Below are 56,653 nucleotides of genomic sequence, written 5' to 3' on the forward strand. Positions count from 1 at the left end.
ACGGCGAAGACGAAGACATTCTCGATCGGCAACACGATCAGACCGATGAGGAACGGGGCGGCCAGACGGCTGCTCGCGCCCCACAGGATGGCTGCGAGCGCGATCACCATGACCAGAATCGCCCGCCACGTGAGCGGATCGGTGAAGGTGGCCACGACCGAGGCAGACACCATCACGGTCAGGCCGGGAGCCAGCAATGCCCACGATCCGGTGTGACGCGCGGGCCAGGCATCCCACCGGCCGCGGCGCGACCCGGCATCCCCCAGCCCGAGCGCGTGCGCTCCGGCCAGCAACAGTGCCGCACCCAGCGGCAGCGAGAACCACTCGACTCGCAGGTCACGAGGGCTCCACGCCACCACCGCGGTGATGAAGGCGAGGGCGAACAGCACCCACACCGGGGGCGCGACCGCCCCGCGCACCGCCCGCCGGGCTGCGATCACCATGCCGGCCAGCACGACCAGCATGAGCGACCACATCGCCCAGATCACGAACCAGTCCCGCTCGATGGCGGGCCATACGGCTGCCAGGAGGGCGAGCACCGCGGGCACCCCGAGCCAGCGCGAGTCCCGCAGCGCCGGCATCCCTTCGGACTGACGGCGGATCATCCGGGCGGCGAGCGCGATCACCACCATCGCGCTCGCACCGGCGACGAGCGCGGCGAGGAACACGGATGCCGCCGACCATCCGCCCACCACATCGACGCCCACGCCCCATCGCACCGCCTGCACGGTGGCCGCGGATGCGGCGACACCGGACGCCACGGTCAGGGGCAGCCCGAGAGGGCGCAGCCGCCCGGCAACGCGCAGTTTCGAGCCGTGCATCATCGTCGCGGCCAGCAGCAGCGCGACCGACGCGGCGAACAACGCGATGATGCGGGGGGACGGCGCTCCCCCGGTGGGTGACGCCACAGCGGAGAGCACCACGAGAGGCACGAGCGCGCCGCCGAGCCCGGCCGAGAACAGCCCGGTCGCTGCGACGCCGCGCAGGGTGAGCAGGGCGGCCAGCGCAGCGGCGCCCAGCGAGGGTGGCAGCAGGTAGGCCTCCGGCAGGGTGACCCCGGCGAGCGCCCACGCCGTCCACAGTGCGGCGGTGAAGGCGGCACCCGCCATCCACCAGCCGTACCGGCGTCGGGCGACCGCGCCAGTGAGCGCCGCACCGACACCAAGGATGAGCAGCACCAGGCACGCGGTGCCGAGACCCGCCGCTTCGCGGGCGAAGCTGAGCAGCACCGTGATGGCCGCGGTGAGCAGCGTGGATGTCTCGACGGCGATCCGCGCGGCTAGGGCCGCACGGCGACCGCGCCCCCTCCGCTGCAGCACGGCCTCGACCACAGCGGTGCTCGGCAAGACGACGGCGACCACCACCGCGATCACGGGGAGCACGATCGGCGAACCACTCTGCTCCAGCAGTTCGGCACCCAGACACACGATGACCACGGCCGCGGTCGGCACCAGCAGCGCGGCAGCCCCTGTGCGCACGAGCACCGTGAGACCGGGACGCCGGGTGAGCGTGAGTGTGAGCGCGAGGGCGAACATGACCGCGGTCGAGACGGCGGTCCATCCGCTGCGCAGCACCATGACCTGCGCGACGGCGATGCCGAACGGCACGCTGGCCACCAGCAGCACCGCCTGCCAGGTGCGCGCGCCGGTCCAGGGCAGGAAGGTCGCGACGATCGCGCCGAGCAGGCCGACGGATGCCGTCAGGCACAGCTGCGCCACACCGGTGACTCCGATCAGACCGAGCGTGCCGGCGAGCACGATCAGCGCATAGGCGTAGGCGGCGCCGACGAAGACGGGCCGCGCGATCCGTGGCCCCCAGGCCGCGTAGAGCGCCAACGCAACGACCGTCGCCGGCCCGGCGAACGGCACCGATTGCGGGGTGATCCAGGTGAGCATGACGCCGAGCACCGCGGCCACCAGGCCGCCGGCGAGCAGCAGCCCGCGCAGCACCCCGGCCGTGGCGCGCGCGCACAGGATGCCGGCGACCGCCGCGAGCAACGCGATGGTCACCCCTGCCCCCGGTGTGAGTCCCGGCAGCGCCGCGGTCGCGCAGACGGCGAGCGCGGCGAGCGAGATCGCGACACCACGCAGCGCCGTGCGGGCCGCAGCGCCCGCCCTGCGCCGCGCCGCCATCAGACCGAAGGCCGCCACCGCGGCGGCGCCGATCGCGACGCTCGCCACCACCCCGACCAGATAGCCGTCGGCGACCGGCTCGCTGCCGAGCACGCTCTGGTTCTCGCGCAGGATCGTCTCGACGAAGAGCAGCGCCGTGCGTCCCCCCATGAGCAGCGCGGTGGCTACCGCGGGCATCAGCACGGCGGCGAGCACGGCACCAGCACCGGCGCAGAGGGCCGGGCGGCTGACCCCGCGGCTCAGTGGCACCGCGGCCGTGGCGAGCAGCGGCAGGGAGGCGGCGACGACGAGTACCACCATCCAGGCGTCATCCGGGATCCGGATGCCGGGGAGCACCCCGACCATCAGCGCGATCGCGGCCGCGCCAGCGAACAGTCCGGCCAGTGCGCTCCACAGCACCGGCAGCGCGCCGCGGGCGGCGAACAGGGCCTGCCCAGCGGCGAGAGCGAGCACCAGCGCGACGGGGAGCGGCTCCGCGCGCAGCACGATCGTCGCCGTTGCTGTCACGGTGAGCAGGAACTGCGCGACGGTGAGGGTGACCGCTTCGGCACCGAGCGCGGGCGAGTCGACCCCGGCGCGCGCCGCAAGTCGCGGGAGCCCCGCGACGAGGAGGACGGCGAGCGCCGCCGCGGCCAGCTGACCGAGTGCGGCCGGCAACGCCGTACCGCCTGCCGCGCCGAGCATGGCCGGTGTCGCGACGAGGGCCACCACGGATGCCCACAGCCAGACGCGGATGACCGTTCGGAGCGCCGCAGCGAGCACCATCCCGGCAGCGATGGCCGTCACGGGGGCGGCAAGCAGCAGAGCGCCCTCGCTGGTGGGAGCGGTCGCCGCCACTGCGTGCACATCGAGCACGACGAAGATGAGGCCGAGCGCCCCGACCGCCTCGGCCGAGAAGCGCAGCCCCCGGCGGGCGAGCAGCCACGCGGCCGCGAGGAAGAGCGTGGTCACCGCCGCGACAATCCATCCGCGCACCGCACGGTCGGCGAGGTCGGGGTTGAGGAAGGTGAAGATGATCGCCGCGATGGCGAACAGCGACGCTCCGGCGGCAGCCAGCACAGACTGCAGCGTCGCGCTGCGCGCCGCGCCCGCGGCAGGTTTCTCGCTGCCGGAGGGTGGTGGCGCCGTCACGCCCGGCGCGGTGGCAGGCGGCGATGCGACGGGCGCGTGGGATGCGACGGGCACCGTCATCGCGACGCGCGGCACCCGCTGTCGGATGGCCTCGCGGGCACGCAGCGCGGCGGCGGCCTGCTGTGAGGCATCCCAGAGCTCGACGCCCGATGGGCCGCTGAGATCGGCGGCGCACGCGGGACAGCGCCCGAGCACGAGCCGGGCCGATGCACAGACGGGGCACAGTGCGCGGTCGAGCAGGCGATCGACCGCCTGCGTGTTCCAGTCGGTGACGGCGCTCATGCGTCCTCCTCAGGAATCCAGCGGAGGATGTCGCCGGGCTGGCACTCGAGCACCCGGCAGATCGCGTCGAGAGTGGTGAATCGCACCGCTTTGGCGCGGCCGTTTTTGAGCACTGCGACGTTCGCCGGTGTGATGCCGATGGCATCCGCAAACTCCTGGACGCTCATCTTGCGCTGTGCGAGTAGCACGTCGATGTCGATGAGGATCGGCATCAGACGACCTCGGAGAGATCCTGCTCGAGCTGCAGCGCCGTGGTGAGCAGACCCCGCATCACCACGACCAGCAGCGCCAGGGCGCCACCGACGACCACACCGAGCACCCCGAGGAGGGTGATCGACGGGTTGACCGCCCGCCCCAGCGCGAGCACGACGAGCGAAGCGCCGATGAGGAGCCCCGCGAAGACGAACGTGCCGATGATGACGTCGATCCAGAGGAACGCCTTCTCGCTGAAGATCTGCTCCATACGCACGAGCGACAGGAGCCGCCAGATGCAGATGAGCACGAGTTCGACCGCGGCAAGGAAGAGTGTCGCCCCGATGATGCCCGGCACCTCGAGATACGCCAGGTCAGGATTGTGCTCGGCCGTGCCGCGCGCGACCGCCGGGATCACGACGATCTGACTGAACACGAGGATGACGAGCATCGCGGCGATGAGCGTCTTGAGGGCGAGGGTGACACGCGGTTGCATGAATCGTCCTATCGATAAACAAGAGATACCTATCGAAAAACGATAGCCAGCGTGACACGCTTCCGCGAGCGGCATCCGCGATTCTCAGCGGATGCTCGGAGAAGGGCGCCGCCCCGATCAGGGCCCGTCGGGGTCGAACGGTGAGTCGAGAGCCTCGCTGAGTTCGGCGAGCATCGCCTCGATCTGCGGCTCGACATACTGTGAGATCGCCGCCTGCACCTGCAGACGATGCCGCAGCAGCAGCCCGCAGATCTCACGGCCCACCATGTTCGCGTAGTCGTCGGCCAGGCCGACCTCCTGCCGCAGGGCGGCCTTGGCCTCATCGCTCAACGGCGGCAGCGGCGGCAGCTCGCCGGCGGCCTCGTCGGCCATGCCGGCCACCGTGAACAGGAACGGAGCGCCGGGCACCGGGTCGGGGTCGAGCGGCATGCCCTCGAACTCGGGCTCGAGGCCCTCGGCCGGGCGATAACTGCGCGCGCGGTTGCGGTCGGCCTGATGGTCAAGCTCGGCCTGCAGCATGGGCAGGTTCTGTGCGGTGTACTCGGCGACGGCCTGGTCGACGATCGCCTTGATGCGCGTGGAGAGTCCGTGCTGCACCCCATGTGGCACGTTGGCACCGATTCCGGCGGCCGAGAGGATGGGGGATCCGAGGCAGCGGCGGCACGGAGCGACCCGTCCACGGTGCGTGGCAGGCGCCCACCGGGGCACCCATCGCAGCCAGGCCTCGACGGCCTGGCTGACCTGCGTCTCCAACGAGCGCTCCACGAGTACAGAGTACGTCGGCACCGGCGGCGCGGCGCGGAATGACGCCGATGGCGCGCCTGCCTCACTCGGGGTCTGCGCCGTCCTCCCATGGCCAGCGCGGCGCACCCGCGCGCGTACGCCGCAGGGCGATCGCGATCCAGGCAGCGACGACGCCCGCGAGCAGAATCACCAGGCTCGCGCCCTGCGTGACGAGCATCGAGACAGCCACCATCGCACCGACCACCTGCTCGCCCCCGAGCAGCGCGCCCAGTGCCACCACGATCAGGTGCAACAGCGCCGCGACCAGGCCGACCACGACAGCCGAAGCATAGGACGGCCGCGGCGGGCGCAGCATCCAGCTCAGCGTCGCCGCGAAGCCGCCGATCGCGACGATCATCGCGGCGATCCCCGCCCAGCGGTACGCGCCCTCGGCGGGGATGACATCCAGTTCGGCGAAGTAGCTGAGCATGCCCAGACCGAGCAGGGCGACGGCCGCGAACGACACCCAGCCCACCGTCAGCGCCGTCAACGCAGAGACCCCCGCCGGCTGTGCACCGCGGGGGTCTCTGTCATGCGTCATGTCTTCAGCGTGCCAGGCTGGGGCCCGCCCTCGAGGGTGCGCTCGTACTCGGCCTGCGCCTCGGCGTTGAGCACCGTCTTGCGTGCACCGCTGCGGGCGACCCACGCGCCGAACCACACGGTCAGCTCGCGGGCGATCACGAACGTGGCGATGGCGAGCGGGGCGAACAGCTGCTCGGTGATCAGCTCCACGCCCTGTGTGGCGGTGAGCTGCCAGAACGGCGCCTGGAACAGCTGGCCGAGCAGGTACCCGCCATAGGTCGCTGCGGCGACGAAGATGCCGAAGATGACCCACTTGCCCCAGCGTCCGCGGTTGATGATCGCGCCCAGCAGCCAGAACGAGAGGAAGAACACCACGACCGGCACCCAGAACGCCCAGGTGCTCAGCGGAGCGAGCGCGGCGGTCGCGATGTTCTCGCCCGTCACCTCACCGCGGATGGCGCCGAGACCCAGGATCACGCCCAGGTAGAGCACCGCGAAGGACAGCGTCGCGAGCAGTCCGATGGCGCCGGCGGTGCCGCGGTTGCCCAGCGGGCGCGGCGCCTCGGGGGCCTGCACGAAGATCGGCTGCGGAGCGGGGGCCGGCGCCGGGGCGACGACAGGCTCGGCGGGGACCACCTGGGTGTCAGCGGTCGCGACGTCGGCGGCCGGGGCGGCATACGCCGTGTCGGCGACGGTGGGCGTGTGCGGCGCCTCGGCCGGCTCACGCGTGACGGCCTCTTCGGTCGCGGCGGTGGCGGCTGCCGGCTCGGTGGCGGCGCTGAACGTGCCGGGGTGATCGCGCTCGGCAGCCTCGAAGGCGGCAAGATCGGGGTCGACGGCGGGCTCGGTGGCGGCGGTGTCCGCCGTCTCGGCGTCGGCGGCGGGCGCGGCGTCAGCCGCATCGTGCTGCCCGTCGGCCTCTGACGCGTCGCGGCCGGCGACGTCGGCGCGCGCGGCGTCGGCCTCGGCGAGCCCTTCGTTGGCGCTGTTGACGACGTCGTCGTCTGTGCGCTTCTCGTTCTCAGGAACCGCGGGGTCGCTCATGGGGATCGCCTCTCATCAGGGTCGTGCCCTGAGAGAATATCGCCGGGTTCCGCGGGCATCGGGGAGGCGTGCCGATGTGTCGACACATGGCTGCACCCGCCGGTCAGCGCACGATCGTCGCGTCGAGCAGCGAGAAAAGCCCGTCCAGGAACATCGGCGCGGCAGGCACCGCGATCCAGATGAGCGTGGCGATCACGGCAGCACACAGGATGCCCACCGCCCAGCTCATCACCAGGCTGCGTCCCCCGACACGAGCGGTCATGGGCTGAGAGTACGCCCGCCGCGCACGGACGTGGGGCCAGACACGCTCAGGATGCCGCGCGCCCGCGCATCCGCCACAGCAGCCAGAGTCCGGATGCCGGGATGAGCAGGAGCCCACCGACCACGACGGTCAGCCAGATCACCTCGTACCAGCCGGGCACCAACGGATTGTTGAGCGGGTCAGGGGCGGCGGAGGTGCCCGAGGCGCTTCCGCTCTGGACCTCCCCGGTGGTCATCCACATGGCGGATCCGACGATGACGACGAGGAGGAGCGCGGCGAGCGGCACAAGGATCGCGACAGCTTTCTCCCACAGGCGCCACATGCTGCTGAGCAGCACGAGCACGGCGCCGACGACCCAGCCGACGCCCGGAACGACGAACCCTCCGAAGCTCAGAGCGAGGGCAGCGACGATCGCGAAACCGCGCGTCTGGGTCACCGGCGGCTTGGGCGCGGGCAGCGGCGCAACGATCACCGGCGCGCCCGGCAGCTCATCCCGCGCCCCGCGGGCGATGTCGGCCGGGTCGCCGAGGTCGGCGATGCGCTGGGCGGCCTGGGTGGCATCCAGCCCCGCGAGCTCCTCGGTCACGCCCGCCCTGATCTCGGCGGCGACACCGTGCGGCAGATCGCGCATCGCATCATCGAGCCGGCGCAGATAGTCGTCGCGTGTTGGGTTGTCATTCGTGTCGTTCATGCTCTTGCCTCTCCCACCATCTCCGAGACCACCCGCGTGAACGGGATCCATTGGGCACGGAACTGCGCGAGGCGGGCCGCCCCTGCATCCGTCAGTTCGTAGTACTTGCGCACGGGGCCGCTGTCGCTGGGGCGATCGAAGGTCGACACCCAGCCGTTGTCGCGCAGCCTTCCCAGCAGCGGATATAGCGTGCCGATGCTGGCGATCAGCCCCGCCTGCGTCAGCGCGTCGGCGAGCTGCCAGCCGTACATCGGCTCGCGGCCGAGCAGGCCCAGGACGCAGTACTCCACCACGCCCTTGCGCATCTGCGAGCCGACATCCACTGTCATGCGAGACAAGCTACCATGTCACGCAAGACACCGGCAAGGGTGCGCACCGCGTCAGGGCGTGCGCACCCCCGGCAACTGCCAGGCAGCGAAGGCGGGCCCGTCAGGAGTGAGCAGCACGGCACCATCCGTGGCCGCGGCGAGCGTCGCATCACCCACGAGATCGGTCGCGGCATCCCCGCCGGCCAGCAGCCCGGGAGCCAGTTCGACGTCGACATCACCCCTGGTCGCGAGCACGAGCACCGATTCCTCGGCCGACTCTCGCACGAACACGACGGTGTCGTCATCGATGTGCAGCCAGCGCAGACCGCCCGTCGCGAGCACCGGATGCTCTCGCCGCAGCCCGATCAGGTCGCGGTACAGATCCAGGCGCTCAGCCACCTCGGGCTCTGCCACGCTCCCCCACGGGATCGGCGTGCGGCTTGACTCACCATCGGCACCGGTGAGGCCGAACTCATCCCCCGCGAACACGACAGGGACGCCGGGCAGGGTCATCGACAGCCCCACCGCCACCGGAATCGTGCCGGGCGCCGCGTTGGTCGCGAAGCGACCCGTGTCATGGGTGTCGAGCGGCTGCATGTTGCCCAGGCGCACGCGCCACGGGATGCCGGCCGTGAAGCGGGTCACGGCCTCGGCGAACTCCCGCGCCGTGTACCGCGGGATGCCGCCGATCGGCTGCGTGAAGAACCACGGCTCGGTCTCGGTCTTTCCGTCGTAGGTGAGATACGGCTCACCGGTGGGTTCGCTCAGCCACCCCCAGACGGGACGGGTGAACGACGGATAGGTCATGGCTCCGTGCCAGCCGTCACCCTGCAGATCGGTCGCCGCGTCATTGGTCGACTCGCCGAGCAGGATCGCGTCCGGGTTGATGCTCTCGACGGTCTCGCGCAGCAGCTGACGCACCTCGGCGTTCAGGTCGACGGCGCCGAGGCGTCCGGTCATGTTCGCCACGTCGATCCGCCAGCCGTCGATGCTGTACGGCGGCTTCAGCCAGCGCGCGACGATCGAGTCCTCCCCGGTGATGAACCGCTCGCGCAGCTCGTCCGACGACCAGTCGAACTTCGGCAGCGATGACACCCCCAGCCACGACTCGTAGGTCGTGTTCTCGGCATCCGTGAAGTAGTAGAACGACTCTGTCGCGGCCCCCGGATGGCGGTACGCGGCCTGGAACCACTCGTGCCGGTCGCCGGAGTGGTTGCTGGTGAGGTCGCCGATCACGCGGATGCCCCGCTCATGCGCGGCCTCGATCAGTCGCAGGTACGCCTCATCGCCGCCGAGCAGAGGGTCGATGACGTCGAACCGCGAGGCGTCGTAGCGGTGGTTGGAGGCCGCGGGGAACACCGGGGTCAGGTACAGCAGGTTGACGCCGAGTTCGACGAGGTGGTCGAGATGTTCGATGACGCCGGGCAGGTCACCGCCGTAGAACTGCTGCGAACGACCCGGGTTCACAGGGTCGACGGGATCATCCCAGGCCGCGGGAATCGCCCAGTCCGGCGTCTCATGGGTGTCGGCCTCTGCAGAGCGCGCGAAACGGTCGGGGAACACCTGGTACATGACCGCCTCATGCAACCACGCGGGAGGCGCGGGATAGCTCACGAGCGCGAAATCATCGGCATCCAGCGTCTCGATGGTGTGGATGCCGGTCTGGTTCAGCCATTCCACGCGGCCGTCCTCGTGCACGAGCGCGAACCGGTAGCCGTGCCGGGGATTGCGCACGGTGAGCGGCGCCTCCCACCATTCCCAGCCGTCCGCGACGCCCAGGCGCACGGCATCCGTCCACTCGGGTTCGTGATCGGGGTTCGAGCGCGTGCGCACCGCGCGCAGAGGGCCGTAGCCCTCCGGCACGCGCAGGCGCACTGTCACCTGCTCACCGAGCGTGGGTGCGTCGTTCGAGACGTACAGCGGAGAACCGTCGTGGTGCGGAAACGCAGTCATGCACCGAGATTGGCACATCGGGCCGCCGGATGCCGTCGCTACACTGAAACACATGGCTGACAGCTCTTTTGACATCGTCTCGAAAGTCGACCACCAGGAGGCGGACAACGCCCTCAACCAGGCCCGCAAGGAGGTCGAGCAGCGCTACGACTTCAAGGGCACGGGCGCCTCGATCTCGTGGAGTGGCGAACAGATCGTCATCGTCGCGAACTCCGAGGAGCGCGCGAAGGCGGTGCTCGACGTGTTCCAGACCAAGCTCATCAAGCGCGGCATCTCGCTGAAGAGCCTCGAGTCGGGCGAGCCGGTCGCCAGCGGCAAGGAGTACCGCATCGTCTCGACGATGAAGGACGGCATCTCCAGCGAGAACGCGAAGAAGATCGGCAAGATCATCCGCGACGAGGGCCCCAAGGGCGTGAAGAGCCAGATCCAGGGCGACGAACTGCGCGTGCAGTCCAAGAGCCGTGACGACCTGCAGGCAGTGATCGCGCTGCTTAAGGGCTCCGACCTCGACATCGACCTGCAGTTCATCAATTACCGCTGAGATCGGCGCCACGCGCCACACGACGGACACCGAAGGATGCCGAGCGACCGCGCTCCGGCATCCTTCTCCGTTGGTCGACGCGGTACAAGTTTTTGCGAGCACGCCTCCTGAGGGCTAGTGTGCGCATACGGGAGTTTCTACTGCCGTAGACGCACTGGGGAGCGTGTCACATGGAAGAAACGTATGCGGCGACGCCGTACGTGGGGAAACAGTTACTTGCTGAAGACGTCTTTCAGCACTTGGGGAATGCGATCGCGGACGGCACTTTTGCGCCGGGCGAGCGCCTGCGTGATGCCGATCTGGCAGCGCAGTACAACGTGTCGCGCACACCGGTGCGCGAGGCGCTCCAGCGACTGGAGCGGATCGGGCTGGTCGAGATGGCGCCCAGCCGTTTCACGCGCGTAACCGAGCCGACGGAGCAGGAGATCGAGGACGCACGGGAGTACGCCGGCTACCAGGCTGGCATCCTGTGCGCGATGGCGGTGCCGCGGTTGTCGGACGAGGAACGCGAGGTGGCCAAGGAATTGGTCGAGGCCGCGCGCGATGCGCCCGAGGTCGCCGTCCACCGATCCCGGGCGAACTGGGCGCTGTTCGACCACCTGGCCGAGAGCTCGGGCAACAGCGTGCACCGCACGCTGACGGCCGAGCCGCGGATGGCACTGTTGCGCCTGCTGCGCATGTGGCATCCGACGCATCGGCAGCTGGTCGTCGCCCGGGAGGCGCGCGACGAGCTCACGCGTGCGATCGACACCTCCGACGGCCCGCGCGCAGAGCGCGCAGCACGCGCGCTGTTCGCGATCGACTGATCACCGACAGGCCGCGTTCCACCCGGTGACCCAGCGGTCCAGGGTGGCGTAGGCGTCCTCTCGCGCATCATGTGCCGAGAGGAAGACGTCGTGCAGTGCGCCGTCGATGCGCTCGACGGTGACCGTGCGGCCGAGCTTGAGCGCCGCCTTGGCGATGTCGTCGACGACGAGCACGCTGTCGGCACGGGTGAGCTCTGACGACCACCGCGCGGGGATCGCCGTGCGTGTGGACAGCAGCACGCAGACCGGCGCGGGGATGCCGAGACCCTGCGAGACGGTGCGTTGGCCGGTGAGGACGGCGTTGAGCCATCCGCTGTGCACGGGCATCGTCTGCTCCGGGCGCCAGTCGAGGTTCACCTCCACCGGATCCGCCGGGTCGGCGACCTCGCGCTGCGCGCGCGTGTAGAACCCCAAGTCGACCTGGGGCGCGGTGTCCTTCGGCCAGTACCGTGCCCCGAATTCGACCACGGGAGCCACGGCCGAGCGGGCGACCTGAAACTCCAGCCAGGGCGCGTTGAGGATCACTGCCGCCGGGAGGCCCGGATGCCGCGCCGCCCACAGACTGAGGGTCAGGCCGCCCGTGGAGTGCCCGAGCAGTACCAGGCGGCGTCCGTCGGCATCCCCTCTGGCTTCGAGGGCCGCAGCGATGTCCTCGTCATAAACGGCGAGGTCGGTGGTGAATCCCGGTGTCTGCCCCTCACGCAGGCTGCGACCGTACTTGCGCAGGTCGAGGGCGTAGAAGCGCGCACCCTTCGCCGTCCAGAACCTGGCCAGCCGCTTCTGGAAGAAGTAGTCAGACCAGCCGTGCACGTACAGCACGTCGACGTCGTGGAGAGGGCGCTGATCATGCGCGAAGCGCCACCACGGCAGCTCCTCGGGGAGGGCGCGCACGAGGGTCGCGACAACCGGACCCTCGGGGTCCTCCCCCAGCTCGAGCGTCAGCTGCTCGAACTCATCGCCGAGCACATCCGCACGCCACCGCTCCATGCGGCCACCCTAGCGCGGCGACTCTGCGCTCACTCCGCGCGCGAGACGCGCACCATCTCTTCGCGGGGCACGACCTTCACGCGCGCGCGATCCTGCGCGGCGCCGAGGGCGATCTCGTGCGCGTCCAGGCGATGCCAGCCCTCGAGGTCGGTCCAGGCGACACCGCGCTCGGCGAGCAGGGCGGGAATGGCCTCGTCGGACGGGTCCTCTGGCTGCCACCACGACCCCTGGTCGTTGATGAGGTGGCGCACGGTCTCCATGGCATCCGACTTGGTGTGGCCGATGAGCCCCACAGGCCCCCGCTTGATCCAGCCCGTGGCGTAGATGCCGGGCACGCGCTGGTTGGAGTTCTTCTCCAGCACCTGACCCTCACGGTTGGGGATCACGCCGTGCTTCTTGTCGAACGGCACGTCCTTCAGCGGCGAGCCGAAGTAGCCGATGGCGCGGTACAGCGCCTGCATCGGCACCTCGCGCATCTCGCCGGTGCCGACCGCGCCTCCTTGCCCGTCGGGGCGGGTGCGTTCGTACACGAGGGCAGCGACGCGACCGTTCTCGTCGGTGCGCACCTTGACCGGGCGTGCCCAGAAGTGCAGGTGCAGCCGACGCGACGCGGTGCCGCCGGCGTTGTTGACCGAGTCGAGCTTGCGCCATGACTGCAGGATGCGGTCCATGACCATGACCTGCTTGTTGCTGGCGACGGCGTCGCGCGAGGCGTCGTCGTAGTCGAAGTCCTCGTCGTAGACGACCATGTCGACGTCGCGCAGCTCACCGAGTTCGCGCAGCTCGAGCGGCGTGAACTTCACCTGGGCGGGCCCTCGGCGTCCGAACACGTGCACGTCGGTGACGGCGCTGGCCTTGAGCCCCTGGTAGACGTTGTCGGGCACCTCGGTCACCAGCAGGTCCTCGGCATGCTTGGCCAGCATGCGCGAGACGTCGAGGGCGACGTTGCCGTTGCCGATCACACCGACGGATGCCGCATCCAGCGGCCACTCGCGCGGCACGTCCGGATGGCCGTCGAACCAGCTGACGTAGTCGGCAGCACCGTAGGAGCCTTCGGCGTCGATGCCCTCGATCTCGAGGCCCGCGTCGCGCACCGCACCGGTGGCGAAGATCACGGCGTTGTAGTGACGCTTCAGGTCATCGAGGGTGATGTCCTCACCGAAGCGCACGTTGCCGAAGATGCGAATGTCGCCGCGGTCGAGCACATCGCGCAGGGCGTTGATGATGCCCTTGATGCGGGGGTGGTCAGGGGCGACGCCGTAGCGGACGAGTCCGTACGGTGCCGGCAGCTGCTCGAAGAGGTCGATCGCGACGTCGAACTTGCGCTCCGCCTTGAGCAGGATGTCGGCGGCGTAGATGCCTGCCGGTCCCGCCCCGACGATGGCCAGCCTGAGCTTGGTCATAGGGGTTTCCTTCCGTCAGCTGCTGCGATCAGCGAGATTCTCTGCGAAGCGGGTGAGCGCTTCGCGCACCGTGCCCTTGGGCAAGGGTGCGAGGGCCGCGATCGCGTCAGCGGTCCAGGTGCGTGCGAGTTCGAGGGTCGCCTGCGTGGCGCGATGATCGCGCAGCTCGGCGAGGGCACCGTCGAGGACGGCGGGGTCGGCCCCGTCAGCGATGCGGGCGACGCCGTCGTCGATGCGCGCGGCGAGCGCGGCATCCGCCGTCTCTCCCTGCGTGAGCAGTAGCGAGGGCATCGTCGGCACGCCCGCGCGCAAGTCGGTGCCTGGCACCTTGCCGGTGCGGTCGGGGTCGGACGAGAGGTCGATGACGTCGTCGAGCAGCTGGAACGCGACGCCGACCTTCTCGCCGTACACGCGCAGCGGCTCTTCGTACTCGCTCGGCGCCTTCGAGAAGATGACGCCGCCCTGGGTGGCTGCGGCGATCAGCGAACCGGTCTTGTCGGCGAGCACCTGCAGGTAGAACTCGATGGGGTCATCGCCCGGCTGGGCGCCGATGGTCTCGTGCAGCTGACCCATCACAAGCCGCTCGAACGTGTCGGCCTGCAGACGCATGGCACGGTCGCCGTAGCGCGACATCAGCTGGCTGGCGCGGGAGAAGAGGATGTCGCCGGTGAGGATGGCGACGTTGTTGCCCCACACCTCGTGCGCGGCAGGCACACCGCGACGCTTGTCGGCGCCGTCCATGACGTCGTCGTGATAGAGCGAGCCCAGATGGGTCAGCTCGAGCGCCTTGGCGATGTCGATCACGGCGGGGGTCGTGCCTTCGCCGAGCTGCGCGGTGAGCACCGTGAGCACGGGACGGATGCGCTTGCCACCGGCCTCGTACAGGTAGCGCGCGGCGGCGTCGACGACCGGATCGGCGAACTTCAGTTCGTCGGCGAGGCCGGCCTCGACAAGGTCGAGCCCTTCTTCGATGGCACGGGCGACTCGGCGCCCGGCCGTGCCGAGGAACACACGGTCACTGAAACCGAGTCGGCTCGCCAGTCGCGTGCCCGGGGCTGCGGGGCTCGAAGTCACGGGATCAAGCCTACCGCCGCGCTCACTCGGGCTTGCGCGCGCGGTGCAGCGCGACGATGCCGAAGGACAGATTGCGGTACGCGACGTCGATCCATCCGGCCTCGCGGATCCATGCGGCGAGCGTGCGCTGGTCGGGCCAGTCGCGGATCGACTCGTTCAGGTAGTCGTACGCCTCGGCGTTGGTGCCGGCCACCCGCGCCACCCGCGGCAACACCTGGGCGTTGTAGAAGCGGTAGGCGGCGCGGAACAGGGCACCGGGCGGCGTCGAGAACTCGTTGATGACGAGGCGTCCGCCGGGCTTGGTGACCCGGTACAGCTCGGCCAGCGCCTTCTTGGGCTGCTGCACGTTGCGCAGACCGTACGACATGGTGACCGCGTCGAACTCGTCGTCGGCGAACGGCAGGTCGGTGGCATCGGCCTCGACGAAGGTGAGGTTCTGCAGGTGGCCGTGGCGGCGGCGGCCCTCCGCCAGCATCCCTGGCGAGAAGTCGGCGGCGACGACGTCGGCTCCGCTTGCGGCGAAGGATGCCGATGACGAGGCCGTGCCGGCAGCGAGGTCGAGGATGCGCTCCCCGCGCCGCGGTGCGACGGCGCGGGTGGTCGCGGCACGCCACAGCGCGTCATTGCCGAAGGTCATCACCGTGTTGGTGCGGTCATAGCCGGCCGCGACCTGGTCGAACATGCCGCTGACGCGGTCGGGGTCGCGGCCGAGGTCGGCGCGGTTGGGCTCGTCCGTGGTCATCCTTCGAGTCTATTCCGCCGTGCCTGTGGGCTCAGCGCTCGCGACCGAGCACGGCGAGGCGGTCGAGCCAGACGTCGGCCGTGGCATCGTCGAACGGGGCCTGACCCGCACCGACCTGCTGCTCGAGCTCGAGGGCGCGCCCTTCGAGGTGGGCGACGACCTCGGGCGGGTAGCCGTAGCGGCTGCGGTGTTCCTCCCACTCATCGCGGTCGTCGATGTACAGGCCGCGCTCGTCGGTACGGCGCACGACATCAAGGTCCATGTCGATGCCGGTGACCAACAGCGGGTCATCTGTCCAGCGCACATCCCAGCCGAGGTCGATGTAGATGCGCAGTCCGCGGGGGTGGTCACGGTTGACGGTGAGGGCGTAGTCGCTCGCCGCCCGCGGCACGAGCGTGACGTTCGGCGACTCGGCCACCATCGATGCACCGGGTCGCGCACTCGGCCAGCCGACGGGCTGGCCGACCCAATCGCCCCAGGCATCCGCTCCGAGGTACAGGCATTCGTGGCGCCAGTGCGGCGCACCGTCCCACTTGCGCCACTGCATGATCATCTCGCTGCCGGGCCGCGGTCGTGCGTCGCTCATCGGTACACCCTACGTCGCGCGCAATAGGCTGGAGACGTGCACGAGACCCACCTGGTCGCGCAGACCCGTCAGATCGACCCGGTCGAGGATCTGCTGGCCTACGCCGACCCCGCCCGCCCCCTCGCCTGGCTGCGCCGCGGCGACGGAATCGTCGCGGTCGGCGGCGAGACGGTCGCGGAGATCCGCCTTCCCCGCGGAGCCGAGGGGTCGCGCACCACGGCGATCTCCACGGTGTGGCGCGGGCTCTCCGCCGCGGCAGAGGTCGATGACCCGCTGCACCTGCCCGGCACGGGGCTTGTCGCGTTCGGCGCCTTCGTCTTCGACGAGGAGTCAGCATCTGACAGCGTGCTGGTGGTCCCTCGCGAGGTGATCGGCCGGCATGGCGACCGATTCTGGCGCACGACGATCGGGACCGCGGGGTCCGCCACCCCTCCCGCACCGGTGGTGCGCGACTACGGCCCGCACTGGGCGGGAACGCTGGGACCGGGTGCGCAGTCCCCCCAGGGTTATCAGGACGCGGTGCGCGGTGGCCTCTCCCGCATCGCGGACGGCGAGGTGAGCAAGGTGGTGCTCGCGCGCGACCTGACCGGCAGCATCCCTGGCGGCTCCGATCTGCGCCGGCTGGTGCGGGCCCTCTCGACGGGCTACCCCGACACGTGGACGTTCGCGGTCGACGGGCTGATCGGTGCGAGCCCGGAGACCCTGGTGACGGTCGATGACGGCACGGTGACCGCGCGCGTGCTGGCCGGCACCATCGGCCGGGGCGCCGACCCCGATGCCGACACGTTGGCCTCGTCGGCGCTGGCATCGAGCACGAAGGATCTCGATGAGCATCAGTACGCCGTGCAGAGCGTGCTCACGGTGCTGCGCCCGCACACCAGGGCCTTGGCCGCGAGTGAGCAGCCGTTCCTTTTGAAGCTGCCGAACCTGTTCCACCTGGCCACGGATGTCGAGGCCGAGCTCTCCGATGGCGAGAGCGCCCTCGATCTCGTCGATGTGCTGCATCCGACGGCTGCGGTGGCGGGCACGCCGACGGCGGCCGCGATCCGCGCGATCCGGGACCTCGAGCCTTTCGATCGTGGCCGCTACGCGGGCCCCGTCGGGTGGGTCGACGGCGAGGGCAACGGCGAGTGGGCGATCGCGCTGCGGTGCGCGCAGTTCACCAGCGCGGGCGATGCGGTGGGCGTCACCGCCTATGCCGGCGCGGGGATCGTCGCCGGCTCCGACCCCGAGACCGAACTCCTCGAGACCCGGGTGAAGTTCCGCCCCCTGGTCGACGCCCTGGCCTGAGCATCCATCTGGCGCGCGTTCAGCTCGCCGCGAGCCGCTTCTTCTCGGTCTCGATGTTGAAGTCTGCCCGCGGCCAGCGAGGATCGATGTCTTCGAGGGCGGCGATCAGCAGTTCCTGCACGGCGAGGCGGGCGTACCACTTGCTGTTCGCGGGTACGACGTACCAGGGCGCCTCATGAGTGTGGGTGCGCTCGAATGCGGCCTGATAGGCGGCCATGTAGTCATCCCACAGGGCGCGCTCGTCGACGTCGCCGGGGTTGTACTTCCAGTGCTTGTCTGGCCGCTCGAGCCGCTCCATCAGGCGCGCCTTTTGCTCGTCGGGCGAGATGTGCAGCATCACCTTGACGATGCGGGTGCCGGACTGGGCGACGCGTCGTTCGAAATCGACGATCGCGCCGTAGCGACGTTCGATCTCCTCGGGTGGGGCGAGCCCCCGCACCCGCGCGATCAGCACGTCCTCGTAGTGCGAGCGGTCGAAGACGCCGATCATCCCCGGCGCGGGCAGGCGTTTCTCGACCCGCCAGAGAAAGTCGTGGGCCCGCTCTTCATCGGTCGGGGCCTTGAATGCGGCAAGCTCCACGCCCTGCGGATCGACGCCGCCGACCACGTGCCGCACGATCCCGCCCTTGCCGGCTGTGTCCATCGCCTGCAGCACGAGCAGCACCGCGTCCGGGGCTTCTCTGCGACGGCTCTCGGCGTACAGACGCTCCTGCAGGTCGCTGAGGTGGTCGCGGCGTGCCTCCAACTGGTGCTCGCCGGTGCGACGTGCGTGCTCGAACCCCGGGGTCGAATCGGGGTCGACATCACCCAGGTGGAAGTTCCCTCCCACGGTGAGCATGACAGTCGGTGGCGCGGTCCATGCGTGCGAATTCATGACGCAATGATCCACCCGCGGGCGTCACCGTTCCAGTGGTACTTCAATCAGCTGCGGACCGGTCACCGGAGCAGTCAGCGCCTGGTCAAGAGCGGAGCGCGTCGTCACCTTCGAATACGCCCAGCCGTAGGCGGCGGCGAGCTGTTCGAGCCCCACGTTCTGCGGCGTGTAGAAGGCGCGATCGAGGTCGCCTGCGGGGGCGGATGCGGCCACTTCGAGACCGTCGAAGATCGTCCCGCCGCCGTCGTTGCCGACGATGACCTGCAGGCGCGGCGCAGGCTCGTCGGCAGGCAGCAACATCGCCCCGACGTCGTGCAGGAAGGCGAGATCGCCGAGCAGCACGCGTGTGACGCCGGGGGCGCCGTCCGCCTGGCTGGCCACGGCGATGCCCGTGGCCGTCGCGATCGTGCCGTCGATGCCGGCGAGGCCCCGGTTGGCGTGCACGGGCACGCGCTTGCCGCCGAGCACCTGGTCGGCGATGCGCACGAGCCGCGACGAGCCGAACATCAGGCGGTCGTGCGGCCAGGTCGCCCGCCAGACGGCATCCGCGAGCAGCTGCCGGTCAAGCGGACGGCGCACCGCATCGAGCTCGGCGCGCACGGCCCCGAGTCGGGCCGCTTTGTCGTCGGAGGCGAGGCCCGCCTGGTCGGGTGCGGCTTCGCTGAGGTCGACGGCGGATGCGGCGGATGCCGTCATCCACTCCCCCAGCCATGCGCGATCGGTCTCGCCGGGCGCGACCGTGAGCGCCTCGGCGGCGGCCGTGCGCCCGTTGAGGTTCAGCGCCTCCCCGCCGGCGCGGACGGCGATCACCTCGACCTCAGGTCGCGAGAGGAGGGCGGTCACCTCACGGCTGAGCGTCGGATGCCCGAGCACGAGCGCCCGTTCGATGCGCCCGCCCAAGTGCGGATCGCGGAGCAGGGCGCGGTAGCCGTGCACGACGAGCCGGCCGAAGCGCGCGCCGCTGACGACCTCGGCGATGAGCGGCCAGCCGCCGGCGAACGACAGTTCTTCGGCATCCGCTCCGGCGTCGGCGCCGGCGATGACGACGGTGCGAGGGCCGCGTGCGACGAGGGTCGTCTCAGGGGTGGGGCCGACGGGCAGCGGCCCGGGTTCGGCTTGCACGGCGACCTCGCCCGAGAGCGGTTCGCGGTACGGCAGGTTCAGCTGCACGGGGCCGGCGACGCCGGGAAGGCCGGTACCGCTGAGGCCCAGGGCGGCGTTGATGGCGCGCTGGCCGAGGTCGGTGTCGGTGCCGTCGCCTGGTACCGCCGCATCGTGCGCCCAGCGCACGAACGGCCCGAAGATGCCGGGCTGGATGGTTGCCTGGTTGGCTGCGATGCCGCGCAGTTCGGGCGGGCGGTCGGCGGTGAGCAGCAGTAGCGGGATGCCGGCGTGGAAGGCCTCCATGACCGCGGGCAGCAGATTGCCTGCCGCGGTGCCCGAGGTGCACACGACGGCCACGGGGGCGCCGCTCTCGCGGGCGATGCCGAGGGCGGTGAAGCCTGCGACACGCTCGTCGATGCGCACGTGCAGGCGGAGCGCCCCGGCGCGGTGCAGGGCCGTGGCGGCGAGCGCGAGGGCCTGCGAGCGCGAGCCGGGGGCGAGTACGAGATCGCGCACACCGTGGGCGACGAGGTCGCTGAGCAGTGCGGCAGCGGCATCCGCCGCCGGCGAGGCCGTCACGGGCGCTGCTCGGGGCCGTCGGTCTCGTCGTCGAGCGCCGCGAGCTCCTCTTCCAGCTTCTTGATGCGGGCGTCGGCCTCGGAGCGGCTGATGCCGGCGAGGAACTCGGGGTCGTCATCGGGCGCGAACAGCGGCGAGTCCTGCTGGCCGGGGCGGCGTCGGCCGATTACGAACCAGAGGATGCCGCCGATCACCGGCAGCAGCACGACGATCAGCACCCAGACGCCCTTGCTGACACCACGGTGCCGCGACGCCGGCTGCACTGCGCAGTCGACGATGCTGAAGATCCAGAACATCGCGGCTAGGAAACCGCCGACGATCAGCAGTCGGGCCATGCCTCCAGTGTAGGCGGGCGCGGATGGGCTCGGGCGCCGTGCGCGATCAGTAGTGGTAGCGCGCCTGCAGGATCGTGACGCGACGATCATCGGCCAGGTACACGAGCCGATTGGCCTCATCGATACGCCGAGACCCCGCTCCAGCGAGAGCATGCTTGAGCGGCTCGGGCTTCCCGATGCCGTCGAACGGGTCACCCCGCAGCGTGTCCGCGATCAGCAGATTGATCCTCTTGAGCGTCTTTCGATCCTGCGTCTGCCAGTAGAGGTAGTCGGCCCACGCCTCGGAGGTCCACGCCAGCAGACGCGCGTTCACGGTTCGATGAGGTCTCGCTCAGCGACGTCTCCGGCCCGGGCGCTTTCGAGTGCGCTGAGCAGGCGCCGAGCGTTCTCCGGCGAGCGCAGAAGATAGCTGGTCTCGACGAGCGAGTCGTACTCATCCTTCGACATGAGCACGGCCGAGCCACGCTTCGACGTGATCTCGACCTCAGTGTGGTCGAGGTTCACGCGCTCGATCAGCCCGAACAGGTCGCGTCGCGCTTCGCTCGTGGTGATGGCCATGAATACCCCCTGAGTTGTACGAGATATGGTACCACTCAACGCCGGGGTGGGGTTCGACAGATCTGGCCAGAGGCCTGACTTTCGACGCGACGGCGGGAGTCGAACCCGCAACGCCCGACAGGTATGAGCTGTGGCCCGGGACCGCCCGGATCGCCGCGATGATTCGACGCTACGCCCGAGGCGCGGCATCCGCTCGCTTGTTGCGCACATTGACAGCATGCGTCGCCGCGTGACGCGGCATCCGTCCCAGCCGACGCCTAAGCGCCCCGACCTACACTGGATGGGTGAAGAAGCTTCCCCCACTCCTCGTCTACACCGTGTTGCGCCTGCTGGCGTTCCTCGTGCCGCTGGCGATCATGTGGCTCTTCTTCCCGATCTTCCGCGAGTACTGGTGGCTGATGGCCCTCTTCGCGGCTCTCATCGGCATGAGCATTTCGTTGCTGTTCCTGCGCGCGCCGCTCTCCGACGCCTCCCGCTCGATTCACGAGCGCCGCTCAGCGCGCCCTGCGGCACCCTCAGACGAGGATGTCGAGGACGGCACGCAAGGCTGAGCCCTACGAACCCGCCGGGTTCGAGTCCTTGCCGTCGAGCCACAGCATGTCGCTCGGATCGGCGTGCGTCCCGCCACTGCCGACGTGCTTCGCGCTGATCTGCGGTCCCTTGGTGATCACGTGCACGAGCGCCATGCCGTAGCCGCGAGAGAGGTCATAGTCGGCCTTCAACCACTCCAGGATCGGCGTCGCCTTCGTCTCGGCACCGAAGCCCTTCTCGGTGGCGAGGTCGATGAACTGCCGGGGCGTGAGCCCGGTCTTGGTCTCGATGTTGTCGAGGTAGGCCTGAAACGACATGGATTCTCCTTGTTGATCAGACGCGGTCAGCCGACCAGCGCCCAGTACACCAGGCCCGCATAGGCGAGCGCGGTCAATGAGGTCAGCCCGAGCGCCACGACGAGCTCGCGCGGCTGACGGTACGACCAGACGATGACGATCGCCGGCAGACCCGCCAACAGGGCGAGCAGCGCCATCCAGGCGATCGGATACAGCAGAGCGATGACGGTGGAGATGCCGAACGGCGCCAGCACGAACAGCGTGAACAGCACCTGCGTGGGGATCTTGCCGATGAGCACCGACAGGGTGCGCTTGCCGGCCTCGCGATCCTGGTCGATGTCACGCAGGTTGTTGGCCAGCAGCACCGCGCAGGCGAACAGTCCGGCGGCGATCGCGACCAGCCAGGCCTGCAGAGGCAGATCGAACACCTGCACCCAGGTGGTGCCGAGGGTGGCCACCAGGCCGAAGAAGATGAAGACGAACACCTCGCCGAGCGCGTTGTAGCCGTAGGGCCGCTTGCCCCCGGTGTAGAACCAGGCCGCCACGATGCAGGCGGCCCCGACCGCGAGCATCCACCACTGCTGGGTACGGATGACGATTGCCAGACCCACCACTGCCGCCAGGGCGAAGAACACGAGAGCCACCAGCAGCACGCGCTTCGCGGGTACCCGGCCCGAGGCGGTGAGGCGCGCGGGCCCGACCCGCTGCGCGTCGGTGCCGCGGATGCCGTCGGAGTAGTCGTTGGCGAAGTTCACGCCGATCTGCAGCAGCACCGACACCGCCAGGCACGCCAGTGCGATCACCCAGTGCAGCTGGTGATCGACGGTCTGCGCGGCGCCCGTGCCTAGCACCACCGGGGCCACGGCCAGCGGGAGGGTGCGCAGGCGCGCAGCGCCGACCCAGTCCTTCCAGGTGATCGGCCCCTGCTCGATCACGGGGCGCTTGGCCGGGTTGCCACTGCGGGTACGGGTCTGTCGCGTGCTGCGCTTCTTCTTGCGGGAGGTTCCTGCCACGTCGGCATCCTAGCGAGCGCGGCCATGCCTCCGCCGTCGGCTAACCGGCGGGGACGATCGGGCGGTGCTCGTAGAAGGTTTGCAGCACCACCGTGGTGCGGGTGCTCACGTTCGCGGCCAGGCGGATGTCGCGCACGAGCCCTTCCAGGGCACGCGGTGACGGCACCCGCACGAACAGCATGTACGCGGCGTCGCCGGCAATGGAGTGGCAGGCCTCGATCGCCGTGAGGTGCTCGAGCAGCTCCGGGGCGTTGTCGGGCTGTGCCGGATCGAGGGGGGTGATCTCGATGAAAGCCGAGAGCGGCATCCCGACGGCCTCGGCGTCGAGCAGAGCCTGATATCCGGTGACCACCCCCCGCGTCTCCAGGCGCCGCAGTCGTGACTGCACGGCAGAGACGCCGAGACCAACGGCCTCGGACAGCTGGGCCAGCGTAGCCCGCCCGTCTCGAGAGATCTCGGCAAGGATCGCGCGGTCGACAGAGTCCTCCATGAGTGGAATAATATCGTTGATATCCGGTAAACACCGGAAAGATTCCGCCAACTCTCCCGATCGGAGGTCCCGATGTCCATCATCACCGCCCACTCCCAGGCGATCGTCGGCGAACCAGAGGTCGTGGAGGACGCCTCCATTGCTGAGCAGTCGGCGGCGTGGAAGCTGCTGAAGGATGCGGCGATCGCGATCCGTCCGCTGCAGATCAAGGACGGATCGATCCCCGGCGCCACCCCCGGTTCGGACATCCAGCAGGAGGCGACCGCGCACGTCGAGGCGATCATCGCCGGCATCCGCGCTCTCGCCCCCGCCTTCCCGCACGACGCCGCCTACCTCGACGCGCTCATGCTCGACTTCCAGCGCTGGGCCGACGAAGGCTTCGGTGAGCCGGACTTCCTCGACTCGCTCGTGGCCTTCCAGCCGCAGCAGAACCGCATCGACGGCATCCGTCACCTCGTCGTCTTCCCGATGTACACGCAGAACGGCTCGAGCGACCGCCTCGTCGAGGCCCTCATCGTCGAGACGATCTGGCCGGAGTTCATCGCCGACCTCGAGGCCGGCGACTACAGCAACAAGCTGTTCGTCTCGCTGCGCCTGGTCGATTTCACCCCCGGCTACGACACCAACTCGGCCGTGCTGTTCCCCGAGACCGTCGCGATGCGCGAGATCCCGACCTTCACCTGGGGCGCGATCTTCCAGGACCGCGAGGCTGCACGCTACCGCCGCGTCGTCCGCGCAGCCAGCGCGATCACCAACCTGGAACTGCCCGCGCGCGCTGCCGCCCTTCTCGATGACCAGCAGATGGCCGAGAAGACGTTCGTGATGTGGGACATCATCCACGACCGCACCCACATGCGCGGCGACCTGCCGTTCGACCCGTTCATGATCAAGCAGCGGATGCCGTTCTTCCTCTACTCGCTGGAAGAGATGCGGTGCGACATGACCGCATTCCGCGAGTCGGTCAAGATCGAGCGCGCCTTCGACGCCCGCGTCGCCGCCGGCGAGCAGCTGACCGCAACCGAGCAGGAGATGCACGACTACGCGCACCTCGTGCAGTACGCGGTGATCTTCGACCGCATCTTCCGTTTCGCGATCACCGGAACCCGCACGCGCAACTATGACGCCGTCGGCGGCCAGCTGCTGTTCGCCTGGCTGCACCAGCGTGGTGTGCTGCACTGGACCGACACCGCTCTCGCCTTCGACTGGGAGAACGTGCCGGATGCCGTCGTGGCCCTCGCCGACGCGATCGACGACCTGTACTGGCACTCGATCGACCGTCCGAAGACCGCCCACTGGCTGGCGGCCTACGAGCTCGTGCGCGGCACCCTAACCCCGCACCCGGCCTCGCAGTGGGCTCGCGGCCTGTCGGACGAGATCCTCGCGGGCGCCCCCAAGGGCTACACCGACGCGGTGATGGACGACGAGTTCCCGCTGTCGATGTTCTTCGAGACGCTCGACAAGAAGATGAAGCCGGTCATCGAGTCGACCGTCGGCATCCGCGGCACCGACGACTGACACCACCTAGACTCCCCGGAGGCCCTCGGCTTCCGGGGAGTCTGTCGTCTCCGACGCCACATCTTCGAGGGGGAACACATGAACGCTGCAGGCAAGCACGTGCTGCTCGCCGGGGGCACGAGTGCCGCAGGCCTGGCCGTGACGCGGGCGCTGACCGGTGCCGGCGCGCGGGTGACCGTGACGGGCCGCTCGACCGAGCGACTTTCGCCGCTGGTGGATGCCGGCGCCGTGGGTGTCGTCGCCGACGCCACCTCGCTGCCCGAGATGTCGGAGTTGGCCGCCGAGCTGACCGATGTCGACGCCGTCATCCCGCTCGTCGGCGGCTGGCGGGGCGGTGGCGGCCTTGCCGGGCAGACCGACGACGACCTGCACGCGCTCATGCCCGCCTTCGAGGGTGTGCGCGCGACCAGCCGTGCGTTCGACCAGACGCTGCGCGCCTCGGATGCCGGACGCTTCGCGATCGTGTCGTCGACGGCAGTGGGTCGACCGCTTGCCGGCGGGGCGAACTACGCCGCCGTAAAGGCCGCGAGCGAGGCGTGGACGCGCGCGGTCGCGCAGGGTTTCGCCAAGGCGGCCCGTGAGACTGAGACGCCGCTGCGCGCCGCATCGCTCATCTGGCGCGTCAAGGCGCTCGACCCCGAGGTGCTCGCGGCGGCCGCGGTGGCACTGTGGGATGCGGATGCCTCAGAGCTGAACGACCGCGTCATCACGCTGTGACCCACGCACTCGACCGCTGACTGGTCTTGAGCGGTGGCGGATCGACGCAGCTCAGCCGTCGTCGTCTCGCTGCTCGCCGTCGGCAACGTCGGATCCGGCGCGCCCTCCCCTGGCCGTCACCGGGTCGATGAGCGCCACAGGTTCGCCGCTCGGCTGCGTCCCGGTGCCGCCGTCTTCGCCCTCGGCCCCCGGTGGGGCGCTGGGCGGCGCCTGTTCGTAGAGGCGGGTGAGCGTGCGATACGAACGGGTGAAGAAGGCGAGCCCGCCCGCGATGACCATGATGATGCCGGCGAACAGGCAGACCAGGGCGATCCCGCGCGCCTCACCGTCACCGAGCAGCCAGCCCCACTGCCGGCGGCCGCCGTCGCTGTTCATGTACGGGATGATCATGAACTCGGCCAGCGGGGCGATGAGGAACGCGGTCACGGGCGCCGCCGCGGCTTCCATCGCCGCAGCCATGCCGAAGACGCGCCCCTGGCGGGTGTACGGAACGACCTTCTGGATGACGGTCTGCTCGGCGGCCTCTGCGGGAGGCACGAGCATCATGTACAGCCACATCCCGATCGCGAACAGCGGCCACCACTCGCGCAGCATGAACACGGCCCCGAGCAGGCCCATCGCGATGACCACCAGCAGCAGGGTGCGCACCGGTCTCTTGCCGAGCCCGAACTTGGCCACGAGCGCACCGCCGAGGAGGAAGCCTGTCGACGCGAAGGCCAGCACCAGCCCCCACGTCTGGGCGTTGAACAGGGTGAGGCCGTACGGGTCCATCAGCGCCATGTAGACGCCGCCGATGAGGTTGTTGAAGGTGGAGAAGACGATGAGCGCGAACAGTCCCGGCGCGGCACGGATGGCCGTGACGCTGCCGCGGAAGTCGAAGGCGCCCGGCGCGTCGGGGTCGGGCTGCGGCTCGGGTTCGGGGATGCGCACGAAGAGCAGGTGCACGAAGGTGACGCCCATCGCGGCGATCGCGATCACCAGTGTCCATCCCATGCCGAGGAAGCCGATCGACAGCCCCGAGAACACGCTCGTGATGAGAAAGGCGATGCCCTGCACCGTGCCGACGAGCCCGTTGGCATTGGCTCGCCGCTCTTCGGGTACGAGCAGCGTGACGGTGGTCGAGAGCGCGATGTTGCGCAGTTGCTCGATCACGCCGCCGAACAGGATGACGGCCGAGAACAGCCAGAACCAGGGGCGGCCGAGATCGAGCAGGGACGACTCTGGTTGCAGCAGGTACAGCACCCCGGCGATGAGGAAGGCGAAGGCCGACACCACGCTCGACAGCAGCATCACGGCGTGCTTGCGGTGCCGGTCGACGATCGTGCCGAAGATCATCGAGAAGAACGCGATGAACAGCATGTAGGCACCGCCGATGATGCCCGTCGCGAGCACCGACTGCGTCTCGATGTACACCCAGAAGGTCAGGGCGAACCAGAGGAAGCTCGTCGTCACGTTGGCGATGAGGGTGTTGATCAGGACGTTCACGAACGCCCGGCGCTGCACCGTGTCTGTCACGCTTCGAGGCTAGTGAGGGTCACCGACATTGCACAGGGGTTCGGGCGGCATCCGGCAACCCGCCAGGCCGTAGGCTGGAGGGGTGAGCGTTCTGCATGACACGGGCCTGCGCGGCTTCGCATCCGACAACTATTCCGGCATCCACCCTGAGGTGCTCGCAGCGATCGCGGCGGCCAATGGCGGCCACCAGGTCGCCTACGGCGAGGATGCCTACACCGAGCGTCTGCAGCAGGTGTTCGCGCAGCACTTCGGTGAGGGCGTGCAGGCGTTCCCGGTCTTCAACGGCACCGGCGCGAACGTCACCGGTCTGCAGTCGATGCTGCCCCGCTGGGGCGCGGTGATCGCGGCATCCAGCGCTCACATCAACGTCGACGAGGGCGGCGCCCCCGAGCGCATCGGGGGTTTCAAGCTGCTGACCGTGCCCACAGACGACGGCAAGCTCACGCCGGAGCTCGTGGACCGCGAGGCGTGGGGCTGGGGTGACGAGCACCGCGCGCAACCGCTGGTCGTCTCGATCACCCAGTCCACCGAGCTCGGCACCCTGTACACCGCCGACGAGATCCGCGCGCTGGCCGATCACGCGCACGAGCGCGGAATGAAGCTGCACCTCGATGGCGCCCGCATCTCGAACGCGGCTGCCGCGCTCGATTTGCCGCTGCGCGCCTTCACGCGTGATGTCGGTGTCGACGTGCTGAGCTTCGGCGGCACCAAGAACGGCGCGATGCTCGGCGAGGCGATCGTCGTGCTCAACCCCGAGGCATCCACCGGGCTGCAGTACTCGCGCAAGTTCAACATGCAGCTCTCGTCGAAGATGCGTTTCGTCTCGGCGCAGCTGATCGCCCTGCTCGAGGGCGACCTGTGGCTGCGCAACGCACGTCACGCGAACGCGATGGCGCAGCGACTGCGGGGCTCGATCGAGCAGGGGCTTGCCGAGGGCAGCATCCGCGGTGTCGAGTTCACGCAGCCCACGCAGTCGAACGGGGTCTTCGCGACGCTTCCCGATGGCGCCGCCGACGCGCTGCGTGAGTCGTTCCGCTTCTACGACTGGGATGCCGCTCGCAACGAGGTGCGCTGGATGTGCGGCTTCGACACCGCCGAGGAAGACGTCGACGCGTTCGTCGCCGAGCTGGGCCGCCTCACCACCCTCTGACCCGCACCCAACGCCGGCCCGGTTTTGGGCGCCCACCTGCCCGGTTGGGGGCCCACCTGCCGGGTTTGGGGCGGATTCTCGCGTTTGGGGCGCCCCAGCGACGCCCCAAACGCGAGAATCCGCCCCAAACCCGGCGGGAAGGCCCGAGACGGGGAGCGCCGGGGGCGCAAGGGTGGGGTTAGAGCTTGGACTTGCGGTAGCCAGCGGCGACGGCGGCCGTCTCGGTGCGGAAGCACACCTCCGGATTGGTGACGGCGTAGTACCGGCCCGTGGACAGGTGGTAGATCATCGAATCCGCGTTGCCCTTGATCGGCGCCCATGACGGGCAGGACGACAGCGAGATCGGCGCCGTCCGGCTCGGGTACGTCACCACGGCCGTGGCCGCCGAGGTCTTCGTCGTCGTGACGTAGCCGCTCTTCGAACCGGTCACCTTCACGGTGATGCGTTTGCCGGCCAACGACGAGGTCAGCGACAGGGTCGTGCCGGTCGCACCCGAGATGGCGACCCCATCCTTGTACCACTGGTACTTCAGGGTGGCACCGCTCGTCCACGTGCCAGGGCTCGCGGTCAGGCGCTTGGTCACCTGCGTGGTGCCGGTGACCTTGGGCACCGGCGCGGTCAGCAGCGCCTTGACGGATGCCGTCGGCTGAGAGGTCTTCTTGGTCGTGTAGTAGCCGGACTTCGATCCGGTCACCGAGACGGTGATCGTCTTCCACGCCGCGGAGGAGGGGATCTTGAAGGTGCTCGCGGTGGCGTTGGCCACAGCGACTCCGGCGACGTACCACTGGTAGCGCAGCGTCGTACCCGTGGTCCAGGTGCCGGGCTTCGCGGTGAGGGTCTTGGCGACGTACGCGGTGCCCGAGATGGTCGGCGTCGGTGCGGTCAGCGGGCGCACGATCGTGCCGGTCGCCGCCGAGGTCGCCGAAGCCGTCGCGAAGGTGGCCTTCTTCGCCGTGACCTTGACGGTGAGCTTCTTGCCCAGCTGCGTCGAGGTGACCACGAACGATGAGGCGGTCGCGCTCGAGATCGCGACGCCGTTGGCGTACCAGCGGTACGAGAAGGTGACACCGGGCGTCCACGTACCCGTGCTCACCTTCAGGGTCTGCCCGACGACCGGCTTGCCGCTGATCTTCGGCACTGCCGTCTCCATGATCTGCAGTGTGGCGAGGCTCGCCGAGACCGCGGCGTGGGTCGTCTCGCCAAGCACGACGGGGGTCGCCCTGGCCGCCGAGGGGGCGTTGTTCCACCACTCCGAGTAGACGCCCTCGATGGCCGACAGAATCTGCACCCGGTAGTCGCCCGCGGGCAGGCCACCGACCGCGTACGCACCGGAATCCGTGACGTGGTTCACGGCGATAGGTGTCACACCGTCGGCGGCGAAGACCGCGACGGCCGCCTGTCCGCCACTGAGGTCGTACCCGGCGGGCACCGTGACCGTGCCTGCGACAAGGGCGGATGCGGCCAGGCCGACGTCGTACACGAGGCCATCCGCGGTCAGCGTGCTGACGTCGTCGGCGCCGGTCGCGCCCCAGTAGTCGAAGACAGCGCGTCCTTCGGACACCACAGCGAGGACGACGTCTCCGACCGGCGCCTGCAGAACGTATGCTCCCGTGGCATCCACCTGGACGGCGGCGAGCGGCTCGTTGATCGACAGGTCTGGGGCCACGGCAACGACGAACGTGCGCCCCTGCGTGAGGTCGGTGCCCGCCGGGAAGGTGACCGTGCCCGTGACGGTGGCGAGCTCCTGCCCGACCTCCTCAGTGTCAAGCGCCCGCCGCTGGGTGGCGAGCGCGGCCGCGGCCTCCACGGTCTGGGGCAGAGCGGCGGCAACGCTCGCGAACGCCGGGTCGACCTCGGGCAACTCCTGTGCCTGGGCAACCTGTGGGGTCACCGCGACGAACAGCGAGACCACCAGCGCCGCGACGAGCGACACCACACCTGAGCGCGCAGAGCGCGACGATGAAACCCCCATGGATATCCTTCTGGACGGCACTCGGACCCACGACCGTGTGCAAGTGAACGGGTGCGCCGACGCGCCACCTGAGCACAAGTTACACGGGAAGAACTCGGCGCGCCAACGCCGAATATCCCGCGGGCTACGCGGGGAGAATCGCCGGGTTCAGCGCAGCAGTCCGAGGTGGGCGAGAGCCTGGCGGATAAGAGTTCCGCGGCCGCCCTCCATCTCGGCGGCAAGCGCGTCGGATGCCGCTTCTTCCGGCGAGAACCAGGTCACCTCGAGCGCATCCTGACGGGGCTCGCAGGTGCCGGTGACGGGCACGACGAAAGCCAGCGACACCGCATGCTGCCGGTCATCGTGGAAGGCGCTGACACCAGGGATCGGGAAGTACTCCGCGACCGCGAACGGCCCCGGCTGAGGCGGGAGCAGAGGAAAGGCCATCGGGCCGAGGTCGTTCTCGACGTGCCGGAACAGCGCGTCGCGCACGGTCTCGCCGAAACGCACCCGCCCGGACACGATCGTGCGGGTCATCTCTCCGAGCGGCGTCGAACGCAGCAGGACGCCCACCGAGATCACCTGTCCCGAGCCGTCGGTGCGCACCGGAATCGCCTCGACGTAGAGCATCGGCAGGCGGCGTCGCGCCTCGGCGAGCTCGACGTCGCTCAACCAGCCGGGGTTCGCATCGCGCTCGGGCACGACCTCGAAGCCGAAGTCGTCGCCGTCGGGATCCGGGTCGGGGGTGCGCACGGTCATGTCCCCTTTCTACCAGGGGTCGTGTCGGAGCCGGATGCCAGGATGGACGCCATGACCGATTCCCTCTCGATCGACCCCGCCGCCACCCTGTGGTCGACCGGCGACCGCGCCGGGAAGCCGGTGCTGTTGCTGCTGCACGGATACGGCGCCGATGAGCGCGATCTGTTCGGCCTCGTGCCCTACCTGCCCGACGGCATCGCGATCGCCGCATTGGCCGCGCCGCTCACTCCGCCGTGGCCGATGCCGGGGCGTTCCTGGTACCCGATCGACGACCTCTCCGGACGCGATTCCGGGGCGATCACCGTCGCGGCCGAGTCGGTGCTGGCTTGGCTCGACGCCGAGGCGGCGGATGCCGCATCCGTCGCCCTGCTCGGATTCTCGCAGGGCGCCGCAGTGTCGCTGCAGGCGCTTCGTCTGGCACCCGCCCGCGTGCAGGCGGTCGTGGCGCTGAGCGGTTATGCCGCCCCCGGCGCCCTGCCGAACGACCCGGTGCTGCAGGAGACCCGGCCGCCGGTGTTCTGGGGGCGCGGCTCACATGACGACGTCATTCCGCCGCACCTCATCGACCACACGGCACAGTGGCTGCCGGATCATTCCGAGCTCTCCGGCCGCGTATACCAGGGCCTCACCCACAGCATCTCCGAAGACGAGCTCGCCGATGTGCGCACCTTCGTCACGAAGTGGCGGGATGCCGACCGCTCCGACGCCTAAGCCTCACTCCCGCCGCCGCGCGCCGGCGAACACGACCAGGCCGAACACCAGGCCGACCACCACGCCGATCACCCAGTTGTGGAGGGCGAGTCCGGCGGCGATGCCGAGGGCGGCGCCCAGACCCATGTTCGACACGATGCGCCTCTTCCTCTGCGTCTCGTTCATGCCCTGACGCTACGGCCGCGAGTGCGGCAACCACATCCCCCACGGGGCGGAGTGGCCCTCCCCCTCACGGCGGGCTGCGCCCGCACCGGGGCCGCGACACGCCCGGGTTGCGCAAGGGCAGGCGGGGCGGCTATCGTCGTGGGGTCTTGTCCGCCGTGTTGGGAAGTCCCTTGATCTGAATCGTCGTCTCCGCGTTCTGTCCACGCGCTGATCCGACGATCCTTCCTGCCCGGCGACACCGCCCCTCGGCATCCGGTCCCCCGTCCTCCGACGGCATGCGACCACCGGTTTCAGCGCACCCGCACCCCTCGGGAGCCGCTCATGTCATTCTCTTCACCCCACTCCGCTGTCGTCCTCGACCGTCTCGGCTTCACCTGGCCCGACGGCTCGGTCGCCCTCGATCAGATCTCCGGCGCGTTCGGCACCGGCCGCACGGGCCTCGTCGGCCGCAACGGCGCCGGCAAGTCGACCCTGCTGCGCCTGATCGCCCGGCAGTTCACTCCGACGACCGGAACGATCACCACCACCGGCGACGTGGCGTACCTGCCTCAGCGCCTGACCCTCGACACCCACACCCGGGTGGCCGAGCTGCTCGGCGTCGCCGCCGCGCTCGATGCCGTGCGGGCCATCACGGCCGGCGACGTCGATCCCTCCCATTTCGACGCGGTCGGCGACGACTGGGACATCGAGGCGCGCGCCGAGGCCGCCCTCGCCGAAGCCGGTCTCGACCCGGCGTTCCTCGACCGCACGGTCGGTGAGCTCTCGGGCGGCGAGGCGGTGCTGGTGGCGATCGCCGGCATCCGACTGCAGGGCGCCCCGATCACCCTGCTCGACGAACCCACCAACAATCTCGACCGTCATGCGCGGGCGCGCCTGTACGACCTCGTGCGCTCCTGGCGGGGAACGTTGATCGTCGTCAGCCATGACGTCGCGATGCTCGACCTCATGGACGACACCGCCGAGCTCTACGGTGGGTCGCTCAGCACGTTCGGCGGCCCGTACAGCGCGTGGCGCACGTGGTTGGAGGGAGAGCAGGATGCCGCCAGAGCGGCGGAACGGGATGCCGCGCAGGCACTCCGCAAGGAGAAGCGTCAGCGCATCGAGGCCGAGACGAAGCTCGCGCATCGCGCGCGCACCGCGAAGAAGGCGGAGGCCGAGAAGCGCGTGCCGAAGATCGTCGCTCATGGGCGCAGGATGGCCGCCGAGGTCTCGGCCGGGCGACTGCGTACGGAGGTCGGCGCGAAGGAGGATGCGGCGCGCCAGGCGCTCGATGACGCCGGCCGCCGGGTGCGCGATGACGCGACGATGAAGATCGAGCTGCCTGATCCCGACGTCTCCCGGGCACGGCGGATCGCGACGATCGGCGACGGCGAGCGCTCCTGGGTGATCCAGGGCCCCGAGCGGGTGGTGCTGGTGGGCGGCAACGGCGTCGGCAAGACGACGCTGCTGCGCAGGTTGGTCGCCGAGCCCGAGGCCGCTCCACCCCGCGACGACCTGCACGCCGAGGCGCACACCGACCGCATCGGGTACCTCGCGCAGCGCGTCGATGGGCTCGACGAGCAGGCATCGGTCGTCGCCAACGTGCAGGCGTCCGCCCCGCACGTTCCCGACAAGGAACTGCGCAACCGGCTGGCGCGATTCCTCATCCGCGGCGCCACCATGGATCGTCCGATCGTCTCCCTCTCGGGCGGCGAGCGGTTCCGTGTCGCGCTGGCGGCGCTGCTGCTCGCCGATCCCGCACCTCACCTCGTGGTGCTCGACGAGCCGACCAACAACCTTGATCTCGACACGGTCGATCACCTCGTCGAGGCGCTGCGCGCGTACCGTGGAGCGGTGCTCATCGTCAGCCATGACGATGCGTTCCTCGACCGCCTGGGGCTCGACCTCCGCCTCGAGCTCGACGCAGACGGTCGGCTGACCGAGCTGCCGCTCTCGTCAGCCTGAGGCCGGGATGTCCTGGCTGCCGCCGAAGACGAGGGTGACCCGCACGTCGACATCCTTCAGACCGGCGGCATCCAGGCGCTCCCGCAGGCCCGTCTCGAGGATCTCGGGCGGCGGGCCGAGCGCGACGATGCGCAGCATCCCCTGCCGGTAGCTGATGTCGGTGATCTGCCAGCCCTGCGCCTCGGCCCATTCGGTCGCCGGCTGCTGGGCGCGCGAGACGGTGAGTTCGCGCTGCACGACCGCGGTGCTGCCGAGGGCGAGCGGCACGGTGAGCACGAGCACGGCACCGACGACCACCGCGACCGTCTTCACCTTGAACTGCCCCAGTCGCATGCCGAGCTCGGCCGCGGCCGAGCGCACCCGGTAGATGAGGAAGATGATCGTGCCGGTGGCGATGATCGCGCTGACGTTCGTGCCGAACAGCAGCAGCGCGCCCATCGCCTCATCGAGCTGATCGGATTCGAGGGTCAGGCCGACGACGGCGAGCGGCGGCACCAGGGAGATCGCGATCGCGACGCCGGGAAGCGTGTCGGAGATGTCGGCCCGCACGGTGGCGAACGCGCCCACGACACCCGTGGCGAGCGCGGCGACGAGGTCGATGAGTCGCGGGCTGATCCGGGAGGCGATCTGCGAACTGCTCTCGGCGGTGAGCGGAGTCGGGGCGGTGAGGCCGAGGAGGTAGCCGATCGCGATCACGATCACGGCCCCGGCGAGCACGAGACCGATGTTGAGGATGATCAGTCGCCGCACCGACAGCACCACCGACAGCGCCGTACCCAAGATCGGCGTCATCAGGGGAGCGACGATCATGGCCCCGATCACCGTGGCCGTGGAGTCGGCAATGACGCCGGCGCTGGCGATGATCGCGGAGAGCACGATGAGCACCCAGAACTTCGACAGCTTGCGGTTCGAGTCCTGCCCCTCGGTGAGGAACAGCGACGATCGCATCCGGTCGATGTCGGCGGGCGTCGCGCGCAGCCGCCGCGTGCCCGGCAGTTCCGGCAACGCCGGTTCGATCCCCTGTGCTGCGGCCATCTGTGCGCCTCTTTCGCCCACACCCGTCTGATGGCCTCACCCTATCGCCCCGATGTCGGCGGCCTGCCGCATGATGGAGGGATGAGCGACGTGCTCGACCGCTTCACCCCCGCCACCCAGGATTGGTTTCGCGGGGCGTTCGACGCGCCCACCGATGCGCAAAAGGGAGCGTGGGAGGCGATTTCGGGTGGGCGCAACGCACTCGTGGTGGCCCCGACCGGTTCGGGCAAGACGCTGTCGGCGTTCCTGTGGGCGATCGACAGCGTCTTCCGGGAACGCATGACGCAGGATGCCGATGACGACCGCTCGCGCACCCGCATCCTCTACATCTCACCGCTCAAGGCGCTCGGTGTCGACGTCGAACGCAATCTGCGCTCCCCCCTGGTGGGCATCGGGCAGTCGGCCAGGCGGCTGGGCACGCCGGCCCCGGAGGTGACGGTGGGCGTCCGCTCCGGCGACACGACCTCCAGCGACCGCCGCAAGCTCGTCAGCAACCCACCCGACATCCTCATCACCACTCCCGAGTCGCTCTATCTCATGCTCACCAGCCGCGCGGGCGAGACGCTGCGTGACGTGCACACGGTGATCATCGACGAGGTGCATGCGGTGGCGGCGACCAAGCGCGGTGCGCACCTCGCGGTCAGTCTCGAACGTCTCGATGCCCTGCGCGCAGCGCACGGTGCAGAGCATCCGGCGCAGCGCATCGGCCTGTCGGCGACGGTGCGCCCGATCGACGAGGTCGCCCGGTTCCTCGGCGGCTCGGCTCCCGTCGACATCGTCGCGCCGCGCGCGGTGAAGACCTTCGAGCTCGGCGTCGTCGTGCCTATGGACGATATGCGCAATCCTCCGCCACCTCCCGGGTCGCCGAACCCCTCGGATGCCGCGGATGCCGAGTACACCGAGGTCACCGGCTCGGTGTGGCCGCACGTCGAAGAGGCGATCGTCGACAAGGTGCTGGAGAACCGGTCGACGATCGTGTTCGCGAACTCGCGCCGGTTGGCCGAGCGACTCACCGGACGGCTGAATGAGATCTACTCCGAGCGCGCCCTTCGACGGGCTCAGGGACCCAGCATCCCGAAGGTCGCCTCCGCACCGCCGGCGGCGATGATGGCGCAGGCGGGGCAGACCGCCGGCGCCGAACCCGTGCTCGCCAAAGCGCATCACGGCTCGGTATCGAAGGAGCAGCGGGCCCTCGTCGAGGAGGAACTCAAAAGCGGTGTGCTGCGCTGCGTGGTCGCCACCAGCAGCCTCGAGCTCGGCATCGACATGGGCGCGGTCGACCTGGTGATCCAGGTCGAGGCGCCCCCGTCGGCGGCATCCGGACTGCAGCGCGTCGGGCGTGCGGGGCACCAGGTGGGTGAGATCAGTCGTGCCGCGTTGTTCCCCAAACACCGCGGCGACGTGCTGCACACCGCGATCGTCACCGAACGGATGCTGGCCGGCCAGATCGAAGCGATCGCGGTGCCGCGCAACCCGCTCGACATCCTCGCCCAGCAGACCGTCGCGGCGAGCGCCCTCGAACCGTTGTCGGTCGAGGACTGGTACGAGACCGTCCGCCGCAGCGCCCCGTTCCAGAATCTGCCGCGCTCCGCCTACGAGGCCACCCTCGATCTGCTCGCCGGCAAGTACCCGTCCGACGAGTTCGCCGAGCTGCGCCCCCGCCTGGTGTGGGATCGCGACGCCGGAACCCTGACCGGTCGCCCCGGCGCGCAGCGCATCGCCGTGACCAGCGGCGGCACGATTCCCGACCGGGGGCTGTTCGGCGTGTTCGTCGCCGGCGAGTCCACCGGCGCCCGCGTCGGGGAGCTTGACGAAGAGATGGTGTACGAGTCGCGCGTGGGCGACGTGTTCACCCTCGGCACGACCAGTTGGCGCATCGCCGAGATCACCCATGATCGGGTGAACGTGCTGCCCGCGTACGGGCAGCCGGGCAAGGTGCCGTTCTGGCACGGCGACGGCATCGGCAGGCCCTTCGAACTGGGCGAGGCCCTGGGCCGCTTCTCGCGCGAGGTGTCGACCGCAGAGCCGGCGAAGGCGCAGCAGCGACTGATCGACGCCGGGCTCGACGAGCGCGCCCGCGACAACCTCATCGGCTACCTCAGCGAACAGCGCGAGGCGACCGGCACCCTGCCGACCGACCGCACCCTCACCGTCGAACGCGGCCATGACGAGGTCGGCGACTGGCGGGTCATCCTGCATTCCCCGTACGGCATGAAGGTGCACGCGCCGTGGGCACTCGCGCTCAACGCCCGCGTGCGCGAGCGCCTCGGCGTGGAGGGATCCGCCGTCGCGAGTGACGACGGCATCATCGTGCGCATTCCGGATGCGGATGCCGAACCGCCCGGCGCTGATCTGTTCGTGTTCGACGCCGACGAGCTCGAACAGATCGTCACGGCCGAGGTCGGCGGGTCTGCGCTGTTCGCCTCACGCTTCCGAGAGAGCGCCGCCCGAGCGCTGCTCATGCCGCGCACCAACCCCAATCGTCGAACTCCGCTGTGGCAGCAGCGGCAGCGATCGGCGCAGCTGCTCGAGGTGGCGCGGCGGCATCCGACGTTCCCGATCATCCTCGAGACGCTCCGCGAGGTGCTGCAGGATGTCTACGACCTGCCCTCGCTGCGCCGGCTGATCACCGACATCGCAGAGCGCCGCATCCGTCTTGTCGAGACCGAACCCGCCCAGCCCTCGCCCTACGCCCGCGATCTGCTGTTCGGATACGTCGGCGCGTTCATGTACGAGGGCGACTCGCCCCTGGCAGAGCGACGGGCCGCCGCGCTCTCGGTCGACCCCTCGCTGCTCGGCGAATTGCTGGGCACCGTCGAGATGCGAGAGCTGCTCGACCCCGATGTGATCGCCCAGTTCGAGCGCGAGGTGCAGCGCATCGACCCGCAGCGGCGCGCACGAGGAATCGAAGGCGTCGCCGATCTGTTGCGGATGCTGGGCCCGCTGGATGCCGCCGAAGTCGCGATGCGGTTGGGCGCTTCGACAAGCTCAGCGACCCAAGAAGGGGGCGGCTCAGCGACCCGAGCATCGGTCCCTGAGCCTGTCGAAGGGCCCGATTCGCCCCGAGCATCGGTCCCTGAGCCTGTCGAAGGGCCCGCCGCGACCCGCGAAGACGCCGCCGCCCTCCTCGCCGAACTCGTCACGGCCCGCAGGGCGATCCCCGTCACCATCGCCGGCCATGCCCGCTTCGCGGCGATCGAAGATGCCGGGCGCCTGCGCGATGCCCTCGGCGTGGCGCTGCCCACCGGCATCCCCGTCGCCTTCCTCGAACCGGTGGCCGACCCCGTCGGCGACCTCGTCTCACGCCACGCCCGCACCCACGGCCCCTTCACCACCGACGCGGTCGCCGACCGTTTCGGACTCGGCGCGGCCGTCGCCCGGCACACCTTGCAGCGCCTCGAATCGTCGGGCCGGCTCGCCAGCGGCTTCTTCCTTCCCGCCGCCGATGCCGCACCGGGCGGTGAGCAGGAGTGGTGCGACAGCGAGGTGCTGCGCCGACTGCGCATGCGCTCGCTCGCGGCGATCCGCGGCAGCGTCGAGCCGGTCAGCCCGCAGGCGTACGCCCGCTTCCTGCCCGACTGGCAGCACCTCACCCGCCCCCTCGAAGGCGTCGACGGGGTGCTCAGCGTCATCGAACAGTTCGCGGGGGTGCCCATCCCGGCCAGCGCCTGGGAATCCCTCGTGCTGCCGAGCCGGGTGCGCGACTACACCCCGGCGATGCTCGACGAGCTCACCGCCGCCGGCGAGGTCGTCTGGGCCGGGCACGGCACGCTGCCAGGGCGTGACGGCTGGGTGTCGCTGCACCCTGCCGACCTCGCCCCGTTCACCCTCCCGGTACCCGAGGAGCCGCCCGCTCCCGGCTCGCTGGACGAGAAGGTACTCGACGTGCTGCGCCTGAGTGGTGCCTCTTTCGCGGGGGCGCTGCGGGCGATGACGGATGCCGAGAACGAGCAGTCCGTGCTGGATGCCCTGTGGGCGCTCACCTGGCAGGGGCACATCACCAACGACACCTTCGCCCCCGTTCGCGCCCTGCTCGCGGGCGGTTCGCAGGCGCACAAGACCACGCGACGCGCTCCGCGCGCGCGCACCTACCGCGGCGTCTCACTCGCGCGCCCGGCCTCGCGCCCGGCCTCGACGAACCTGGCCGGAGGCCGGTGGGCGGTGCTCCCCGAGACCGATCCGGATGCCGCCCGGCGCGCCACAGTGACCGCGGGGCTGCTGCTCGACAGGTACGGCGTCGTCACCCGCGGCGCCGTCCAGGCTGAGGGGGTGCCGGGCGGCTTCGCACAGGCCTACCGCGTGCTCGCCGGGTTCGAAGAAGCCGGCCACTGCCGCCGGGGCTATGTGATCGAGCGGCTCGGGGCCGCGCAGTTTGCGGCATCCACGACGGTCGATCGCCTGCGCACCTTCGCGGGGCTCGCCGATCCTCCGCCCCGGCGCGCGATCACGCTGGCCGCCACCGATCCCGCGAACCCCTACGGTGCTGCTCTCGCCTGGCCGCGCCTCGACGCCGTCTCGCACCGCCCCGGTCGCAAGGCCGGTGGCCTGGTCGTGCTGGTCGACGGCGCCCTCGTGCTGTACCTCGAACGCGGTGGACGCACCGTGCTCGCCTTCGACGATGACCCCGAGGTGTTGCAGGCTGCCACGGCTGACCTGGCAGCCACGGCCCGCAGCCGCAAGCTCGAGACGTTGACGGTCGAGAAGATCAACGGCGAGAGCGTCTACGGCACCCCGTTCGCCCTGGCCCTGCAGAAGGCCGGCTTCGTCGCGACGCCCCGTGGCTACACCCTGCGCAAGGGGGTCTGAGGATGATCCGCGAGTTCATCACCGGCATCCGATTCCTCGGACGCGGCGTCGGCTATTGGCGCCGCCGACCGGGCCTCATGGCCCAGGGCCTGGTGCCGGCGCTCATTGCGCTGGTGCTGCTCGGCGCCGCGCTCATCCCCTTCTTCCTCTCGCTCGGGTCACTCACCACCTGGGCGACGCCCTTCGCCGACGGCTGGGATCCGTTCTGGGCCCGCACCCTGCGATCAGCGCTGGGCGTGATCGCAGGTATCGCCGCCATCGTGCTCGTCAGCGTGGTGTTCACCGCGCTGACGCTGCTCATCGGTGACCCGTTCTACCAGCGCATCTGGCGGGCCGTCGAGCGTGACCTCGGCGGACAGGTGCCCGAGGGTGACGGCAGCCTCCGCGTCGCCTTCGCGGAGAGCGTGCGGCTGATCGTGCTCGGCGCGCTCGTGGCGCTACTGGCCCTTGTCCTGGGGTTCATCCCGGTGGTCGGCGCGGCCGTCGCCGCAGTCACCAGCATCCTGCTCACCGGCCGCCTGGTCGCCCGTGAGATCACCGGCCGCGCCCTCAATGCGCGCGACATCACCAGTCACGATCGGTCCCTGCTGTTCGCCGCCAACCGGTCGCGCCTGCTCGGTTTCGGGGCGGCGACGCAGCTGTGCTTCATGGTGCCCCTGGGCGCGGTCTTCGTGATGCCGACTGCGGTCGCCGGCGGCACGATGCTCGCACGTGACCTGCTCGAGCGCCCCGCCCGCGCCGTGGCCGCTCCCCCATCGCCGCGGGGCGAGGTGTCGGGTGCCTGAGGGAGACACCGTCTTCCGCACCGCTCGGCGCCTGGATGAGGCGCTCCGCGGACAGGTCGTCACGCGCTTCGACCTGCGCGTCCCTCGCGCGGCGACGGTCGATCTCACCGGCAGCACCGTGCAGGAGGTGGTGCCGGTCGGCAAGCACCTGCTCATGCGCGTCGGCGAGCACACCCTGCATTCTCATCTGCGCATGGATGGCTCCTGGCGCATCTACCGTCCCGGTGAGAAGTGGCGGCACCCGGCGTTCAAGACCCGGGCCGTGGTCGGCACGGCGCGGGCGGAGGCGGTGGGCATCGACATCGCCGAAGTACAGGTGGTCGCGACACGCGACGAGTCCGCGCTCGTGGGGCATCTCGGCCCCGATCCACTGTCCGACACCTGGGATGCCGACGAGGCCGCGCGCCGCGTCGCCGCCGATCTGCGCAGCATCCACGTCGCCCTGCTCGACCAACGCAACGTCGCCGGTTTCGGTAACGAATACGCGGCTGAACTGCTGTTCCTGCGCGGCGTGCTGCCCGAGACGCCTGCCGCCCAGGTCGACGTGCCTGCGCTGCTCTCCCTCGGCGCGCGCACCATCCGCGCCAACCGCGACCGCGCCGACCGCACCTTCACCGGGGATGCCAGACGCGGCCGCACGGACTGGGTGTACGGCCGCGCCGGACGGCCCTGCCTGCGCTGCGGCGCCCTCATCGAGCACGGAGAACTCGGCGCCGACCCCACCCGCGAACGGGTGACTTTCTGGTGCCCGAACTGCCAACGCTGAGCGCATCCGCGTTCGGGAATGAATCACGCAGGGCCGTGGTTGTTCCTATATCCGGAAGACCCCGGACACGGGAGGAATCGTGGGCAAGAATTACATCGACATCGACGACGACCAGGGCGGCACGTTGCGCTACCGCAAGCACGCCAACGGTCGCGGGCTCGTCGCGCACGGCGCGAAGGTGCACCCGAGAGCGCACATCGAAGCCGGCGCCTATGTCGAACCCGGAGCACGCGTAGGCGCAGGCGCGCAGGTCGCGCGCGGCGCCTGGGTGGACTCGGATGCCGTGATCGGCGACAACGCGCACATCGATGCGCACGCGCACATCGGTCAGGGAGCCGCCGTCGGTGACGGCGCGCACATCGGCGTCCGCACCGAGATCGGCGCAGGCGCCCGCATCGCGCGGGGCGCACGCATCGGCGACGACGAGACCGTCGCCGCCGGACTCTCCATCACCACCGACCGCAAGGGTCTGTGGTTGGCCGCCTGAGCCTTGGACAAAGGAACCCCCTGCACGCCTCCGGGCGGCAGGGGGTTCTCGTGTTTCCGGCCGCTACGCTGAACGGGTGGTGAAGCAGAGCGGTCGTCCCTCGCGCGGCAAACGCGGATCGCACGCGCCGCGCGCCACGCCCAAGAAGCAGTCATCGACCGCGAACCGGCCGAAGAAGCCGTCGGCGAAGCCCGCGCCTTCCGCACCGGCAGAAGACCTGACGCCGCGCACCTTCCGACTCGGAGTGATCCCCGGTGCGACCCCGGGCAAGTGGATCGATATCTGGCACCGTCGGATGCCGCACGTCACTCTCGAGCTCGTCCCGCTCGACGTCGCCACCCAGCGCCAGACGCTGGAAGAGGTGGATGCCGCACTCGTGCGCCTGCCGATCGCGCGGGAGTCCGACCTGCACGTGATCCGGCTCTACGACGAGCTGCCTGTGGTGGTCGCGTCGGCAGAGTCGCATCTCATGGCGGCCGAAGAGCTCACCGCCGCCGACCTCGATGGCGAGGTGCTGCTGACGCCGCTCGACGACGTGCTCGGCCCGCTCGCCGTGCCGACCGTCGCGCCGAACTTCCCGCCCGTGGCGACCACGGAGGATGCCGTGGCCACCGTCGCCTCCGGTGTCGGCATCCTCGTGGTGCCGATGTCACTCGCGCGAGTGCACCGACGTAAGGATGCCGACTACCGGGTTCTCACGGACGGCCCCACCTCGACGGTCGCCCTGGCCTGGATGCGCGAACGCACGACCCCCGACGTCGAATCGTTCGTGGGGATCGTGCGTGGGCGCCGCGAGAACTCCTCGCGGTGAGGGAGGGCCCTTCGTCTCGCTGCGCTCGCTCAGGGACCGGGAACTCGCTGCGCGGTTCCTGAGCGAGGAGCGCAGCGACGAGACGAAGGGCGCTCAGACCCTTCGTCTCGCTGCGCTCGCTCAGGGACCGGATGGGTCAGGCAGCGGCGGCGAGCGCCCCGGCGGTGACGGTCAGGTCGTCGCCAGCGGCATCCACCCGTACCGTCCCGCCGTCGACCAGCGCACCGGCCACCAGCAGGTCGGCGATGCGGTCATCTACCTCGCGCTGGATCAGGCGGCGCAGCGGCCGGGCACCGAACTCGGGCTCATACCCGTGCTCGCCGAGCCAGGCCACCGCGGCATCCGTCACCTCGACGGCGATCTCGCGCTCGGCCAGTCGTGCCGACGTCGCCCCGAGCATGAGCCGCACGATCCGCGCGATCTCGTCGCGGCTGAGCTTCTGGAACAGCACGATCTCGTCGATGCGGTTCAGGAACTCCGGACGCATGGCCTCGCGCAGCTTGCCCATGACACGATCGCGCAGATCCTTCATCGAAGCGAAGCCGTTCGCCGACGCATCCTGCGATGACACGAACCCGAGCGCACCCGACCGCGAGGCCAGGAACTCCGAGCCGATGTTCGAGGTCATCACGATGACCGTGTTGCGGAAGTCGACGGTGCGACCCTGACCGTCGGTGAGGCGTCCGTCGTCGAGCACCTGCAGCAGCAGGTTGAACACATCGGGGTGAGCCTTCTCGATCTCATCGAACAGCACGATCGAGTACGGGTTGCGCCGCACCCGCTCGGTGAGCTGTCCGGCCTCGTCATACCCGACGTAGCCGGGAGGGGCACCGACGAGCCGCGACACCGTGTGCCGCTCGCCGAACTCGCTCATGTCGAAGCGGATGACGGCGTTTTCGTCGTCGAACAGTCGGTCGGCGAGAGACTTCGCGAGCTCGGTCTTGCCGACGCCGGTCGGGCCGAGGAACAGGAACGAGCCCACCGGCCGGCGGGCATCGCCCATGCCGGTGCGGCTGCGCCGGACGGCGCGGGCCACCGCGGTGACGGCGTCGTCCTGTCCGATCACGCGGGCGTGCAGATCCGCCTCGAGGTCGGCCAGACGCTCGCGCTCGCTCTCCGTGAGGCGCGAGGCGGGGATGCCGGTCGCTCGGGCGATCACCTCGGCGATCTCCCGCTCGTCGATCACGCCGGATGCCCGCGTCGCGGCCTCATCGGCCGTGGCGGCGTCGATCCGCTGCTGGATCGCGGCGAGGTCGTCGCGCAGCGCGGAGGCCTCCTCGTACCGTTCGGCGGCGACGGCCGCGTTCTTGCGCGCCTCGATGTCGGCGAGCTCCGCCATCAGCGCCGAGGTGTCGGCAGGGACGCCGAGCTTGAGGCGCAGGCGGGCGCCGGCCTGATCGATCAGGTCGATCGCCTTGTCGGGCAGCACCCGGTCGGGCAGATACCGCGCGCTCATCACGACGGCGGCGCGCAGCGCGGCATCGGTGTAGGTGACGTGGTGGTGCGCCTCATAGGCATCCTTGAGACCGTCGAGGATGCGCACGGCGTCGTCCTGCGACGGCTCGTCGACCTTCACGGGCTGGAACCGACGCTCCAGCGCGGGATCCTTCTCGATCTGGCGGTACTCCTTGAGGGTGGTCGCGCCGATGAGGTGCAGGTCACCGCGCGCGAGGCGCGGCTTGAGGATGTTGCCGGCATCCATGCTGCCGTCGCCGGATCCGCCGGCGCCGACCACGGTGTGCACCTCGTCGATGAACACGATGACCTCGCCCTTGTGCGCGGCGATCTCGTCCATCGTCTTGGTGAGGCGCTCCTCGAAGTCGCCGCGGTAGCGGGTGCCGGCGAGCATGCCCGGCATGTCGAGGGCGATCACGCGACGTCCCTCGAGCTGCGCGGGAACGGTGCCGTCGACGATCGCCTGCGCGATGCCGTCGACGATCGCGGTCTTGCCGACGCCGGCCTCGCCGATCAGCACGGGGTTGTTCTTCGTGCGACGACTGAGCACCTCGATGGTCTGCTCAATCTCGTCGGTGCGGCCGATCACCGGGTCGAGCTCGCCTGCGCGAGCGCGGGCGGTGAGGTCGAGTCCGTAGGTGTCGAGCATCGGCGTCTCGGATGCCGGGTTCGCCGGCTCCTCGGTGGCGGCGGAGTCGCCCACCGGCGCACCGACCTGCTCGCGCAGGCCCTGCGTGAGCGCCTCGGCGGTCACGCCCGCCCGGGCGAGGATCTGCCCGGCGGGCACGTCCTGTCCGAGCACGAGCGCGAAGAACACGTGCTCCGGCTCGATATAGGTCGCGCCCGACGAGCGCGCCACCTGGTAGGCGTGGAAGAGCGCGCGGCTCGCGCTCGGGGTGATCGTAGCTGCGCCGTCACCGGCGGGCTCGCTGGGCAGCGGCAGCCGGGCTTCGACCGCGTCGATGATCTGCTGCGGGCTCACGCCGATGCGGCGGATCGCCTGCGCGACCGTGTCGTCCTCGACGATCTTGCGCAACACGTGCAGGGCGTCGAGATCGGTCTGACCGCGCTCGAGCGCGAACCGGCCGGCGCGCTGCAGGATCTTCTGGGTACGGGCGGTGAGGAAGCGGCTGAGGTCGACGGAACGCGCCTCGCGTGCCTGCTCACCCGCGAGATAGCGGGCGAGGAACTCGTCGAACGAGTTCGCGCCGTTGTCGCTGAAGTCGTTGGGCACTGGGTCCTCCTGAAAAGTTGAGTGTGCTTCACTCAACTTCAACGACAGGGGTCGGAGAGTATTCCCGCGGCCGACTGTAGGATTCCTGAGTGGTCTCTCTCCTCTACGTGTGCGTGAGGCCGGAGCAGGGCGCGGCTGAGGCCGAGCACCGGTCGTTCCGGCGGGCGCTCGGCGTGCCACAGCTCGACCGGCTCGATCTGCTCGACGCCCCACTGACGGGCGCACTCGGCGACCGATACGACGGGGTCGTCGTGGGCGGATCACCCTTCAACGTGGTCGTCGACGAGAGCAGTGCCCTGCAGCACCGTGTGGAAGAGAATCTCGAAGCGGTGGCGGCCGAGGCGATCGACGGCGGCCTGCCCGTCTTCTTCACGTGCTACGGGATCGGCGTCGTCACCCGGATGCTCGGCGGCACCGTCGGCACGGCCACGCCCGAGTCGACCAGGCCCACCTCGGTGCGCATCACCGCCGCCGCAGCGACCGACCCCGTGTTCGGGCCGTCGGCCCCGGCAATCTCGGTGCTCACCGCGCACAAGGAGGGGTCGAACGAGCCGCCGCCCGGCAGCGTGCTGCTGGCGACGAACGATGACTGCCCCGTGCAGGCGTACCGGGTCGGCGACCGCCTGTACGCCACGCAGTTCCACCCCGAGGTGACCCCGCAGGACTTCGTCGACCGCATGGCGTATTACCGCACCACCGGTTACTTCGACCCGCACGAGTACGACCTCACCGCCGAGCGGGTGCTGGCCGCATCCGTCTCCGGCACCGACCTGCTGCGGCGTTTCGCCGAGAACATCATCTCGGCGCGCTGAGCTGTCAGGGGCGGAGCAGATCGATCCGTTCCCGCAGATACCCGGCCAGCGGCTGAAAGCCACCCCCCGGCGCCCACCGCACCGACACGACGCCGTCGCGCAGCGCGAGAGGACCGGATGCTCCCCCGGCATCCACCGCGTCGACGTCGATCGTCTGCCAGCCGAGGTGTACGACCTCACCTTCGCCGAAGCCGCCACGCACGGCCATCAGCCGTAGCGCCGCCCGCTGCCTGGCCGACTCGGCCGTGTACCCCCGTCGCCCGGGGTCGCCGGCGCGCAGCACCTCGCCCACAGAGAACACCGCGTCGTCGGCGATGAGCAGCACCCCGATGTACCAGGCTGCGCCGACCCGCACGATGCGCTCGCCCCGCCACCGGCTGCGCTTGTACTGCCCCAGGCCCTCCTTCGGCACGTCGGCGAGCTCGCCGCGTGCGGTGTCGAACAGAGCGGATGCGGTCGTCACAGCTCCCCCGGCGGCAGGGCGTCAGCCGGCCGACGGCCGGAGACCTGCCTGCGCTCGCCTCGCACGGTCATGCCGATCAGGGGGAACAGCAGCACCGACAGCATTCCCGCACCGACCAGCGCCGCAGCGGTGGCCGAATCGAGGAGCTTCTCGTCGACGCCGATGCCCGTGACAGCGACGATGATCGGCAAGCCCGTGGCTGCCAGCAGTCCGAGCGCGGTGCGGTCGCGGGTGTTCGATCCGGGTGGGGCGGAGAACTGCGCGGTCGTTCCGCGGATGACGAGCAGCGCGAGCAACAGCAGGGGGACAAGCACGAGCGCCCGCGGCGAGGCGAGCAGCGCCTGCAGGTCGAAGGTGACACCGGTGTAGATGAAGAAGATCGGCACGAGGAATCCGAACGCGATCGCCTCGATCTTGCTCTCGACCGCGGCCGCATCCTTCTCGGGCGCCTGGGCCATGATGATCCGCCACACGGCACCGGCGACGAACGCGCCGAGCAGCATGTCGAGGTCGAGCATGACGCTCAACCCCACCAGGGCCGCGATGAGCAGCAGCACGAAGCGCACGCCGAACTGCGCGGAGGTGTGCAGCGTGGCGCGCACGAAGGCGTGCAGCCTGCCGTGCGGCACCCGACGAGCGAACAGCACGATGGCGCCGGCGAGCACGACGAAGGTGAGCAGCACGATCGTGGCGACCGTGGTGGTGCGCGTGCTGAGGAAGATCGAGATCGCGATCAGCGGCAGGAACTCACCGACGGCACCGACGAGCGTGACCGCCTTGCCGAAGGGGGTGTCGAGTTCTTTCGCATCCCGCAGGATCGGCATGAGGGTGCCGAGGGCCGTCGAGCTCAGCGCGATGCCGACGACGATCATCCCGTCGGTGGGCGCGATGAGGAAACCGACGCCGACGCCGAGAACCACCGAGAGGATCCAGCCGATCGACGCTCGCGCGAGCGGCTTTCCCGAGATCGCGCGATAGTCGATCTCGGAGCCAGCCATGAAGAAGAGGAGCGCGAGGCCCAGGTCGGCCAGCTTCTCGAGCATGTCGCTGGGGGCGACCCAGCCCAGCAGCGCGGGGCCGAAGACGATGCCGAGCACGAGCTCGAACACGACGATCGGCACGCGGATGGCCGGACGCACGGCGCGGGCGAGCAGCGGCGCGAGCACCGCAAGCAGCGGGATGATGACCAGCGCGGAGTCTTCCGGTTTCACGATCTCAGGGTAGCGAGCGCGTCACACGCGGCCCGCAATTCGCCCGCGCGGCGCTTTGCGGGCAGAATCATCCCCAGACCTTGCGAGGAGCATCCATGTCTCAGCCCGACACCGCCCGCCTTCTCATCGCGTGCGACGACCAGCCCGGTATCGTCGCCGCCGTCGCCGGCGTGCTCGCCGAGCATGGGGCGAACATCATCTCGCTCGACCAGCACTCGACGGATGCCGAGGACGGGCGCTTCTTCCAGCGCACGGTGATCCACCTCGATGGTCTGGCCGCCCGCCGCCCCGCGCTCGAGGCCTCGATCGGTGAGGTCGCCGAGCGATTCGGCATGGATTGGTCGCTGCACGATGTCTCCCGACGCAAGCGTGTGGCGATCTTCGTGTCGAAGTACGACCACTGCCTGATGGAGCTGCTGTGGCGCACGCAACGAGGGCAGCTCGACATCGACATCACCATGGTCGTCTCGAACCACCCCGATCTTGCAGAGGCCGTGCGCTCGTTCGGTGTGCCCTTCGTGCACATCCCCGCCGGCGACAAGGCCGAGATGGAGCGCCGCCAGCTCGAGCTGCTGCAGGGAAATGTCGATCTTGTGGTGTTGGCCCGGTACATGCAGATCCTCACCGATGACTTCATCGAGCGCATCGGCGCCCCGGTGATCAATATTCACCACTCGTTCCTGCCGGCGTTCATCGGCGCGAACCCGTATGCGCGGGCGAAGGAGCGGGGCGTGAAGCTCATCGGCGCGACCGCGCACTACGCCACGGCCGACCTCGATGAGGGGCCGATCATCGAGCAGGACGTGACGCGCGTGAACCACGCCGACTCGGCCGCCGAGCTGCAGAGCCGCGGCGCCGACGTGGAGCGTCTGGTGCTGGCGCGGGCCGTGCAGTGGCACGCCGAGGACCGGGTGATCGTGCACGGCCGCTCGACCGTCATCCTCTAGGCGGGCACGCCGGAAACGAGCTCGGCGAAGACCTCGGCGGCCGTCTCGCCCTGCGCGAGCGGCGCGGACTGCCCGAGCCACAGCGACTGCAGGGCGCCCTTGCCCTGCTGGCCTGCCGCTGCCCGGAACTGTCCGGTCAGCCAGTTCTGTGCCGGGAACGGCGCGATCGCTCCGGACGCCTCGATCTCGCGTACCGCCCGGTTGCGCGCCCCGCGGGCGAGACGGCCGCTCATTGCCCGGGTGAGCACGCTCTGGTCGGCGCCGGTCGAGCGGATCGCGGCACGATGCGCTGCGGTGGCCGCAGACTCGCTCGTCGCGAGGAACGCGGTGCCCACCTGCACCCCCGAGGCGCCCAGCGCGAAGGCCGCAGCGACTCCGCGTCGGTCAGCGATGCCGCCGGCGGCGATCACCGGCACGTCGACGGCGTCGGCCACCTGCGGCAGCAAAGAGAAGAGTCCGACGAGCGAGTCTTCGGCGGCGCGGAGGAACGACACCCGATGCCCAGCCGCTTCGGCGCCCGTCGCGACGATCGCGTCGACGCCGCTGCGTTGCAGCGCCAGCGCCTCGGCGACGGTGGTGGCGGTGCCGACGACACGGATGCCGCGTGAGTGCGCCTGCCACACGAGTTCTCTCGACGGTGCACCAAAGACCACGCTGAGCACGGCCGGCGCCGCCTCCCAGATGGCGTCGAGCTGCTCAGCGAGAGGGGGCAGGTATCGCGCAGGACGCGCCGGACGGGCGATGCCGACGTCGGCGAAGAACGGATCGAGGGCGGCGGCGTAGTCCTCGAATCGGTCGTCGGGGGTGACCTCGTCGCCCGTGGGGAGCCAGACGTTCAGCGCGAAGGGCGATCCGGTCGCGGCGCGCAGCGCGGTCACGGTCTCGTGGATGCGCGCACCGTCGTAGCCGTACAGCCCATACGAGCCCAGCCCGCCGGCGTCGCTGACCGCCGCGGTGAGCTCGACCGAGGACAGCCCGCCGAAGGGCCCAAGGATGATCGGATGCCGGATGCCGAGCAGGTCACGGAGTTCGCTCATGCTCTGAGGCTACGCCCGGTCGGCGCCTGGCGTGCGAGTGCGGCAGGACACGACGCGGACGCTACCCGGGCGGCGCAAGTGCACTGCAGACGGAGCGGGGCCTGCGCCAGCGGCGTTGGGGGTCCCACCAGGCGGGGCCGCGGATTTCGGGGACGCCGGCTGTCATGCGGATGTCCCATTCGCTGGTGTCGATGGTGTGGTGGTGGAACCAGCACAGGGCGACGCCGTTGTCGGTGTGGGTGGGTCCGCCGCGGGCGTGGTCGGTGACGTGGTGGATCTCGCACCAGGTCGCGGGCACGTGGCATCCGGGGATCAGGCATTCGCGGTCGCGTTGGGTGATCGCGCGGCGCTGGTGGGCGGTGAACAGGCGCCCACTGGTGCCGATCGCGACGATCCGGCCCGCCTCGTCGAACAGCACCCGTTGGATGCCACCGGCGCACGCGGTGTGGTTGGCCACGCTCACCGGGACGGGTTCGTCCACACCGTCGACGTGAGCCCAGCCGGTCCCGGATGCGAAGTCGTCGGCGGTCACCGACACCACCAGTGTCGGTGCCGCACCACCCAGGCTGGGCGTCTCATCATGCCCGGCGGCGAGGGTGAGGATCGCCGCGAGCGCATCATGCTGCTTCTGCTCTCGGGTGCGGCTATCGAGGGGCACAAGCCCCTCCCATTCCGTATCGAACCCGTCACCCTCAGGGTCGAGTTCGCCGCTGTCGGACTCGTCGGGCGTGAAGCGCACGCCCGGTGCGGGCGGCCCGTCGACGTGCGGGGACAGGTACGCGTCGAACAGGCGCCGCAGTTGCCCTGCGACCTCGGGCAGCAACGCCGCCCGCACCGGGATCACCCCGTCTTTCGTCGCTCCGAACGTCACCGACCGGCGCCGCAGGGCCCGCTCGTGCGCGGGCTCGGCACCATCGGGGTCGAGGTAGGTCACGATCACGTGGGACAGGATGCGGAGATCTTCCGCCGTCGCCCCCGGGCCACCACCCGATGTGACACCGCCGCCGGACAGATCGCCGGACAGGTCGCCACCGTAGGCGTGGGTGGCGAGTTCCGCATCCGCGCGCAACCGGTCGGCGTCGCCGATCCGCGGGCCCGCCTGCTCCACCGGCCCCGTCGCGGCAAGGATGCCGTCCAGTCCCATCGCCCCGTCCAGCAGCGCCTCCCGCAGCAGCGGCCACCGCGCAGGCAGCGGCGCCCCGGTGCAGGTGTCCACGTGCCGCCGCACCGCCTTCGCGGCCTTCACCAACCGGGCACCACTGGGGGCATCCACCCCCACGCTCCGCTGCACCAGCTCGTTCGTGCTCCGGCATCCCTGCCGGGTCGTGAACCGCTCATCCCGTAACCCCGCCGACCGCGCCTCGACCTCCGCGACACTCTCGATCAGCAGCGCCTCGACCAGCCGCTTCACCTCACCGCCTGCCCGCAGCACATCACCCAGCGCGGCATCATCGGTCATCGTCAACGCATCAGACCGCACCGCGCCATCGATCACCGCGGCCAGGCCCGCAGCGACCTCCTCGAGTGCGGCAACGATGCTGTTCATACCCCCATTCAACCGAGGGCCACCGACATTCGAACCCCGAATACCCCAGCTCACAGCAATATTCCAATACTCGGTCAGCCTCGGCGCCCGCCCAGCGATCCACACCTCGCCCCGCACAGCGATGCGCGAACGGCATGTGCGATCAGCGTCGGCGTCACATCCCCGATATACCGGTTCTACGCGCGCAGAATCGTCCACCGGCATCTATATGCTCTTCTGCATGACTTTCGCCACCGTCCAACAGCAGCTGACTACTCCCGAAGGATTCTCGAAAGCCCTGGATGTGCGAAGCGCGCCCATCGGTCTGTTCTGGTCGTTGATTCTCATCACGGTGCTCGCCATCGGCGTCAACCTCTTCCAGCTCGGCTCCGCCACCGACTGGGACTGGTACCTGATGGGTCGCTATTTCCTCGACCCCGACGCCGTGCAGTTCGAGGGCTACCGGGCCGGCCGCAGCGAGGCGTTCCGCTTCTTCGCCGTCTATGCACCGCTGGTCGCGCTGCCGCTGGCCGTGATCGCCCTCATCGTTCACCTCTCCACCCGTGGCAAGACTGGTCGCAAGCGGTTCGAGGCTTTCCAGCAGCGTGGCTGGGTCGCCCGTCAGCGTTTCACCGGCCTGCGCGTGAAGAGCGGCAACCAGCAGGCAGACACGGTGCTGCTCTCGCACCCGAGCATGCCCGACGAGGCGTTTGATGCTGCCGCGTTCCAGTACGCCTCCGAGAACGCCGCCCTCGACAAGAAGGCGAAGAAGGCAGCCGCCCGAGCGGCCGTCAAGGCCGGCGTGATTCAGGGCGTCTCTGCGGCCCGCCTCACGCCCACTCTCCCCGGCGAGCTGATCATCGCTCTGGCCAGAGGCAAGAGCGAGTACGTCGTCGTCATCCCGCCGGAGCCGGGGACGAACAGCAAGATCGAGATCCTGCCCCTCAAGCTCTGAGCCACGTGAAAGCCCCGGCGACCGTCGGGGCTTTCGTGTGCGCTCGATACGATCGAAGACATGCCTGTCACTCCCGCCGCCCTCGCGCACGCCGAAGACCTCGCCGATTTCGTCGCCGCCTCGCCGTCGAGCTACCACGCCGCCGAAGAGGTCGCGCGCCGGCTCGAGGATGCCGGATTCATCCGCCTGGCCGAGGACGACGCCTGGCCGCCGCAGCCCGGTGGCCGCTTCGTGATCGTCCGTGACGGCGCCGCGATCGGCTGGGTGGTGCCGGCGGATGCCACCGCCACGACGCCCGTGCACGTACTGGGCGCACACACCGACTCCCCCGGATTCAAGCTCAAGCCGCAGCCGACGACCGGCTCGAAGGGCTGGCTGCAGGCCGCAGTGGAGGTGTACGGCGGGCCGCTGCTGAACTCGTGGCTCGACCGCGAGCTGCAACTGGCCGGGCGCCTGGCCCTCGCCGACGGCCGGGTCGTACTCGCGGCGACTGGACCGATGCTGCGCCTGCCTCAGCTGGCCATCCACCTTGACCGGACGGCCAACAATGGGCTCACGCTCGACAAGCAGACCGATACCCAGCCGGTGTGGGGCGTCGGCGACCCGACCGAGGAGAACATCCTCGCCGAGCTCGCCGCCACCGCCGACGTCGACCCCGCCGAGATCCGGGGCTATGACGTCGTCGTCGCTGACACCGCCCGTGGAGCCGTCTTCGGCAAGGATGACGCGTTCTTCGCATCCGGCCGGCTCGATGACCTCGCCTCGGTGCACGCGGGCGTGGTGGCGTTGATCGAGGCGGCCTCGTCAGCGCTGCCCGTCATCCCGATGCTCGCCGCGTTCGACCACGAAGAGCTCGGCTCGAACTCGCGCTCGGGCGCGGCCGGCCCCATCCTCGAAGACGTGCTCGAGCGCATCTACGAGTCGCTCGGTGCCGACGGCGCGCAGCGCCGCCAGGCCTACGCGGCATCCTGGTGCCTCTCGAGCGACGTCGGCCACTCGGTGCACCCGAACTACGCCTACAAGCACGACCCGGTCGTGCAGCCGCTGCTCGGCTCGGGCCCGATCCTGAAGATCAACGCCAACCAGCGCTACGCGACGGATGCCGTCGGCGCGGCCGCCTGGTCGGCCTGGTGCGAATCTGCGGGCGTCGGCTCGCAGGAGTTCGTGTCGAACAACGCCGTGCCCTGCGGCTCGACCATCGGCCCCATCACGGCAACGCGCCTGGGCATCCGCACGGTCGACGTCGGCATCCCGATCCTGTCGATGCACTCGGCCCGTGAGCTCGCCGGGGTGAGCGACCTGCACGATCTCTCCCGCGTCGCCCGCGCGTTCTTCGCCGGCTGACCCCATCCGCCCCCGCTCAGTGCCAGGATGAGCACATGAGCGAGCAGAGGGGCGCGCTGATCGAGCGCGCCGGCATCGAGATCATCCCCGAATCCGAACGCACCGCGAAGCCCAGAGACCTGTTCTGGCCGTGGTTCGCGGCCAACGTGTCGGTGTTCGGCATGAGTTACGGCTCGTTCGTGCTGGGCTTTGGCATCTCGTTCTGGCAGGCGACGCTCGTGTCGGTGGTCGGCATCGTGGTGTCGTTCTTCTTGTGCGGGCTCATCGCCATCGCCGGTAAACGGGGCTCGGCGCCGACCATGGTGCTCTCCCGCGCTGCGTTCGGCGTGCACGGGCAGAAGGTGCCCGGCATCGTGTCGTGGCTCACCTCGATCGGCTGGGAGACGTTCCTCGCGATCATGGCCGTGCTCGCCACGGCGACGGTGATCACCCAGCTCGGCGGCGACGGCGACAGCGTGGCGCTGAAGATCGTCGCCACCGTCATCGTCGCGGCCCTGATCGTCACGGCCTCGGTGCTCGGGTATCACACGATCATGAAGCTGCAGTCGGTGCTCACCTGGATCACCGGGCTGGTGACGATCCTGTACGTGCTGCTCACGATTCCGCACATCGACATGGCCGCCGTGCTCGCCCATCCCGACGGCAACATCGGCCAGGTGATCGGTGCCCTGGTGATGGTGATGACCGGATTCGGCCTGGGCTGGATCAACATCGCCGCCGACTGGTCGCGGTACCAGAAGCGCACGGCGTCTGATGGGGCGATCGTATTCTGGAACACCTTCGGCGGGGCGATCGCTCCGGTGCTGCTCGTGGTCTTCGGCATCCTGCTCGCGGGGTCGGATGCCGAACTCATGGCCGCCGTCGGCGCCGACCCCATCGGCGCCCTCGCGTCGCTGCTGCCGGTGTGGGTGCTCGTGCCGTTCCTGCTCACGGCTGTGCTCGCCCTCGTCTCGGGTGCCGTGCTCGGCATCTACTCCTCGGGTCTGACGCTCATCAGCCTCGGCATCCGTATTCCCCGCCCCTCTGCGGCCGCGATCGACGGCGTCATCCTCACCCTCGGCACCATTTGGGTGGTGTTCTTCGCGGCCGACTTCCTGGGCCCGTTCCAGAGCTTCCTCATCACGCTCGGCGTTCCGCTCGCGGCGTGGGCGGGCATCCTCATCGCCGACATCCTGCGCCGCAAGAAGGACTACGACGAAGAGGCCCTGTTCGACCCGAACGGTCGATACGGCGCCTGGGACTGGCTCTCGATCGGCACGATGGTCGTCGCCTCGGCGATCGGCTGGGGCTTCGTCGTCAACCTCTTCGCTGAGGATGCCGCGTGGAACAACTGGCAGGGCTACCTGCTGTTCCTCATCGGCGGCAGGGAGGGCGAGTGGGCCTACGCGAACCTCGGGGTGTTCTTCGCCCTCGTGATCGGGTTCGTCGTGTGCTGGTTCGGCCGGGCGGAGAAGATCCGGCGGCAGGAGGCCGCGTGAGTGCTGGGTCGCTGAGCCCGTCGACGCGCCCCTGGTTGGTGATCGTCGACCCGCAGGTGATCTTCGCCAGTCCCGACTCGGCGTGGGGGTCGCCGTTCTTCGCCGAGGCGGTGGCGAACATCCGCCGCCTCGCCCCCGCGTTCGGTGAGCGCGTGCTGATCACGCGCTGGATGCCGACGGCCGATCGCTCGACCTCGTGGGGCGACTACTTCGCCGCCTGGCCGTTCGCCGATCAGCCGCCGAGCGATCCGCTGTTCGCGCTGGTGCCCGAGGTGGCGGGGCTCTCGCCGCATCCGACGCTCGACCTGCCCACCTTCGGCAAGTGGGGAGCCGAGATCGAGGCGATCGTCGGCCGCGGTGCGCTCGTCACGCTTACCGGCGTCTCGACGGACTGTTGCGTGGTCTCGACGGCGCTCGCGGGTGCGGATGCCGGCGCCCGCCTCACGGTCGTGACGGATGCCTGCGCCGGTTCGACCGCCGAGAACCATGCGGCGGCCGTCCAGGTGATGTCGCTCTACCCGCCGCAGATCACCCTGCAAACCACGGATCAGGTGCTGGAGACGCTGGGCCGCTGACGACCCTGGGTCGCTGAGCCCGTCGAAGCGTCGCCAGGCCAGCCTGGGTCGCTGAGCTTGTCGAAGCGTCAGGGCCCTTCGAAGCGTCAGGGCCCTTCGACAAGCTCAGGGACCCAACCGGTGCGAACTCAGCGACCCAACAGGTCACTTCATGGTGTCGAGGATGCCCACCAGGTCGTCAAAAGTGGTCAGCGGGTTAAGGATCGCGAAGCGCGTGTTCGGGCGTCCCTTGTGCGAAGACGGCACCACGAAAGCCCGCTGCGAGTCGAGCAATGCCGCCGACCAACGGTCGTAGTGGGCCCGCTCCCAGCCTTCACGCTCGAACACGACGACCGACAGCTGCGGGTCGCGCACGAGCTTCAGTTCCGGCCTCGCGGCGATCTCGGCGGCGATCTGCTGCGTGAGCGAGAGCGTCGCACCGATCGCATCCCGGTAGGCATCCACACCGTAGGTCGCCAGCGAGAACCACATCGGCAGCCCGCGCGGGCGGCGGGTGAGCTGGATCGAATAGTCCGAGGGGCTGAACTCGTCGGTGTCGGTGAGCGTGTCGAGGTACTCGGCGTGCTGGGTGTGCGCCCGGCGGCCGGCATCCGGCTCGCGGTAGAGCAGCGCGCAGCAGTCGAACGGCGCGAACAGCCACTTGTGCGGGTCGACGATCACCGAGTCGGCTCGCTCGACGCCGGCGAAGATGTGCCGCGCCTCGGGGGCGAGCATGGCGGTGAGCCCGTAGGCCCCGTCGATGTGCAGCCAGAAGTCGAACTCGTCCTTCAGGGCCGCGATGCCCGAGATGTCATCGACGATGCCGAAGTTCGTCGATCCTCCCGTCGCGACCACGGCGCAGACCGCGTCACCGTGTTCGATGAGCGCGTCGCGCACGGCATCCGCCCGCAGCACACCGTCCTCGCCGGCCGGGACCAGCACCACATCGGCATCCATCACCTTCGCGGCCGACTTGTTCGACGAGTGCGCCTCGATGCTGCAGACGATCTTCCAGCGCTGCGGCAGCTCGGCACCTGCGGCGATGAGCTTCGCTTTCGCGGCCTCGCGGGCTGCAACGAGCGCCGAGAGGTTGCCGATCGTGCCGCCCTGCACGAACACGCCGCCGGCGCCCTCGGGCAGCCCGAACTCCTTCGCCAAGAACGACAGCACCTCGTTCTCGGCGTGCACCGCACCCGCGCCCTCGAGCCAGCTGCCGCCGTACAAACCGGATGCCGAGACGACGAGGTCGAAGGCGATCGCGGCCGTGGTGGGCGCGGTCGGGATGAACGACAGGTACAGCGGGTGGCTGGTGGTCAGGCAGGCCGGGGCCAAGATGTGCTCGAAGACGCTCAGCGCGCGCTGCGCGCCCAGGCCCGCATCGGTGATGGTGCGGCCGACGAGACGGTTGAGCTCGGCTTCGCTCTGCGGCTTGTCCAGCGGCACATCCGTGGCGAGCATGCGCCGGCGGGAGTAGTCGAGCACGGCATCGACGATGGCGGCCTGTTCGGGCGAGGGG

The 56,653-nt window shown here is 69.9% G+C and carries 54 protein-coding genes and 1 tRNA gene (2 of these 55 cut by a window edge); 20 read left to right on the forward strand and 35 right to left on the reverse strand.

All coding sequences use genetic code 11. The features are described 5' to 3' along the window. The 10 genes from WDU93_RS00595 to WDU93_RS00640 all read right to left on the reverse strand — a co-directional run. Positions 1-3,545 carry the 5' portion of an SCO7613 C-terminal domain-containing membrane protein gene (locus WDU93_RS00595; protein ID WP_337316302.1) on the reverse strand. 145 nt of this gene lie to the left of the window's left edge, so 3,545 of the gene's 3,690 nt are visible here — the first part of the coding sequence; the start codon lies at positions 3,543-3,545; its stop codon lies off the left edge, out of view. Then, the gene (locus tag WDU93_RS00600; RefSeq protein ID WP_337316304.1) at positions 3,542-3,757 is read right to left on the reverse strand and encodes a helix-turn-helix domain-containing protein; all 216 of its coding nucleotides are present in this window, start codon (positions 3,755-3,757) and stop codon (positions 3,542-3,544) included. Before WDU93_RS00600 ends, WDU93_RS00595 begins: the two co-directional genes overlap by 4 nt. Next, positions 3,757-4,233 carry a DUF2975 domain-containing protein gene (locus WDU93_RS00605; protein ID WP_337316306.1) on the reverse strand — a complete coding sequence of 159 codons (477 nt, stop codon included), beginning with the start codon at positions 4,231-4,233 and terminating at the stop codon, positions 3,757-3,759. Before WDU93_RS00605 ends, WDU93_RS00600 begins: the two co-directional genes overlap by 1 nt. Positions 4,234-4,350: 117 nt before the next feature. Then, positions 4,351-4,998 (reverse strand): spermidine/putrescine ABC transporter substrate-binding protein, encoded by a 648-nt coding sequence (locus WDU93_RS00610; protein ID WP_337316308.1) that lies wholly within the window; start codon positions 4,996-4,998, stop codon positions 4,351-4,353. Positions 4,999-5,059: 61 nt separating this feature from the next. Then, positions 5,060-5,557 (reverse strand): hypothetical protein, encoded by a 498-nt coding sequence (locus tag WDU93_RS00615; RefSeq protein WP_337316309.1) that lies wholly within the window; start codon positions 5,555-5,557, stop codon positions 5,060-5,062. Beyond that, positions 5,554-6,582 carry an ABC transporter gene (locus tag WDU93_RS00620; protein WP_337316311.1) on the reverse strand — a complete coding sequence of 343 codons (1,029 nt, stop codon included), beginning with the start codon at positions 6,580-6,582 and terminating at the stop codon, positions 5,554-5,556. Before WDU93_RS00620 ends, WDU93_RS00615 begins: the two co-directional genes overlap by 4 nt. Positions 6,583-6,685: 103 nt before the next feature. Continuing rightward, positions 6,686-6,844 (reverse strand): hypothetical protein, encoded by a 159-nt coding sequence (locus WDU93_RS00625; protein WP_337316314.1) that lies wholly within the window; start codon positions 6,842-6,844, stop codon positions 6,686-6,688. Between the two features lie 46 nt (positions 6,845-6,890). Further along, a complete protein-coding gene (locus tag WDU93_RS00630; RefSeq protein ID WP_337316315.1) occupies positions 6,891-7,535 on the reverse strand; it encodes an HAAS signaling domain-containing protein in 645 nt (214 codons plus the stop codon). Further along, positions 7,532-7,864 carry a PadR family transcriptional regulator gene (locus WDU93_RS00635; protein WP_337316317.1) on the reverse strand — a complete coding sequence of 111 codons (333 nt, stop codon included), beginning with the start codon at positions 7,862-7,864 and terminating at the stop codon, positions 7,532-7,534. The genes WDU93_RS00630 and WDU93_RS00635 overlap by 4 nt, the downstream gene beginning before the upstream one ends. 51 nt (positions 7,865-7,915) lie before the next feature. Then, complete coding sequence (locus WDU93_RS00640; RefSeq protein WP_337316319.1) at positions 7,916-9,796, reverse strand: glycoside hydrolase family 13 protein; 1,881 nt, start codon at positions 9,794-9,796, stop codon at positions 7,916-7,918. A gap of 52 nt (positions 9,797-9,848) precedes the next feature. Here WDU93_RS00640 and WDU93_RS00645 point away from each other — a divergent pair, with 52 nt between their 5' ends. Further along, entirely contained in the window at positions 9,849-10,337 is a 489-nt protein-coding gene (locus WDU93_RS00645) for a YajQ family cyclic di-GMP-binding protein (RefSeq protein WP_337316321.1), read from the forward strand. A 170-nt stretch (positions 10,338-10,507) separates the two neighbouring features. Then, positions 10,508-11,143: a GntR family transcriptional regulator gene (locus WDU93_RS00650; protein WP_337316323.1), complete on the forward strand. Its 636-nt coding sequence runs from the start codon at positions 10,508-10,510 to the stop codon at positions 11,141-11,143. Here WDU93_RS00650 and WDU93_RS00655 read toward each other — a convergent pair whose 3' ends face one another. From WDU93_RS00655 to WDU93_RS00675, 5 genes are read right to left on the reverse strand one after another with little or no spacing between them, the layout of a single operon-like run. Then, positions 11,144-12,130: an alpha/beta hydrolase gene (locus tag WDU93_RS00655; RefSeq protein ID WP_337316325.1), complete on the reverse strand. Its 987-nt coding sequence runs from the start codon at positions 12,128-12,130 to the stop codon at positions 11,144-11,146. It lies immediately after the preceding gene. Positions 12,131-12,159: 29 nt separating this feature from the next. After that, positions 12,160-13,533, reverse strand: coding sequence for an FAD-dependent oxidoreductase (locus tag WDU93_RS00660; RefSeq protein WP_337316327.1), 1,374 nt, complete (start codon positions 13,531-13,533; stop codon positions 12,160-12,162). Positions 13,534-13,548: 15 nt separating this feature from the next. Continuing rightward, the gene (locus WDU93_RS00665; RefSeq protein WP_337316329.1) at positions 13,549-14,607 is read right to left on the reverse strand and encodes a polyprenyl synthetase family protein; all 1,059 of its coding nucleotides are present in this window, start codon (positions 14,605-14,607) and stop codon (positions 13,549-13,551) included. A 22-nt stretch (positions 14,608-14,629) separates the two neighbouring features. Next, a complete protein-coding gene (locus WDU93_RS00670) occupies positions 14,630-15,349 on the reverse strand; it encodes a class I SAM-dependent methyltransferase (RefSeq protein ID WP_337316331.1) in 720 nt (239 codons plus the stop codon). A 31-nt stretch (positions 15,350-15,380) separates the two neighbouring features. Beyond that, positions 15,381-15,935: a DUF402 domain-containing protein gene (locus WDU93_RS00675; protein WP_337316332.1), complete on the reverse strand. Its 555-nt coding sequence runs from the start codon at positions 15,933-15,935 to the stop codon at positions 15,381-15,383. Between the two features lie 36 nt (positions 15,936-15,971). Here WDU93_RS00675 and WDU93_RS00680 point away from each other — a divergent pair, with 36 nt between their 5' ends. After that, on the forward strand, positions 15,972-17,225 hold the full coding sequence (locus WDU93_RS00680) for an isochorismate synthase (RefSeq protein ID WP_337316334.1): 1,254 nt from the start codon (positions 15,972-15,974) through the stop codon (positions 17,223-17,225). 19 nt (positions 17,226-17,244) lie between these two features. Here WDU93_RS00680 and WDU93_RS00685 read toward each other — a convergent pair whose 3' ends face one another. The 6 genes from WDU93_RS00685 to WDU93_RS00710 all read right to left on the reverse strand — a co-directional run bounded on the left by WDU93_RS00685 (position 17,245) and on the right by WDU93_RS00710 (position 20,833). Further along, positions 17,245-18,099 carry a polyphosphate kinase 2 family protein gene (locus tag WDU93_RS00685; RefSeq protein WP_337316336.1) on the reverse strand — a complete coding sequence of 285 codons (855 nt, stop codon included), beginning with the start codon at positions 18,097-18,099 and terminating at the stop codon, positions 17,245-17,247. A 24-nt stretch (positions 18,100-18,123) separates the two neighbouring features. Beyond that, positions 18,124-19,782, reverse strand: coding sequence for a 2-succinyl-5-enolpyruvyl-6-hydroxy-3-cyclohexene-1-carboxylic-acid synthase (gene menD / locus WDU93_RS00690; RefSeq protein ID WP_337316338.1), 1,659 nt, complete (start codon positions 19,780-19,782; stop codon positions 18,124-18,126). Beyond that, positions 19,779-20,117 carry a PLD nuclease N-terminal domain-containing protein gene (locus WDU93_RS00695; protein WP_337316340.1) on the reverse strand — a complete coding sequence of 113 codons (339 nt, stop codon included), beginning with the start codon at positions 20,115-20,117 and terminating at the stop codon, positions 19,779-19,781. The genes menD and WDU93_RS00695 overlap by 4 nt, the downstream gene beginning before the upstream one ends. Before the next feature lie 46 nt (positions 20,118-20,163). Further along, complete coding sequence (locus WDU93_RS00700; RefSeq protein ID WP_337316341.1) at positions 20,164-20,430, reverse strand: Txe/YoeB family addiction module toxin; 267 nt, start codon at positions 20,428-20,430, stop codon at positions 20,164-20,166. Beyond that, positions 20,427-20,675, reverse strand: coding sequence for a type II toxin-antitoxin system Phd/YefM family antitoxin (locus tag WDU93_RS00705; RefSeq protein ID WP_337316343.1), 249 nt, complete (start codon positions 20,673-20,675; stop codon positions 20,427-20,429). Before WDU93_RS00705 ends, WDU93_RS00700 begins: the two co-directional genes overlap by 4 nt. An 84-nt stretch (positions 20,676-20,759) precedes the next feature. Next, positions 20,760-20,833, reverse strand: a tRNA-Met gene (locus WDU93_RS00710). Positions 20,834-20,959: 126 nt separating this feature from the next. Between WDU93_RS00710 and WDU93_RS00715 the strand changes: the two genes are divergently transcribed. Continuing rightward, positions 20,960-21,226: a DUF4229 domain-containing protein gene (locus WDU93_RS00715; protein WP_337316345.1), complete on the forward strand. Its 267-nt coding sequence runs from the start codon at positions 20,960-20,962 to the stop codon at positions 21,224-21,226. Between the two features lie 3 nt (positions 21,227-21,229). Here WDU93_RS00715 and WDU93_RS00720 read toward each other — a convergent pair whose 3' ends face one another. From WDU93_RS00720 to WDU93_RS00730, 3 genes are read right to left on the reverse strand one after another with little or no spacing between them, the layout of a single operon-like run. Next, positions 21,230-21,523 (reverse strand): DUF4287 domain-containing protein, encoded by a 294-nt coding sequence (locus WDU93_RS00720; protein WP_337316347.1) that lies wholly within the window; start codon positions 21,521-21,523, stop codon positions 21,230-21,232. A 26-nt stretch (positions 21,524-21,549) separates the two neighbouring features. Further along, positions 21,550-22,515 (reverse strand): 1,4-dihydroxy-2-naphthoate polyprenyltransferase, encoded by a 966-nt coding sequence (locus WDU93_RS00725; RefSeq protein WP_337316349.1) that lies wholly within the window; start codon positions 22,513-22,515, stop codon positions 21,550-21,552. 40 nt (positions 22,516-22,555) lie between these two features. Next, complete coding sequence (locus WDU93_RS00730) at positions 22,556-23,005, reverse strand: Lrp/AsnC family transcriptional regulator (RefSeq protein WP_337316351.1); 450 nt, start codon at positions 23,003-23,005, stop codon at positions 22,556-22,558. Between the two features lie 72 nt (positions 23,006-23,077). On the opposite strand from WDU93_RS00730, the gene WDU93_RS00735 reads away from it, so the two are divergent. Together WDU93_RS00735 and WDU93_RS00740 are read left to right on the forward strand one after the other, a co-directional pair. Then, a complete protein-coding gene (locus WDU93_RS00735) occupies positions 23,078-24,520 on the forward strand; it encodes a DUF6421 family protein (protein WP_337316353.1) in 1,443 nt (480 codons plus the stop codon). Between the two features lie 78 nt (positions 24,521-24,598). After that, positions 24,599-25,237: an SDR family oxidoreductase gene (locus WDU93_RS00740; protein WP_337316355.1), complete on the forward strand. Its 639-nt coding sequence runs from the start codon at positions 24,599-24,601 to the stop codon at positions 25,235-25,237. Between the two features lie 51 nt (positions 25,238-25,288). On the opposite strand, the gene WDU93_RS00745 is transcribed toward WDU93_RS00740, so the two are convergent. Continuing rightward, positions 25,289-26,752, reverse strand: coding sequence for an MFS transporter (locus WDU93_RS00745; RefSeq protein ID WP_337316357.1), 1,464 nt, complete (start codon positions 26,750-26,752; stop codon positions 25,289-25,291). A gap of 82 nt (positions 26,753-26,834) precedes the next feature. Here WDU93_RS00745 and WDU93_RS00750 point away from each other — a divergent pair, with 82 nt between their 5' ends. Further along, positions 26,835-27,902, forward strand: coding sequence for a threonine aldolase family protein (locus tag WDU93_RS00750; RefSeq protein ID WP_337316359.1), 1,068 nt, complete (start codon positions 26,835-26,837; stop codon positions 27,900-27,902). A 178-nt stretch (positions 27,903-28,080) separates the two neighbouring features. On the opposite strand, the gene WDU93_RS00755 is transcribed toward WDU93_RS00750, so the two are convergent. Beyond that, entirely contained in the window at positions 28,081-29,874 is a 1,794-nt protein-coding gene (locus WDU93_RS00755) for a sunset domain-containing protein (protein ID WP_337316361.1), read from the reverse strand. A gap of 147 nt (positions 29,875-30,021) precedes the next feature. After that, complete coding sequence (locus WDU93_RS00760) at positions 30,022-30,612, reverse strand: NUDIX hydrolase family protein (protein ID WP_337316363.1); 591 nt, start codon at positions 30,610-30,612, stop codon at positions 30,022-30,024. A gap of 51 nt (positions 30,613-30,663) precedes the next feature. Between WDU93_RS00760 and WDU93_RS00765 the strand changes: the two genes are divergently transcribed. After that, the gene (locus WDU93_RS00765; RefSeq protein ID WP_337316365.1) at positions 30,664-31,323 is read left to right on the forward strand and encodes an alpha/beta hydrolase; all 660 of its coding nucleotides are present in this window, start codon (positions 30,664-30,666) and stop codon (positions 31,321-31,323) included. 3 nt (positions 31,324-31,326) lie between these two features. Here WDU93_RS00765 and WDU93_RS00770 read toward each other — a convergent pair whose 3' ends face one another. Further along, positions 31,327-31,488: a hypothetical protein gene (locus WDU93_RS00770; protein WP_337316367.1), complete on the reverse strand. Its 162-nt coding sequence runs from the start codon at positions 31,486-31,488 to the stop codon at positions 31,327-31,329. Positions 31,489-31,809: 321 nt separating this feature from the next. Between WDU93_RS00770 and WDU93_RS00775 the strand changes: the two genes are divergently transcribed. Beyond that, positions 31,810-33,432 carry an ATP-binding cassette domain-containing protein gene (locus WDU93_RS00775; RefSeq protein ID WP_337316369.1) on the forward strand — a complete coding sequence of 541 codons (1,623 nt, stop codon included), beginning with the start codon at positions 31,810-31,812 and terminating at the stop codon, positions 33,430-33,432. Here WDU93_RS00775 and WDU93_RS00780 read toward each other — a convergent pair. Continuing rightward, positions 33,424-34,467 carry a DUF389 domain-containing protein gene (locus WDU93_RS00780; RefSeq protein WP_337316371.1) on the reverse strand — a complete coding sequence of 348 codons (1,044 nt, stop codon included), beginning with the start codon at positions 34,465-34,467 and terminating at the stop codon, positions 33,424-33,426. The genes WDU93_RS00775 and WDU93_RS00780 overlap by 9 nt on opposite strands. Before the next feature lie 81 nt (positions 34,468-34,548). On the opposite strand from WDU93_RS00780, the gene WDU93_RS00785 reads away from it, so the two are divergent. From WDU93_RS00785 to WDU93_RS00805, 5 genes are all read left to right on the forward strand, one after another. Further along, positions 34,549-39,273, forward strand: coding sequence for an Lhr family ATP-dependent helicase (locus tag WDU93_RS00785; RefSeq protein ID WP_337317263.1), 4,725 nt, complete (start codon positions 34,549-34,551; stop codon positions 39,271-39,273). 2 nt (positions 39,274-39,275) lie between these two features. After that, positions 39,276-40,058 carry an EI24 domain-containing protein gene (locus tag WDU93_RS00790; protein WP_337316373.1) on the forward strand — a complete coding sequence of 261 codons (783 nt, stop codon included), beginning with the start codon at positions 39,276-39,278 and terminating at the stop codon, positions 40,056-40,058. Beyond that, on the forward strand, positions 40,051-40,824 hold the full coding sequence (locus WDU93_RS00795; protein ID WP_337316375.1) for a DNA-formamidopyrimidine glycosylase family protein: 774 nt from the start codon (positions 40,051-40,053) through the stop codon (positions 40,822-40,824). Before WDU93_RS00790 ends, WDU93_RS00795 begins: the two co-directional genes overlap by 8 nt. A 79-nt stretch (positions 40,825-40,903) precedes the next feature. Continuing rightward, complete coding sequence (locus WDU93_RS00800; protein ID WP_337316377.1) at positions 40,904-41,311, forward strand: DapH/DapD/GlmU-related protein; 408 nt, start codon at positions 40,904-40,906, stop codon at positions 41,309-41,311. Positions 41,312-41,387: 76 nt separating this feature from the next. After that, complete coding sequence (locus WDU93_RS00805; RefSeq protein ID WP_337316378.1) at positions 41,388-42,122, forward strand: LysR substrate-binding domain-containing protein; 735 nt, start codon at positions 41,388-41,390, stop codon at positions 42,120-42,122. Between the two features lie 136 nt (positions 42,123-42,258). Here the strand turns inward: WDU93_RS00805 and WDU93_RS00810 are convergent, their stop codons facing one another. Beyond that, positions 42,259-44,811, reverse strand: coding sequence for an ATP-dependent Clp protease ATP-binding subunit (locus WDU93_RS00810; RefSeq protein WP_337316380.1), 2,553 nt, complete (start codon positions 44,809-44,811; stop codon positions 42,259-42,261). Positions 44,812-44,900: 89 nt separating this feature from the next. On the opposite strand from WDU93_RS00810, the gene WDU93_RS00815 reads away from it, so the two are divergent. Next, complete coding sequence (locus WDU93_RS00815; RefSeq protein WP_337316382.1) at positions 44,901-45,623, forward strand: glutamine amidotransferase-related protein; 723 nt, start codon at positions 44,901-44,903, stop codon at positions 45,621-45,623. A 4-nt stretch (positions 45,624-45,627) separates the two neighbouring features. Here the strand turns inward: WDU93_RS00815 and WDU93_RS00820 are convergent, their stop codons facing one another. Together WDU93_RS00820 and WDU93_RS00825 are read right to left on the reverse strand one after the other, a co-directional pair. Continuing rightward, entirely contained in the window at positions 45,628-46,086 is a 459-nt protein-coding gene (locus WDU93_RS00820) for a glutaminase (RefSeq protein ID WP_337316384.1), read from the reverse strand. Next, positions 46,083-47,297, reverse strand: a complete 1,215-nt coding sequence (locus tag WDU93_RS00825; protein WP_337316387.1) for a cation:proton antiporter — start codon at positions 47,295-47,297, stop codon at positions 46,083-46,085. The genes WDU93_RS00820 and WDU93_RS00825 overlap by 4 nt, the downstream gene beginning before the upstream one ends. Positions 47,298-47,392: 95 nt before the next feature. On the opposite strand from WDU93_RS00825, the gene purU reads away from it, so the two are divergent. Continuing rightward, positions 47,393-48,244 carry a formyltetrahydrofolate deformylase gene (purU, locus tag WDU93_RS00830; RefSeq protein ID WP_337316389.1) on the forward strand — a complete coding sequence of 284 codons (852 nt, stop codon included), beginning with the start codon at positions 47,393-47,395 and terminating at the stop codon, positions 48,242-48,244. Here the strand turns inward: purU and WDU93_RS00835 are convergent. Beyond that, entirely contained in the window at positions 48,241-49,281 is a 1,041-nt protein-coding gene (locus WDU93_RS00835) for an NAD(P)H-dependent flavin oxidoreductase (protein ID WP_337316391.1), read from the reverse strand. The two genes, purU and WDU93_RS00835, sit on opposite strands and share 4 nt — an antisense overlap. A 61-nt stretch (positions 49,282-49,342) precedes the next feature. Further along, on the reverse strand, positions 49,343-50,827 hold the full coding sequence (locus WDU93_RS00840) for an HNH endonuclease signature motif containing protein (RefSeq protein WP_337316393.1): 1,485 nt from the start codon (positions 50,825-50,827) through the stop codon (positions 49,343-49,345). A gap of 220 nt (positions 50,828-51,047) precedes the next feature. Here WDU93_RS00840 and WDU93_RS00845 point away from each other — a divergent pair, with 220 nt between their 5' ends. From WDU93_RS00845 to WDU93_RS00860, 4 genes are read left to right on the forward strand one after another with little or no spacing between them, the layout of a single operon-like run. Continuing rightward, positions 51,048-51,761, forward strand: coding sequence for a hypothetical protein (locus WDU93_RS00845; protein ID WP_337316395.1), 714 nt, complete (start codon positions 51,048-51,050; stop codon positions 51,759-51,761). Positions 51,762-51,821: 60 nt separating this feature from the next. Further along, on the forward strand, positions 51,822-53,105 hold the full coding sequence (locus WDU93_RS00850) for a M18 family aminopeptidase (protein ID WP_337316397.1): 1,284 nt from the start codon (positions 51,822-51,824) through the stop codon (positions 53,103-53,105). 35 nt (positions 53,106-53,140) lie between these two features. After that, the gene (locus WDU93_RS00855) at positions 53,141-54,583 is read left to right on the forward strand and encodes a purine-cytosine permease family protein (RefSeq protein ID WP_337316399.1); all 1,443 of its coding nucleotides are present in this window, start codon (positions 53,141-53,143) and stop codon (positions 54,581-54,583) included. Further along, on the forward strand, positions 54,580-55,158 hold the full coding sequence (locus WDU93_RS00860) for a cysteine hydrolase family protein (RefSeq protein ID WP_337316401.1): 579 nt from the start codon (positions 54,580-54,582) through the stop codon (positions 55,156-55,158). Before WDU93_RS00855 ends, WDU93_RS00860 begins: the two co-directional genes overlap by 4 nt. 144 nt (positions 55,159-55,302) lie before the next feature. Here the strand turns inward: WDU93_RS00860 and WDU93_RS00865 are convergent, their stop codons facing one another. Then, positions 55,303-56,653, reverse strand: partial view of a pyridoxal phosphate-dependent decarboxylase family protein gene (locus tag WDU93_RS00865; protein ID WP_337316403.1) — the 3' portion only. It continues 23 nt past the right edge of the window; the window shows 1,351 of its 1,374 coding nt (coding positions 24-1,374); its start codon lies beyond the right edge, outside the window; it ends in the stop codon at positions 55,303-55,305.

Source organism: Microbacterium istanbulense, assembly GCF_037204145.1.
GTDB classification, from domain to species: Bacteria; Actinomycetota; Actinomycetes; order Actinomycetales; family Microbacteriaceae; genus Microbacterium; species Microbacterium istanbulense.

Bases quoted from the DNA above. Each gene is read 5' to 3' on its own strand.
- WDU93_RS00600 (WP_337316304.1), bottom strand. From the start codon at position 3,757: ATGCCGATCCTCATCGACATCGACGTGCTACTCGCACAGCGCAAGATG.
- WDU93_RS00605 (WP_337316306.1), bottom strand. From the start codon at position 4,233: ATGCAACCGCGTGTCACCCTCGCCCTCAAGACGCTCATCGCCGCGATG.
- WDU93_RS00615 (WP_337316309.1), bottom strand. From the start codon at position 5,557: ATGACGCATGACAGAGACCCCCGCGGTGCACAGCCGGCGGGGGTCTCT.
- WDU93_RS00620 (WP_337316311.1), bottom strand. From the start codon at position 6,582: ATGAGCGACCCCGCGGTTCCTGAGAACGAGAAGCGCACAGACGACGAC.
- WDU93_RS00625 (WP_337316314.1), bottom strand. From the start codon at position 6,844: ATGACCGCTCGTGTCGGGGGACGCAGCCTGGTGATGAGCTGGGCGGTG.
- WDU93_RS00630 (WP_337316315.1), bottom strand. From the start codon at position 7,535: ATGAACGACACGAATGACAACCCAACACGCGACGACTATCTGCGCCGG.
- WDU93_RS00635 (WP_337316317.1), bottom strand. From the start codon at position 7,864: ATGACAGTGGATGTCGGCTCGCAGATGCGCAAGGGCGTGGTGGAGTAC.
- WDU93_RS00640 (WP_337316319.1), bottom strand. From the start codon at position 9,796: ATGACTGCGTTTCCGCACCACGACGGTTCTCCGCTGTACGTCTCGAAC.
- WDU93_RS00645 (WP_337316321.1), top strand. From the start codon at position 9,849: ATGGCTGACAGCTCTTTTGACATCGTCTCGAAAGTCGACCACCAGGAG.
- WDU93_RS00650 (WP_337316323.1), top strand. From the start codon at position 10,508: ATGGAAGAAACGTATGCGGCGACGCCGTACGTGGGGAAACAGTTACTT.
- WDU93_RS00655 (WP_337316325.1), bottom strand. From the start codon at position 12,130: ATGGAGCGGTGGCGTGCGGATGTGCTCGGCGATGAGTTCGAGCAGCTG.
- WDU93_RS00660 (WP_337316327.1), bottom strand. From the start codon at position 13,533: ATGACCAAGCTCAGGCTGGCCATCGTCGGGGCGGGACCGGCAGGCATC.
- WDU93_RS00670 (WP_337316331.1), bottom strand. From the start codon at position 15,349: ATGACCACGGACGAGCCCAACCGCGCCGACCTCGGCCGCGACCCCGAC.
- WDU93_RS00675 (WP_337316332.1), bottom strand. From the start codon at position 15,935: ATGAGCGACGCACGACCGCGGCCCGGCAGCGAGATGATCATGCAGTGG.
- WDU93_RS00685 (WP_337316336.1), bottom strand. From the start codon at position 18,099: ATGAATTCGCACGCATGGACCGCGCCACCGACTGTCATGCTCACCGTG.
- WDU93_RS00695 (WP_337316340.1), bottom strand. From the start codon at position 20,117: ATGGCCCGACTGCTGATCGTCGGCGGTTTCCTAGCCGCGATGTTCTGG.
- WDU93_RS00705 (WP_337316343.1), bottom strand. From the start codon at position 20,675: ATGGCCATCACCACGAGCGAAGCGCGACGCGACCTGTTCGGGCTGATC.
- WDU93_RS00720 (WP_337316347.1), bottom strand. From the start codon at position 21,523: ATGTCGTTTCAGGCCTACCTCGACAACATCGAGACCAAGACCGGGCTC.
- WDU93_RS00730 (WP_337316351.1), bottom strand. From the start codon at position 23,005: ATGGAGGACTCTGTCGACCGCGCGATCCTTGCCGAGATCTCTCGAGAC.
- WDU93_RS00735 (WP_337316353.1), top strand. From the start codon at position 23,078: ATGTCCATCATCACCGCCCACTCCCAGGCGATCGTCGGCGAACCAGAG.
- WDU93_RS00740 (WP_337316355.1), top strand. From the start codon at position 24,599: ATGAACGCTGCAGGCAAGCACGTGCTGCTCGCCGGGGGCACGAGTGCC.
- WDU93_RS00755 (WP_337316361.1), bottom strand. From the start codon at position 29,874: ATGGGGGTTTCATCGTCGCGCTCTGCGCGCTCAGGTGTGGTGTCGCTC.
- WDU93_RS00760 (WP_337316363.1), bottom strand. From the start codon at position 30,612: ATGACCGTGCGCACCCCCGACCCGGATCCCGACGGCGACGACTTCGGC.
- WDU93_RS00765 (WP_337316365.1), top strand. From the start codon at position 30,664: ATGACCGATTCCCTCTCGATCGACCCCGCCGCCACCCTGTGGTCGACC.
- WDU93_RS00770 (WP_337316367.1), bottom strand. From the start codon at position 31,488: ATGAACGAGACGCAGAGGAAGAGGCGCATCGTGTCGAACATGGGTCTG.
- WDU93_RS00775 (WP_337316369.1), top strand. From the start codon at position 31,810: ATGTCATTCTCTTCACCCCACTCCGCTGTCGTCCTCGACCGTCTCGGC.
- WDU93_RS00780 (WP_337316371.1), bottom strand. From the start codon at position 34,467: ATGGCCGCAGCACAGGGGATCGAACCGGCGTTGCCGGAACTGCCGGGC.
- WDU93_RS00785 (WP_337317263.1), top strand. From the start codon at position 34,549: ATGAGCGACGTGCTCGACCGCTTCACCCCCGCCACCCAGGATTGGTTT.
- WDU93_RS00790 (WP_337316373.1), top strand. From the start codon at position 39,276: ATGATCCGCGAGTTCATCACCGGCATCCGATTCCTCGGACGCGGCGTC.
- purU (WP_337316389.1), top strand. From the start codon at position 47,393: ATGTCTCAGCCCGACACCGCCCGCCTTCTCATCGCGTGCGACGACCAG.
- WDU93_RS00835 (WP_337316391.1), bottom strand. From the start codon at position 49,281: ATGAGCGAACTCCGTGACCTGCTCGGCATCCGGCATCCGATCATCCTT.
- WDU93_RS00840 (WP_337316393.1), bottom strand. From the start codon at position 50,827: ATGAACAGCATCGTTGCCGCACTCGAGGAGGTCGCTGCGGGCCTGGCC.
- WDU93_RS00845 (WP_337316395.1), top strand. From the start codon at position 51,048: ATGACTTTCGCCACCGTCCAACAGCAGCTGACTACTCCCGAAGGATTC.
- WDU93_RS00850 (WP_337316397.1), top strand. From the start codon at position 51,822: ATGCCTGTCACTCCCGCCGCCCTCGCGCACGCCGAAGACCTCGCCGAT.
- WDU93_RS00855 (WP_337316399.1), top strand. From the start codon at position 53,141: ATGAGCGAGCAGAGGGGCGCGCTGATCGAGCGCGCCGGCATCGAGATC.